The following is a 56,472-nucleotide window of genomic DNA, read 5'->3' on the forward strand; positions in this document are numbered from 1 at the left end:
ATCCCCGTCTGCCGCTGACCGCCGATGCTCTGGCACGCGACGGGGCCTCCTGTGTCGCCGCCGGCGCAGCCGAATTGCACGTCCACGCGCGTGCGGCGGACGGGACTGAAAGCCTGGAGGCGGTGAACCCGACCATGCTTGCCATTCGCTCCGCCTGCCCCGGAACGCTTGTCGGCGTGTCGACCGGAGCCTGGATCGAGAACGACGAGAAGCGGACCCGCGATGCGATTGGAGGATGGAAGGAGCTTCCCGACTACGCCTCCGTGAACCTGTCGGAAGCCGACGCGCCGGCAATCATGGATCTGCTGCGGCGACGCGGGATCGGGGTCGAGGCGGGGTTGGCCTCGGTGGACGATGCCGAGCGCCTGGTCAGGCTTCCCGACCACGCGCAAGTGCTGCGCATCCTGATCGAGGTCGATGAACAGGACCTGGTCCTGGCGCGCGAGGTCGCGGACGGCATCGCCGCGGTGCTGGACCGGGCCGCCCTGCGCCGCCCGATCCTGCTGCACGGCAGCGACGCCACCGTGTGGCCCTTCGTCGAATTGGCGCGCCAGCGACGATGGTCGACACGGGTGGGACTGGAGGACGGCAAGGACCTTGCGGATGGGACGCCAGCGTCCGGCAATGAAGCCCTGGTGGCTGCCGCGGTGGCGGTGTTTCGTGGCGGGCCGTCATGACCTGACGGCCCGGCCAGGCGTGTTCCGATTCCGGCTCAGCCGGCGAGGCGCGCCGCCGAGGACGCAGCCAGCTCGTCGCGCACGCGGGCCAGAGCTTCGGAAAGCTCGCCGATCGCAGAGTCGATTTCCTGGCGCTGCTTCTGAAGACGCGCCAACTGTTTTTCCGACTTGTCGTGTGCGACGCGCAGCTGGCGGATGTTGCTCCCCGTCGGATCGTAGAGGTCGATCATCTGCTTGACGTCGCGCAGCGAGAAGCCGACGCGGCGGCCGAGCAGGATAAGCTTGAGGCGGGCGCGGTCGCGGCGCGAGTAGAGGCGCGTTGCGCCCTCGCGCCGGGGGCTCAGCAGACCCTTGTCCTCGTAGAACCGAAGTGTCCTCAGCGAGACGTCGAATTCCTTGGCGAGGTCGCCGATCCGGCTCAGGGCTTCGGGCGCCTCGGACGCGTCGCCAAAATTGCCGAACGATTCGCCGCCAGCGATAGCATGTATGGTCATAGTTTGGGTTTTCCGCTCGTGCAGGAAGGACCTGCGGCCTGACATACGAACAATCGCCCGCGGGCCACACATCCGTGACGTGCGGCCCGCGCGGGACGATTGATCGATTACGTTTACGTAAATGTACTGCCCAGCGCCTTTGTTCGCAAGTGCGAGAACTGCGACAATTCGGCGTTGTGTGGCCGCTTTAGATGCAGCCGGGTAAGATTGGTTAACGCCTTGTTTACCACAGTCGGCGAAATGTGTGCGCGTCGGTCTCCCGTGTTTATCCTGTTTTGCGTTCTTCACGGCTTCGGACGGGGGGTTTTGAATTGCCTCGGAAGGATGCCTTCCGCCGCCGCGTGCGGCCGTGTCCGGTCCCGACAGGGGATAGCGAAGCTGGGACGGTCTACCAGCGAACAGACGAACGGACATTTCCATGGACGGCAGGCGGCCCTATCTGGATTCTCTCAATGTCGGTCGGCAGCGTCGCGCCCACACCACGCTCGACGAGCTGAACCGTTCCATCGAACAGCTGGGCGAAAGGCTCGAGCGGCGCGACGAATTCACCCGCGGGGCGCGCGCGCCTGAGCCGGAGCGACGGCGCCTGGCCGACCATATCGGCTACAGAAGCCTCGACGACGCCGCGCGCCAGCCATCACAGGAGCGGCGGGAGGCCTCGGCGTCGCGCGACGATGCCTATCTTGCCACGACAGGAAGACTCTCGGCGGAAGTCCGAGGGCTGCGCGAGGAACTGCGCCAACAGATGTCGTCCGGGCTGCAGCGCGAATTCGACACCCTGCGCGCCGACATTGCACGCGCCTATGCGTCGTCCGGCGGCAAGACCAGCGGCAAGCTGACCGAGGAACTGGAGCGGCTGACCGAGACCATCCAGCATCTCTCGAACCGAAGCGACGACCGCGGCATCAACCTTCTCAGGCTCGACATCGAGCAGGTGAAGGCCGAGATCGATTCACTGGCGCGCGACGAAACGCTGCGCGCCATGGACAGGCGCTGGGATCGCCTCGACCAGCGCTGGGACGACCTCGAGCACCGCATCGATGTCCGCACGACGCCCGATCCTGACCTGAGCGCGCTGAACGAGCGGCTGCAGCACATCACGGACGCCGTCAACAACCTGCCCGAGTCGCTATCGCTCAGGTCGCTCGAAGACAAGGTGCGCACGCTCGCCGGATCGGTCGAGCATTTCTCGCAGCAGCGGGACGACCGCTCGCCGCAACTCTTCGCCGCCATCGAACAGCGGCTGGACGAGATTTCTCGGGCCATCGTGGCGTCGGCCGTGGCCGCACAGCCGCTGCCCTTCGATTTCGAACCGATCGAGCGCATCGAGACCCGTATCTCGGCGCTCGCGCGGCAGTTGGACGAATTGTCCAGTCGCAGCCCCTCGGTCGAGATACTGGACCGACTGAACACTCTTTCCCAGCGCATCGAGGAAGTCGCGCAGCAGGCGGATGTGCCGGCGCGGTCCGTCGAGCGCCTGGCCAGCCAGATCGCGATCATCGTCGACAGGATCGACGCGGGCTCCATGCTGCCCGACGCCGACCAGATCATGCGCGGCATCGAGCAGCGCTTCGACCAGTTCGCAACGGCGCTCGTGCAGCGCCAGGACAATGCATTCGACGCCAACCAGGCTATGTTCCGCGACCTGGAGGCGCGCCTTCACGACGTCGTGTCCCGGCTCGACCATCGGCCGGAGCCCGCCGCGGTGGACAACTCGGGCCTCATCGACGCGATCGACGCGCGCCTGGACGATTTTACACGTCGGCTCGAGACGCAACCCTCGACGCCGTCCTTGGACGCCGACGCGATCCGCAACCTGGAGACCCAGATCGCGGGCCTTTCGGCATTCCTTTCCCAGCCCGATCCGGCCGGATCGGCAATCGAAAGCATCTCGCCGCGCCTGGAGGAGATGGAGAAGGCGATCCGTGGAAACCGCGACACCGTCGTCGACGCGGCGCGCCGCGCGGCGGAAGACGTCGTGCGCTCGTTCGGCGGCTCCAAGACCGACGCCGACGCGGTCGCGGGACTGACCCAGGATCTCAAGACGCTCGAGTCGATCACCCGGCGGTCGGACGACCGCAACTCGAAGACGTTCGAGGCGATACACGACACCCTGCTCAAGATCGTCGACCGGCTCAGCTCTATCGAGACGGGGGCAGCGATGCCGCCCGCCAAGGTCACCATTCCTCAGGCGCCTTCCATCGAGCCGATCGATCCGCCCATGGTCGAGGCTGTGGCGACCGCGCCCATGGAAAGCGCCCTTGCCGATGCGAGCTTCGAGGAAGCTTCCGCCGATCCCGTGATCGCATCCGCAGACGGCGGCGCAGCCCTCCCCGCGGCGGCGAAGCGGCGGTCCATGTTCAGCGGACTTGGACGCGCGCTTTCCGGCAGGAAGACCGCGGAAGACCAGGCGCCGACTCCCGACGCACCGAAGACGGAACCGATCGCGCCAAAGCTCGATCTCGATGAACCGCTGGATCCCAAAGCGGCGAACCGCCCCTTGCAGCCAGGCTCGGGCGCGCCCGACCTCTCGCGCATCATGAAGCGGGTTCGCGAAGAGCGCGCCCAACCGGCGAAGGCCGAAGAGACGGACGCCGCGAAGTCGGATTTCATCGCGGCAGCGCGGCGCGCGGCGCAGGCGGCGGCCGCCGAAGCCGAGGTGCTCAAGCGGCATTCCGACATGGCCGGCCCCGGACGCGGCTTCAAGCTCGGCGACCTGCTGAAGGCGCGCCGCAAGCCGATACTCATGGGCGCTGCGGCCGTTATGATCGCACTTGCGGGCCTGCAGCTCGGCAAGGCCTTCATGTCGGATCAGCCCAGCCTGGCCAAGACGAACCCGGCAGAGACGAATCTTGCTGCGGCTCCGGTCGCCGTCGATGAGACGCCCGTCGTCGCGGAACCCGGCCGGACTGCCGAAGCGCCAGAGGCCACGACGGCCGACGCCGAGCCGGAGGCGCTTGCGGAATCCGCGCCGCGCCCCGAGGGCGGAATTGCCGCTACCGAGTTTTCAGACGAAGCTTTGAGCGCTTCCGCCTCCCCCGTGCTCACCGGCGAAGCAGATGTTCCCGTCGCTGCCGAACCCGAGAGCGCCGCATCCTCCCCGTCGGGGCCGGCGACCGCATCGGTTTCGCTGGCAGCCGGAGCGCAGCCGCTACAGGCCGAAGCACAGACCGCTCAGATGCCGGCCGCGCCCGCCGATGTCGGCCCCATCGCATTGCGCGAGGCGGCAGACGCCGGTGATCCGAAAGCCATGTTCGAGGTGGGCGCCCGTCATTCCGAAGGCCGCGGCGTCAAGACGGACAACGAGAAGGCGGCCGAATGGTACGAGCGCGCCGCAGAACTCGGTCTGGCGCCGGCGCAATACCGCATCGGCAACATGTACGAGAAGGGCGTGGGCGTCGAACGCGACCTGGCCAAGGCCAAGACCTGGTATCAGATGGCCGCCGAGCAGGGGAACGCCAGCGCCATGCACAATCTCGCCGTGCTCTACGCCATGGGCGCGGACGGAACGACCGACAACGAATCCGCGGCGCGCTGGTTCGTCAAGGCAGGCGAGCTCGGCGTGAAGGACAGCCAGTTCAACCTGGGGATCCTGAACGCCAAGGGCGTCGGCATGCCGCAGAACCTCGAGGAGAGCTACAAGTGGTTCGCGCTGGTGGCCAAGAGCGGCGACCGCGACGCCACCGCCAAGCGCGACGAGATCGCCAATTCGCTGCGTCCCGAACAGCTGGAAAAGGCGCGCGCGGCAACCGAACTCTGGAAGGCCAAGCAGGTGGATCCCGCTTCGAACGTCGTCGACATCCCCGACGAGTGGACGGAAAGCCAGGAACGCACGGCCAGCATCGACATGAAAAAGGCCGTCAAGACGATCCAGCTCATCCTGAACAAGAACGGCTATGACGCGGGCGGCGCGGACGGCGTGATCGGCCAGAAGACGAAAGACGCGATCATCGCCTTCCAGAAGGACATCGGCCTGCCGGCAGATGGTCAGGTGACCGAGCAGCTGGTCGAGGAGCTCATCGCCCGCAAGTGAATCGGCAAATCGGCCAAGTGCGGCACAAACGTCTCATGTGCCCGTAATTGTTGGGAATTCGGGCGATATTTCCGGCCGATTGTTTGACACCCGCCGCAATGTGGGCGCAAGTACCGGATAGCGCTTCGAGAGGTGGCGGCACGGGCGGAGGGTCCTGCCGGCCTTCGCAATAATCGGGTTATTCGGGTGGGCATCTATCTGCCGATCGCAGAAATGGCGGTCAACGTCTTCGTCTTACTCGCGATGGGTGCGGCGGTCGGCTTCCTGTCTGGCATGTTTGGCGTTGGCGGCGGCTTCCTGATCACCCCGCTCCTGATCTTCTACAATATCCCCCCGGCCATTGCCGTCGCCACAGGCGCCAACCAGGTCATCGCCTCCTCGTTCTCAGGTGCGCTGTCCCACATCAAGCGCAAGACGCTCGACTTCAAGCTCGGCACCGTGCTGCTGCTGGGCGGCTTCGTGGGATCGGCGATCGGCGCCTATGTGTTCGCGCTGTTGCGCAGCGTCGGCCAGTTGGACCTCTTCATCTCGCTTTTCTACGTCGTCTTCCTGAGTGCCGTCGGCGGCCTCATGCTGGTCGAGAGCGTGCGCTCCATGCAGAAGGCGCGCGCCGGCGCCGCGCCGGCCCTCAAGAAATCCGGACAGCACAACTGGATCCATCGCCTCCCCCTCAAGATGCGGTTCCGCACGTCGAAGCTGTTCGTCAGCATCATTCCGGTGCTGGCGCTGGGGGCGGGCATCGGATTCCTGGCAGCCATCATGGGCGTCGGCGGCGGCTTCCTCATGGTTCCCGCGCTGATCTACCTCCTCAAGGTGCCGACCAACGTCGTCGTCGGGACCTCGCTCTTCCAGATCATCTTCGTCACCGCCTTCACCACCATCATTCACGCCACCGCGAACCAGACCGTCGACATCGTGCTGGCCTTCTGCCTGATGGTCGGCGGCGTCGCCGGCGCGCAGTACGGCGCCAAGGCCGGGCAGAAGCTGCGGGGCGAGCAGCTTCGCGCGCTGCTGGCGCTGCTGGTGCTGGCAGTCTCCCTGCGCCTCGCATTCGACCTCTTCGTGAAGCCGAGCAACATCTTCTCGCTCACTTCGCTGGAAGGCGCGTGACATGGTTCGGCGATACATCCCGGCGCTTCTTGCGGCCTGCGCTCTCCTGAGCGGAGCATTCAACGCAGTCGCACAGGCGCCCAATCCCGAGACGATCGAGATCGGGCTGTCGACCGACCACGTGATGATCACCGCCGGCTTCTCGGGCACCGACCTCACCATCTTCGGCGCGATCGACAATGCCGACCCCCTGGTGAGCCGGCAGGGCCGCTACGACGTGATCGTTGTGCTCGAAGGTCCGGCGCGACCGGTCGTCGTGCGCAAGAAGGAACGCGTCGGCGGCGTGTGGATCAACCTCGATTCCTACACATTCCTCAACGTGCCTATGTCCTATTCGGTGGCGACGACACGCCCCTTCCAAGACGTCACCGACCCGAACAGCTACAGGCAGCTGGCGCTGGGAGCGGCCAACATCTACCTGCAGCCTTCCGGCGAAGGTCACCGCAGCGCCGCCACGATCGAGCAGTTCACCGCCGCGCTGCGGCAGTTGAAGCAGACCACCGGGCTCTACAGCGAGCGCGTCGGCGGCGTACAGTTCCTGTCGCAGACCCTCTTCCGCGCAACCCTGCCGCTTTCCCCCAACGTGCCGGTCGGCACGCATCGGGCACGGGCGTTCCTGTTCAAGAGCGGCGTCTTCGTGCGCGAAACTTCGGCGCAGCTGGCGATTCTCAAGTCAGGCTTCGAGCAGCGCGTCTACGACGTCGCCCACCAGCACAGCTTCCTCTACGGCGTGTTCGCCGTCGTGCTTGCGATGCTGACCGGCTGGCTGGGACGCATCGTGTTCCGGAAGGACTGAGGGCTGACGTCCTCGAGCGTCAGATAAGCGACAGCTCGTTGTCGAGAGGCAGACCCTCCCCTGCCCCACTCACTCCGGCCTGAGCATCGGGCGCGAGATGGCGAAGACGCGATCGCGGCCGAGCATGTAGGCGAAGAAGCGCTCCCAGCGGAACAGCGCCGCATAGGCCCGATCCAGCACGTTGAGCGAGCCGGTGTAGCTGCCGAAGGCCGGCATGACGATGCGGTGTCCGTCGCTGGCGAAGCAGCGCCGGCGGACCGACCTGCCGCGCTGCACGATGCGCGCGCACGGATGCAGATGACCGGCGACCTCGCCGTCGATCACGCCGGCCGAGGGCTCGTGCCGGAAGCTGAGCGCGCCCACCTGCAGTTCGCGGACGCTCTCGCCAGGCACGCCGGCCGGCGCATCTGGGTCGTGGTTGCCGGCGATCCAGAACCAGTCGCGGCCCGCAGCCAGCGCATCGACCTGCCGGCGAAAGATCTCCGGCATGCGCGCAGCGCCGCCGGGGTCATGAAAACTGTCGCCGAGGCTGACCACCACGCGCGGGTCGTACTCCTTGACGATCGCTTCCAGCCGCTGCAGCGTCGCCGCCGTATCGTAAGGCGGCAGCAGCGCACCGCGCCGTGCGTAGGAGGAGCCCTTTTCCAGATGGAGGTCGGACACGGCGAGCAGCGAGATGTCGGGGAAGAACAGGATGCCGCGCTCGTCGCAGACGACGCGCTCTCCGGCGAGCAGGAACTCCTGCCGCCGCTTGCCCGCTTCCAATGCCATGCCGAGAAGGCTCAACTTCTGCCCATTGCCTCTTCCACGAGGTCCGCTGCTTCCGTCAGAAGCGACTCGCCCGCATCACCATGCACCCGCTCCTTGCCGATCTCCAGCATGATGGGAACGGCAAGCGGCGAAATCTGATCGAGGTCCTTGTGGATGATTCGGCCGCGGATGCGCGACAGCATCTCGCCAAGTCTCCTGACATCGAGCAACCCTGCGGCCGCATCGGCCCGGGTGGCCTGCAGCAGGATGTGGTCGGGTTCGTGCGTGCGCAGCACGTCGTAGATGAGGTCGGCGGACACCGTCATCTGGCGTCCGGTCTTCTCCTGCCCGGGATAACGCTTCTCTATCAGACCTGAAATCACCGCACAGTTGCGGAAGGTGCGTTTGAGCAGCCAGCTCTCGGCAAGCCAGGCGTCGAGATCGTCGCCCAGCATGTCCTCGTCGAAAAGCTCCGCCAGCGTCGGCCGCCCCTCCCTGAACATCGCCGACATGTCGCGTATCGACCAGACCGCAATCGAATAGTCGGTTGCCACGAAGCCCAGCGGATCGGCCCCGAGGCGGTCAAGGCGACGGGTGAGCAGCATGCCGAGCGTCTGGTGGGCGAGCCGGCCCTCGAAGGGATAGGCGACCATGTAAGACCGGTCGCCGCGCGGAAAAGTCTCCACCAGCAGGGTGTCGCGCGGCGGCAGCAAGGATTTGTCGCGCTGGATGCGAAGCCAGTCGGCGACCTGCTCCGGCAGGGACTGCCAGCGCGCCGGGTCGGCCAGCATGCCGCGGACCTGTTCCGCCAGGTAGGTCGAGAGGGGAAACTTGCCGCCATTGTAGATGGGGATGCGCGGGTCGTTGCCGGCAGCATTGGACACGAAGGCTTCGGTCTCGCGAATCCCCTCCAGGCGCAGGACCTTGCCGGCGAAGAGGAAGGTGTCGCCTGGCGCAATGGTCTCCATGAAACCTTCCTCGATCTTGCCGAGGACAGGTCCCCCGCGAGAGGCCACGCCGCGACCGGCGCGGGCATAGCGCACGGTCAGATAGGGAGCCTCGACGATGGTGCCGACGTTCAGCCGATATTGCTGCGCGACGCGCGGGTGCGCGATGCGCCACTTGCCCTCCTTCGTCTTCCTTATGCGCGCGTAGCGCTCGTAGCTCTTCAGCGCATAGCCCCCGGTGGCGACGAAATCGACGACGCGCGCGAAAGTGTCCCGGTCGAGCGCCGCATAGGGCGCTGCGGTCCTGATCTCCTCGAAGAGCTCATCCTCGTCGAAGGGCTCCGCACACGCTGTGCCAAGCACGTGCTGAGACAGGACATCGAGTGCCCCGTTGACGAGCGGCGGCGTGTCCTGCGCGCCAAGATAGTTCGCCTCCAGCGCCGCCCGGCACTCCAGCACTTCGAAGCGGTTGGCGGGCACGAGGATGGCGCGCGACGGCTCGTCCAGCCGGTGATTGGCCCGGCCGATGCGCTGGGCGAGACGGCTTGCCCCTTTCGGAGCGCCGACGTGGACGACAAGATCGACGTCGCCCCAGTCGATGCCGAGATCAAGTGTCGACGTGGCGACGATGGCCCGAAGGCTGTTGGTTTCCATCGCCTTCTCGACGCGGCGGCGCTGGGCGACGTCCAGCGAGCCATGATGGAGCGCAATCGGCAGCGAGTCGTCGTTCACGCGCCACAGTTCTTGGAACAGCATCTCGGCCTGGCTGCGGGTGTTGACGAACAGCAGCGTGGTGCGGTGGCGCTTTATCGCCTCGTAGATGTCCGGGATTGCATATCGGGCGGAATGCCCCGCCCACGGCACGTGCTCCTCGGAATCGAGGATGGTGATGTCGGGCCTGGCGCCGCCGGACACGGTGATGAGGTCGGCCATGGGGGCGGTGTCCGCCCCAACGGACGAGTTCGCCTCTCCAACCTGCGGCACCAACCAGCGGCGCAGTTCCTCCGGCTCCGCGACGGTCGCCGACAGGCCGATGGTCTGCAGATCCGGCACGACCCTGCGCAGCCGAGCAAGCCCCAGCGCCAGAAGATGGCCCCGTTTCGACGTAACCAGCGAATGCAGTTCGTCCAGCACGACATAGCGTAGGTCCTGGAAGAAGCGCCGCGCATCCGGAGAAGCCACGAGGAGAGCAAGCTGCTCGGGCGTCGTGAGAAGAAGATCGGGCGGCACAAGTTTCTGGCGCTGGCGCTTGTGCGCGGGAGTGTCCCCGGTACGCGTTTCCATCGAGATCGGCAGCGCCATCTCGGCCACGGGCTTGCCGAGATTTCGCTCGATGTCGACGGCGAGCGCCTTTAGCGGAGAGATGTAGAGCGTGTGGACGCCGCGATGCGCCTCGCCGGGCTTGCGTCTCGGCCGCGCGGAGAGCTCGGTCAGCGACGGCAGAAAGCCGGCCAGCGTCTTGCCGGCGCCCGTCGGAGCGATCAGGAGTACGGAATGCCCGGCCTGGGCCTTGGCAAGGAGGTCGAGTTGATGCGCGCGCGGCGACCAGCCACGCCTGGCGAACCATTCCACGAATGGCTCGGGCAGCGACGCGGGCGATCCAGCGGCTTCGATGGCGGTCTGGTGGGTCACCCCTTAAGAACTAAAGCAGAACACCCCGATCGGGAAGAGGCAGCCGCGCCTTAGCGCCGTGCGACCACGATCAAGCCGTCAAGAGGCGCCCCCCGGTCGTGCCGGATCACCTCGATGGCGACCGAGAGGACATGGAAGCCGGCATCGGCAAGAACGCGTCGGACATAGTGCTCGGCGTGGGCGTAGCGGCGCGAGGGACGCAGCTTGAAATCCTCCGTGCCTTCATGCCGCTCGACGGAGAAGGCGTAGAGGCCGGCTTTGCGCAGCATGGCCGCGGCCAGGCGCGTCACACGCTCGAGCGCCCCGAGATATATGAATACGTCGGCGGCAACCACGAGGTCGGCTGCGTCGCTGCCGTAGTCCATCTCCAGCAGGTCCGCCTTGACCAACCGGTCATAGACGTTCCGGGCCCTGGCCTTCTTCAGCATCTCCGCAGAAATGTCGTATCCGTCCAGTCGCTTGGCCACCGGCTGGATTTTCTCTCCCATGAGCCCCGTTCCGCAGCCAAGGTCGACGGCAAGATCGAACTGGGGTGGCGCGTGGCTCCGGATGGCGTCAGCCAGCAGGTCCGGGACGCGGTAGCCGAGTTTGCCCACGAGCGATTCGTCGAAGGTCTTGGCGTACTGATCGAACAGGGTCTCGGCGAAACCGCTCGACGGATTGGCTTGTTGGGGCTCCGCGCCCGCGAGCTGCAGCTTCAACGCAGCACCCGTTCGATCGGCAGGATCGAGTTCCCGCGCCATGCGCCAGGCGTCGACGGCCCCTTCCGTGGCCCCGGCGGCTTCGTGGAACTCTCCCAGCCGGTACCAACCCAGCGACCATTCGGGCGCGAGATCCATCGCACCCCGCATCAGCTCCGCCGCAGCCTCGATATCGCCGGACGCGAACAGCATCTCCGCAAAGTCCGCGCGTCGGTCGGCGAGAAGGTCGCCCGAGAAGGTCTGCAGGGGCTTCGCCAAACGTGTGCGCCAACGAAATGAGGGATATGAGCTTCTATCCGCGAGTCAGCAGCGAATTTCAACAGGCTTTTCGGTCCGCCGGAAACGCCTATGTTGACCGCATGCGACCACGCGACCTGCTCCATCCGCGACCCGAGGGTCTCTACTGTCCGCCCGGCGACTTCTTCATCGACCCGGTGCAGCCGGTCGACCGCGCCCTGATCACGCATGGCCATTCCGACCACGCGCGCGCCGGCCACCGCCACGTGCTGGCAACGCGGCAGACGCTGGACATCATGGCATTGCGCTGCGGCGAGGGTTTTGCGGGCGCAACACAGGCAGCAGCGCTGGGCGAGACGCTCAGTCACGGCGGCGTCGCGGTGACATTCCAGCCGGCCGGCCATGTGCTGGGTTCCGCGCAGATCCTGGTGGAGCACGACGGCACACGCATCGTGGTCTCCGGCGACTACAAGCGCAGCGCCGATCCTACCTGTGCGCCCTTCGTGCCCATCCCTTGCGACGTCTTCATCACGGAGGCGACGTTCGGCTTGCCGGTCTTCCGCCATCCGCCGGCCGCCGAGGAGATCGGACGGCTCGTCAAGTCGGTCCACCAATTCCCCGAACGCTCGCACCTCATCGGCGCGTATGCGCTCGGCAAGGCGCAGCGCGTGATCAGGCTGCTGCGCGAAGCCGGCCACGACCAGACCATCTATGTCCACGGCGCGCTGGACCGGCTCTGCGACTATTTCGAGAGCCAGGGCGTCAGGCTCGGGCCGCTCGCGCCGGCAACCGTAGAGACCGGGTCCAAGGGAGATTTTGCCGGGGCCATCGTCGTCGGCCCGCCCTCGGCGTTTGTCGACCGCTGGGCGCGCCGCTTTCCCGATCCGGTCGCCTGCTTCGCCTCCGGTTGGATGCGCATCCGCCAGCGGGCGAAACAGCGGGGTGTCGAGCTGCCGCTTATCGTCTCGGACCATTCGGACTGGGACGAACTTGTCGAGACCATAGAGGAGACCGGCGCTTCGGAGGTCTGGGTCACGCACGGCCGCGAAGAGGCGCTGGTGCGCTGGTGCGAGCTCAACGGCATCGCGGCCAAGGCGCTCCACCTCGTCGGATACGAGGACGAAGGCGACTGATGGACCGTTTCGCCGAACTTCTGGACCGCCTCGTGCTGACGCCGTCGCGCAACGGCAAGCTAACTCTGCTCACCGACTATTTCCGCGAGACGCCGGATCCCGACCGCGGACTGGCGCTGGCGGCGATCACGGGCGACCTGTCGATCGCCTCAGTGAAGCCGGCAATGTTGCGCGCGCTGGTCATGGAGCGCATGGACCCGGTGCTGTTCGGCTATTCCTACGACTATGTCGGGGATCTGGCCGAGACCGTTTCGCTGGTATGGCCGGAAGCGGATGGCCACCGGAAGCCGAACCGAACACCCACGCTCGCGGAGGTTGTTAACGCACTCCAGGCGGCCAGCCGTTCCGACGGACCGAAGGTGCTGGCGCACCTGCTCGACAGCGCCGGCGTCTCAGCCCGCTTCGCCATCATCAAGCTGGTGACTGGCGGCCTGCGCATCGGCGTCTCGGCGCGGCTGGCCAAGCAGGCCGTCGCCGATCTGGGCAAGGTAGACGTGTCGGAAATCGAGGAGTTGTGGCACGGCCTGTCGCCCCCGTACGCCGCGCTCTTCCAGTGGCTCGAAGGCAGCGGACCGAAGCCGGAAAAGGCGGCCAAGGCGCTGTTCCGGCCGGTGATGCTTTCGCATCCGGTCGAGGACCGGGACCTGGAGAAGCTCGACCCCGCCGACTATGCCGCCGAATGGAAGTGGGACGGCATACGCGTGCAGGCGGTGCGCGAAGGCGGCGTGTGCCGGCTCTACTCGCGCACCGGCGACGACGTCTCCGGCGCCTTCCCGGACGTCATCGACGCCATGGACTTTTGCGGCGCGCTGGACGGCGAACTCCTGGTCGGCGATCCGCGCACGGCCACGGGGACCTTTTCCGACCTCCAGCAGCGGCTCAACCGGAAGACCGTGTCGCCGAAGATTCGGGAAAAGTTTCCGGCATTTGTGCGTTGCTATGACCTCTTGCAGAAGGGCGACGAGGATCTGCGCATCCTCACCTTCCGAGAGCGTCGCGCGCAGCTGGAAGCGTTCGTCGCCACGCTCGACCCGGCCCGCTTCGACCTGTCGCCACTGGTCGCGTTTTCGGGCTGGGAGACGCTGGAGGAACTGCGCGGGAATCCACCGCACCCGATCATCGAGGGGATCATGCTGAAGCGCTGGGACTCGCCCTATCTCGCCGGCAGGCCCAAGGGTCCCTGGTTCAAATGGAAACGCGACCCGCACACGGTGGACGCCGTACTGATGTACGCCCAGCGCGGCCACGGCAAGCGCTCGAGCTTCTATTCCGACTACACCTTCGGGGTCTGGACCGGCGAGGAAGGCTCGGAAGAGCTGGTGCCGGTGGGGAAGGCCTATTTCGGCTTCACCGACGAGGAACTGAAGCAGATCGACAAATTTGTGCGCGACAACACGGTCGAGCGCTTCGGGCCGGTGCGATCGGTACGCGCCGACCGCAGCCAAGGCCTGGTGCTGGAGGTTGCGTTCGAAGGGCTCAACCGTTCGACACGGCACAGGTCCGGCGTCGCCATGCGCTTTCCCCGCATCTCGCGGCTAAGATGGGACAAGCCGACCGCCGAGGCCGACCGCATCGAGACGCTGCAGGCGCTGCTGGACTGAAGGCGGCGGCTACTGCGCCGCGGCCTTGATCTCGTAGACGTCGATCGCCTTGCCCTTGCCCGAAAAGTCGGAGTTGATGGCAATCGTGCCGCTGGAACCCGGCTTCTTGTCCGGAAAGTCGATCTCGAAGAGGAATTCGCCGCGCTCGTAGCCGACTTCGTAGCGCTTGCGGCCGCAATCGCCCAGCTCGCCGAAATTGCATTCGATGGAAATCTCGGTAGCCGCGCCGCCCTCCGCCCGAGCCGAGATGTTGAAGACAGCCCGCTTGCCGGCGAGCTGTTCGAGCACACCCTGCCCCACATCGAAGCTGACGGCCGACCCGCTGGCGCCGGAACTTATGCGCAGGAAGGCCCCGCTGTCGTCCCGCATCGCCTCGGCCTTGGTGTCGCCAGGCGCGTTGGCCGTCGAGGGATCGGCAGGCGAAAAGATGCTGATCCAGTTCTGCTGCGTGGCAGGCTGATCGCTCAGCGCAGGCGGTGTCCCTGCCGCAGGGTCGAAATCCTCGCTCCCGAGTTCCTGGGGCGGATTCGGAACCGACGTGTCGCGCTCCTGCGGCGACTTCAGCAGGCCGGTCTGGAAGGCAAACATCAAGCCGACAGCTGCAATCGACAGCAAAGCGATGCCGAAGAACAGGGCCGCGAACGGCCGCCTCTTCTCCCGCGATCGGGCGACGCGATCGGCGGCAACGACTTCGGGCGGCGATTCGGGCACGGGGGCGGAGATGTCGGGGCCGTCGAGCGGCGGAGGAAGAGCGCCCGAGAAGTCGAGGTCCGCATCGGCGCGGCCGTGCAGATGAGGCACCGCTCCGAAATCCAGCGAAGGCTCCTCATCCGGCGACGTAGCGTCGGGGATTGCGATCTCGGGAGCCGTGCCCCCCGTCTGCCCCCGATGCCGATCGGAAATCGAGGGCTCCGGAGCGGCGGCGGGTGCAGAGGCAGACCCGGACCGGCCATTGGAAGAGAAGAAGGGCTCTCGCCGTCCAGTTTCACCGGTTGACCTGTTCCCTCCTGTGTTGCCGGGGTCATCCGAAAATCTGTCGGGCGCAATGGAGTACGTAACCGGCCGCGAAACGGCGGCTGATGGAGCCGAATCGGCAGGTCCCGGCGAGACGGGAGCTGGGTCCTGGCGCGGGGCAGCGCTCGGCCATTCGGGCATCGCTTCGGTTTCTCGATCCGGCCTGCCGTCAGGGGACTGCCCAAGAATGTCGAGGAGCGCTTCGTCGAGGCGCCCGTCGAGAGCTGCGTCATCTTCGGGAAGCGCAACCTGAAACTCGGATTCGATCTCGCGAATCTTGTCCTGCAGCCCCTTGCGCCGCGAGATCGCCTTCTCCACCGTCAGCTGCGGGTTGGCCTGCATGACCCGGTCAAGCGCCGCCTCGACCGAGCGGTACACGCGCTGCCTGAAATCGGGATCGTCGGCATCGCCCTTTTCCAGGGCGGTCCGGATCGCTTTTTCGATCGGGTCCAATATCGGCCTCGCTGCCAGTTCTCCCGGATGATCGTTAGACTCAGCCGACCCGTCAATCAATGTCTCGTTCTGCATTCTGCCGCGATCTCCGCAGCACACTGAAGCCGACAAGGATGCGCGCATTGCAGAACGATTCCATTCTGCTAGAGCTTACGTTTACGAAAACGTCAACTTCGGATGAACGCGATGGCCCTTCCGCCCCTCCTGAAATCCCTGCGCATCCCGGCAGTGGCGTCCCCGATGTTCATCATCTCTCATCCGCCGCTGGTGCTGGCCCAGTGCAAGGCCGGCATCGTCGGATCGTTCCCAGCCCTCAATGCGCGTCCCGAACCGCAACTCGACGACTGGCTGGCCGGGATCACCGAGACGCTGAGCGTCCACGACGCGCAGAACCCGCACAAGAAGGCGGCGCCGTTCGCCGTCAACCAGATCGTGCATCGCTCCAATGCGCGCCTGGATCGGGATCTCGCGCTTTGCGTCAAACACAAGGTTCCGATTGTGATCTCCTCGCTGGGCGCCGTCGAGGAGGTGAACCAGGCGGTTCACTCCTACGGCGGCATCGTGCTGCACGACGTCATTCATGACCGACATGCGCGCAAGGCGATCGAGAAGGGCGCCGACGGGCTGATCGCCGTGGCGGCGGGCGCCGGTGGTCACGCCGGCACGCTGTCACCCTTCGCGCTGATCCAGGAAATCCGGCAATGGTTCGACGGGCCGCTTCTGCTTTCGGGCGCCATCGCCAATGGCGGCGCGATCCTGGCAGCGCAGGCAATGGGCGCAGACCTCGCTTATATCGGCTCGCCCTTCATCGCCACCACGGAGGCGCGGGCGGCGCCCGAGTACAAGCAGATGATCGTCGATTCGAAGGCCGCCGACATCGTCTACTCGAACCTGTTCACCGGCGTGTACGGCAATTATCTGAAAGGCTCCATCGTCGCCCAGGGCCTGGATCCCGACAATCTCCCCGCCTCCGAACCGTCGAAAATGGATTTCGCCAATTCCGACGCCAAGGCATGGAAGCATATCTGGGGCTGCGGACAGGGTATTGGCGCGGTCGACAGCGTGGCTCCCGCGGCCGAACTGATCGACCGGCTGGCACGGGAATACGAGGCCGCGAGGGCGGCGCTACTGGCGGCATGAAAGGTGGCTCAGCCCAGGCTGACCGCCCTCCCCGTCCGGTCGCTCTCGAAGCACGCGTCGATGAGGCGCTGGATCTCCGCCGCCCGCCGGAAGGAGGGATCGCCGTTCACGCCGGACGCCAGTGCATCGATGAAGCGACAGGCGTTGCGGTGCGTGGGTTCCAGCTCGACGTCCCGCCAGCGCGCACCGTCGACACCCTCACCCAGGCAAGCGGACAGGCCTGACACCTTGCCATTCGTCTCCACCCTCAGCGCGCCCTTCGCGCCATGCAGTGTCAGCGTCAGGTCGTTGGTGTGACCGGTCGCGTAGCGTGTCGCCACCACCGTGGCGAGCGCGCCGCCCGAGAGGCGCGCGGTGATCGCCGCGCTGTCATTGGCGTCCAGCCTGTAGTCTCCGATGCGGTCACCTTCGGCTTTCGGGAACGTCACGAGATCCGCCGTAAGGCTGACGACGCGCTCGGCGGCGCCGTAAGTTGCGAAGTCGAGGATGTGGATGCCGACGTCGCCCAGTACGCCTGTCGAGCCGTGGGCGCTCGACAGCCGCCATAGCCACTTGTCCTCGGTCCGCCAGTCGCCCCAGGCGCGGCTGACCAGCCAGCTCTGGCGGTAGGCCGCCTCGACATGGCGCAATTCACCGAGTTCGCCTGCCTCCACCATGCGCCGCGCCTGCTGGATGGCAGGCGAATTGCGGTAGGTGAGGTTCACCATGTTGACGAGGCCGGCTGCCTCCGCCGCCTCGGTCATGGCAAGCGCATCGGCGTGGTTGGGCGCCAGCGGCTTTTCGCAGAACACGTGCTTGCCGGTCGCGATCAGGGCAAGGGTCGTGGCCTTGTGCACGCCATCCGGCGTGGCGTTGATCGCGGCGTCGAACTTTCCCCAGTCGAGCGCGGCCTCGAGGCTGTCGAAACCGCGTTCGAGGCCGTTCGCCGCGGCGAAGGCGGCGGCGCGGCCGGGCAGCGCGTCGGCGCAGGCGACGATCCGACATTCGGAGACCTGACCGAACTCCTCGATATGCTGGCCGGCTATGCCGCCGGTCCCGAGCAGAAGCAGCCTGTGCATGCGCTCAGCCGAACCCTTCCTCCCCGTCGGCGTGGAGCCGCGGGCCTTTCTGCACCAGCGGTTCGCGGGCCTGGTCGATCGGCACGTTGGGAGCGTTGGTGATCGCGGTCCAGGCCGGCGCGGGATTATGGGCCCAGTTCACCGCGTTGCGCAGAATCTGCTGCACCTCCTTGTGGTGATAGATCGGGTATGTCTCGTGACCGGGCGAAAAGTAGAAGATGCGCCCTGCCCCGCGCTGATAGGTGAGGCCCGAGCGAAACACCTCGCCGCCCTCGTACCAGGACACGAAGACCGTCTCCAGCGGCTCCGGCACGGCGAAAGGCTCGCCATACATCTCGGTGTTGGGGATCTCAACATGCTCGCCGAGGCCGCAGGCGATGGGATGGCTGCGATTGATGACCCAGACGCGCTCGCGCTCGCCTGCCTCGCGCCATTTCAGCGAGCAGGGCGTGCCCATCAACCGCTTGAAGATTTTTGAATAGTGTCCTGAGTGCAGGACGATGAGGCCCATGCCCTCCCAGACCCGGCGCTGCACGCGCTCGACCACCTCGTCGCTCACCTCCCCGTGGGCGCGGTGGCCCCACCAGAGCAGAACGTCGGTTGCGGCGAGCCGCACCTCCGTGAGCCCGTGCTCGTGATCCTGCAGCACGGCAGTCGACGGCCGGATGTTGGCGTCCTCGGCAAGCGCTGCGGCGATCGCGCCATGCATGCCGTCGGGATAGAGCGCCCGGACATTCTCGTCCATCTGCTCGTGGACGTTCTCTCCCCACACGAGAGCATTGATCGGCATGCTATCCTCCAAAGCGCTTTGGATGCTGTCCTTAGCCCATTCCGCCTCCGCCGGGAAGTTCAAACATAGCGACAAGAATGAACGCACGGCGGACTTGATCTTGGCGCACAATGAAGCTATCAGGCGCTCACATCAGAAGTCGGGCGAACGCCCGGCCCGGATGCCGCTTTAGCTCAGTTGGTAGAGCACATCATTCGTAATGATGGGGTCGCGTGTTCGAGTCACGCAAGCGGCACCACTTTTGCTTAGAAGCGGATATTTTCCAGCCGCCCACGTGACGATCGCGAATCTCGATCGTCCCCCGCCTTCCCGTTCTGCCCAGCGATCCATGTTTCCAGAACGGGGCGCTGATCCCTTTGATCCGGCGGCGGCCGTCGCACGTTGCGGCGATCAATTCTCCTTCCATCTGGAACAATCATCCTGCCGGCTCGTTCGAAGAGTGAGCAGAGGCGCGGCAAGCGCAGGGGATCAAACGAGGTTCCCTCCCTCTGCACTTAGAAATGGAGAGCACAGCCGTGAGCGACGGAAACGCAAAACGCAAGAACTCCCCGACCGGCCGACCGAGCGCCTTGGCCGCACGGCCCAGAACCAATCGACCCATCGGCGGCGGATCTCTCGGCATGGACGAGCAAAGCTCTGCCAAACGCCCGTCCAGGGCTTCGAACATGGCGCACCAGGCAACCGACACCATCATGCAGGCCGCCAGCGAAGGAGCAACCACCATCTCCCGACAGATGAGCGGGCTACTCGATCGTCAGGTCGGCAGCGGCGCCGACATGATCCACCAGGTCGCCAGTTCGACCCGGCTCGCGGCGGACGACCTGGACGCGAACCTGATGCCGCAGGTCGCCGGCATGGTGCGCACGGTCGCAGACAGGATCGACACCTATGCGGACGACATCAGGGACAAGTCCGTCGAGCAGATTCTCGGGACCGCGTCGGAACTTACCCGACGCCAGCCGGCAGTCGTCTTCGGCTTCGCGGCCTTGGCCGGCTTCCTGGCCTTCCGTGCGCTCGGAAGCATTCCAAGTCGCGACATTGGCAAGGAGGCCGAACGGTATGGCGCATGAGCCACCCAGGGACTCCGCCCTGCTGAGCACGCTGTCGGACCTGATGGGCGATTTCGCCGATCTGTTCCAGAAGGAGATGCGGCTGGCGCGAGCCGAGATCACGACCAATATCGCCAGGAAGCTGCAGGCCGGCATCTGGATGTCGGCGGCGGGGCTGCTGGGATTGCTTGCGGCCCTGCTGGTGATCCAGGCGCTCGTTTTCGGGCTGATCGCTTGGGGCCTAGCACCCCACTGGGCCTGTCTGGTCGTCGCGGCGATCCTCGCCTGCCTCGGCGCCTTCGCCTACTTCAAGGGACGACAGGACGCAGCCAAGGGCCTCGCCCCAGAGCGGGCGATCAATCAGATCAAGCAAGACATCAAATCCACCAAGGAGCAGTTGGTATGAGCCTGTTTACCCGCGATGGCCGCATGAGCGCCGCCGACCGGTTGGTGGGCGCGGCGAAGCGAAACCCCGAGGGCGTACTTCTGTTGGCGGCTGGCTGCGCGCTGCTCATGCGCGGAGTTGGCGCTGCGGCGGACGCCCTTCGCGAAGACACCGCCCGGCGACGCGCGCAGCGCTCTCCCAACGGCCGGCTTGACGAAGACGAAAGGCCCGGCCTTGCCGAGAGTGCGCGCGAATACGCTTCCGATCTCGGGGAGCGCATGAAGCAAGGAGCCAGCGCCATGGCCGAGTACGCCGACGAGGCGGGTCAGGCTGCACAGGCGGCATATGACCGCTCCGGACGCATGGTGCGGCAGACCGGCACGTCCGTGCGCGACGCGGTCGACCGGACGCTTGTCGAGCAGCCGTTGGCGATCGCGCTGTTCGGGCTGGCCGCGGGAGCCGTGCTGGCTGGAGCGCTGCCTACGAGCCGCATGGAGAGACGTGCGCTGGAACCCGTGGGCGAAAGCCTCGGCGAGGCAGCCCGGGAAACCCGCAGCCGCCTCAAGCGGTCGGCAAGGAAGGCCGGCGAGCGCCTGAGCGATGTCGCTGAGGAACGCGGACTGAGCACGGAAGGCCTCAAGCAGGCTGCTGGCCAAGTGGCGGAAGCGTTCGCCAGCGAGATGACGGGACGCGCCGAAGGCAAGAAGGCTTCCGGCAGTATGAAAAGAAATCCCCAAAATCCTGCCAAGGCACAATCCGGCGGCGCCAATCGCCCGATGAAGAGCGGAGCGAGGACCGAGACAGCCAGCGTCCTCAAGGAGGCTGGCGAGACGATGCCAACCAACATGCCCGGCAGCGGCCAGCGAGGGATGTGATGACAGAGAATGATCTGAGGCAGCTCGAAACCGAGGTCGAGGCCGCGCGCGCCAAGCTGACCGGCGACATATCCACATTGCGGTCGCCGTCAACCTTCTCGGACTTCACGGAAAACCTGAAGCAGGCGGCCATGGAGAAGAAGGACAGTTTCATCGACGATGCGCGATCGCGGACGCGCTCGGCGATCGATGAGATGGTCGAGAACGTCAAGGCGAAGGCGGCCGCCAATCCCGCGGCGGTCCTCGTCATCGGGGCAGGCCTTGCCTGGCATCTGCTCCGGCGGCCGCCCATCGTCACGGCGCTGGTGGGCGGCGGGCTCTACAGCCTGATGCGCACGAAGGCGGCGGCGAACGGCACTGGACAGGTCGACCATATGGCCATCGCGAAGGAGAATCTGAAGGGCCAGGCTCGAGACATGATGACAGCCGCCGGCGACATGGGTCAGCACGCTGCAGACTATGCAGTGGCAAAGGCGACAGATCTGTCCGGTCAGGCCAAGGAAGCGCTGAAGACGCAAGCCGAGGAACTGATGGACGCGGCCGGCGAGATGCGCGACCAGGCGACGGATTTCGCCAGGACCAAGGCGGCCGCCATCTCCGAGAGGACGCGGCAGATCGTCGAACGTGCGCCGCTCATCGGATCGGACCGCGACGATGCTGATGCCTTTCAGGTGAACCCGCTCGAGGGCGAACCCTACGATGATCGATTCGACGGGTATCGGCCCAGTCGCGATGGATCGGCCACGGCACTCGGAACGGACAGGCTCCTGCTCGGCGCCGCCGGCATCGCCATCGCTGCGGCTCTGGCGTTTGCCTACCAGCGCAGGGACGCCAGCGATACGAGGGACGGGGACAGATGACCGGAAAGCGCCACTCCCGCAGTCGTAAATGACACTGCGGGATCGGGGTGCGCGGTCGCCTTCGTGCTCAACAATCAGGCGAGAGCGATCAGCCTATAGCGGCGGGCGTATAGCGGCTGCCCAAAGTATAGCGGCTGCCTGCGTACACGAACCGGTTGACCGTGGCGACGGCGGCGCCGGTCCACGTCCTGCGATGCAGGTGGAGGCAGGGCTCGCTCGGATCGAGTTTCAACAGCTGCACCATTTCCCCGTCCGCCGCGACCGCCGAGATGACGTGCTCCACCTCGGTCAGGGGCGTGCTCCGCTGCAGATAGTCGAAGGTGGTCATCGTCTCGAAATCCTGCCGATGGTAGTCGGGAACCAGACTGGAATTGACGAAACGTTCCTCGAGCACGACAGGCATGCCGTTCTCATGATGCACGATGACGGAATGTCCAACCGGCTGGGGAGCAGCGAATTCGAAAGCGGCGACCAGCTCCGGCGGGGGTATGATCATCTCCAGCACCGCAACGCGAGCGACGTGGAGCGATCCGCGCTGCCGGATCTCGGCGGCGATGTCGTTGATCTCGATCAGCGTGGACCGGGGCTTGGGCGGCGCCACGAACGTGCCGACGCCCTGGACGCGCAGAAGATGACCCTCGGACGTCAGTTCGCGCAGAGCCCGATGCACCGTCATGCGAGAGACGCCAAGCGAAGCGACCAACTCGTTTTCGGAAGGGAGCTTTCCGTCCCTCCCCCATCGTCCGGTGCCGATATTGTCGAGGACGTAATCCTTGACCTTTTCGTAAAGCGGGCTCGCTGACGGGGGCAACGAACCTGCCTGCGGAAAGCCGTTGCGGGTCTCGTCGGTCATGTGCCGGCCTTTCCCATGCCGCTCAGAGATACGCCTTGCGCACGTCGGATACGGCGTGCTCGTGCGAGGAAAACCCCTCGTAGCGCGCCAGGGTGTGCGCGTGTTTGGCGAACGCGGGATAAGCGGATGCGGTCACGTACCCGACCGAAGAGCGCTTGACGAAGTCGGTCACTGAGAGCGGACCATAGGTGCGCGCCCAGCGGCTCGTCGGCAGCACCGCATTCGGGCCCAGCCCGAAATTCGCGATCGAGACGGGAGTATGGGGACCCATCAGGATCTCGGCGGCTTCCGTGATGTGGCTGAGGTGGGCGAAGGGATCCGTCGACAGGATCTCCAGGTGCTCGGGAGCGTAGTCGTTGACGAAGCGATAGCTATCTTCGAGCGACGACGTGAGCACGACGCCGCCGTAGCTGCCGGTCAGCACTGCCTTGGAGAAAGTCACGCGCTGCTCAGTCATGCGCGCCCAATGCTCGGGAAGTGCGGCGATCGCCTCTTCGGAGACGCGGCGGCTGTGCGTTACGAGATAGGCCGAGGAATCGGGGCCGTGCTCGGCCTCGATCAGCAGGTCGAGCGCAGCGAGCCCGCCCTTGACGGTGTCGTCGGCGAAGATGATCGCCTCCGAGGGGCCGGCAGGCAGGCCGGGATCGATAACGCCGGCGAGCAGGCGCTTGGCGGCGACGACCCACGGGCTGCCAGGACCGACGATCTTCAGCGCCGGCCTGACGGTCTCGGTGCCGTAGGCGGCCGCCGCGACGGCCTGCGCTCCACCCGCCTTGTAGATGGTCTCGACCCCGGCGATGCGGGCGGCGACGAGCGTCGCCGCGTCGACGGAGCCGTCGGGCGCCGGGGGCGTCAGGATGGCGAGTTCCGGCACGCCGGCGACGACGGCAGGCACTGCCGTCATCATGGTGACCGAAGGAAACGCGCCCTTGCCGCGCGGTATGTAGAGCGCGACCGACCTGATCGGCGTGAAGCGGTCGCCGGCGAAGGCGCCGGGGCGTATCTCCTTCAGCCACATCGCTTCCGGCTTCTGCTCTTCATGGAAACGGCGGATATTGTCGATGCCGAACTGGATGGCGGCGATCACCTCCTTGTCGACGAGGCCGAAGGCGGCGTCGATCTCGGCTTCGGTGACCTTGAGCTTGCCGATCTCGACATTGGCCTTGTCGAAGTCGCGGCCGAAGCGGACGAGCGCGGCGTCGCCCTCGGTGCGCACCGCCTCGACGATCGGCTTCGCCTTTTCCATGAATCCGGAGAGGTCGGCTTCAGAACGCCGCATCAGGGCGGCACGCCCGTCAGAGTCGAGCTTGGCGAGGTCGTGGAAGGAAACAGCGGACATTTTCGGCATCCCAGTCTCGAGCCGGCCTTGTTATCCGGCCCGTCGTCATTTCGATTTCAGGAAGATTTCCAGCCCGACCAGCCGGTCGAGCAGGAAGACGGCGGCCGCAGCAGCGGCAATGAAGACCACCGAGATCGCGGCCAGGTCCGGCGTGATGATCGAGCGGATGGAATTGTAGATCTGCACCGGCAGGGTGACGATGCGCGCATCGACCAGCAGCAGGCTGACCAAGAACTCGTTGAGCGCCAGGATGAACATCAGCAGCGCGCCGCTGATGACGCCCGGCATGACGGCGGGTAGCGTCACATGGAAGAAGGTGGACAGCGGCGGCGCGCCGCAATTGGCGGCGGCCAGTTCCAGATCGGGGTCGAGACCGGAGGCGCTGGCCATCACCGCCCAGATCATGAAAGGCAGGTTGATGACGCAGCAGGCGATGCCGAGCGGCCAAAGCTGCCCCAGCACGCGCATCTCGCCGAAGACCAGCATCAGACCGATGCCGGAGCCGATCAGCGGGATGGTGAAGGGCAAAAGCAGATAGATCTGGATCGTCTTCTCGAAGCGCACGGCATATTTTGCCAGGGCAATGCCGGCGAGCGTGCCTACCGGAATGGCGATGGCCGTGCAGACCGCCGCCACATAGAGCGACCGAAGGAAGGCGTTCCACAGATCGCTCGCCCCGGCGATCTTAGCGTACCATTTCAGCGACAGGCCCTCCGGCGGAAAGGCGATGATGTTGCCGGCGGTGAAGGAGGCACCGAAGACGACGATGGTCGGGGCGGACAGGATCACCAGAACGCAGGCGACCATGCCCCAGAGCACAATGCGCTGGCTGAGCGGCGCGGTCATCGCCGGGCCCTCCCCATGGCAAGCGTTCCCGCGCCGAACAGCGTGAAGACGATGCCGACGAGCAGCGAACCGACGGCGACCAGGAGCAGCGCCAGCGTCGAGCCCAGCCCCTGGTCGGAGGTGCGGAAGAACTGGTCGTAGATGGCGTTGGCGACGAAGTCCTGCGAGCCGCCGCCTAGAATGGCGGGCATGGCGAAATCGGTGAGCGAAAGGGTGAGAACGACCAGGCCCGCGCCGACAAGGCCCGGCCGCGCCAGCGGCAGCACGACATGGCGGAAGGTGCGCACCCAGTTGGCGCCGAGCGACTGGGCCGCCGCTTCAAGCTCCTGAGGAATCGCCGTCATCGCGGGCGACAGCATCAGCACGGCGAAAGGCAGCATGTACTGGACAAGGCCAAACAGCACGGCCGGATAGTTGTAAAGCAGCCGCATCGGCGGCACGCCGACGAGGCCCAGCGCCTCGTTGACCATGCCCTGGTTGCCCAGGATGATCAGCCAGCCATAGGCGCGCACGACTTGACCTATGAAGAAGGGCAGGAAAAGCGCGATGAGCAGCAGTTTGCGCAACGCGGCGGACGGCGTGCGCACCATCACGTAGGCGTAGGGGAAGGCGAGCACCAGGGTCACGACGGTGACGATCATGGCCCCCATGAGGCTGCGCGTCGCCACGGTCTGAAACAGGGATTCCGTCAGCGCGCGCCGGTAGTTGGCGAGCGTGTAGTCCTCCGACAGCAGGAAGGTGGAGGTGTCGAGCGTGCGCAAGCTCGCGTCGCCGATGTGGACGAGACCGAGCACCAGCAGGCCGACCAGCAGGATGGCCGGAGCCAGAAGCAGATATGGGATGGCGCGTCCGAAGCGGGCGGGCCACAGCGCGGCGGCGACGGCTTCGGCCGCATCCATGACGCGCCATCCGATCGGATAGGCTGTTCTTGCCGCGCGCACTCGTGTTTCCTTCTACCGTCCGGACAAGCCGCCGCAACCTGTGCGGCGGCTTGCTGCGATGACTAGCCCTGCATGATCGCCTTGAACTTCGAGAACCACTCGCTCTCATTCTCCACCTGCACCTTGGACGAGATGCGGATGAGGTGTTTGAAGTCCTCGTCCTTGGTCGGATAGGACGGGTCGCCGACGAGATCGGCCGGCGGGTTGACGCCGGGCACCACGCCGGGCAGGCCGAGACCATCCAGCCACACCTGCTGGGCTTCGACCGTCAGTGCATGGTTGATGTACTGCTTGGCCCAGTAGAGCTCGTTCTCCGGCAGGCCCTTCGGGATCCACAGGCCGTCCGTGTCGAACTTCGCGCCCTCTTCCGGAACAACCCACTCGATGTTGATGCCGTTCTTCTTGGCTTCGCGCGCGTTGGTCGAGATCGTGCAGGCGGCGTCGATCTCGCCCTTCTGGAACCAGGTGGTGAAGTCCGGGTCTTCGCCGAGCAGCGGCTTCTGTTCCTTCATCTTGGCGATGAAGTCCCAGGCCGGTTGCATGTTGCCGGGGATGTCCTCCAGCTTGCCGCCGCCGGCGACCTGGGCCGGGAAGTGGAAGCCGATGCCGTCATTGTAGAAGGCGATGCGTCCCTTGAACTTCGGGTCGAGCAGGTCCTTCCAGGACTTCGGCGCGCCGTTCGGGAAAGCCTCCGGACGGTAGGCCAGCACGTAAACATAGCCGTAGGTGTTGACGATCGGATAGCCGTCGAGCCCGACCGGCTTGGCGAGGTCGGTGGTGTTCTTGAGGTTGGGGAGGTCGGAGAGGTCCTCGGTCACGCCGCGCAGCGCCGACTTGGTGGCGTTGGTGGTGGTGTCCCAGTTGATGTGGATCGGCGGCACGCGGCCCTGCGCGACGGCCGCCCAGACCTTCGGCTGGATCTCGTTGTCCTCGGTCAGGTCGTGACGGACGGCGATGCCGGTCGCCTTGGTGAAGCTGTCGGAAACGCCGGCCTTCAGGGCTTCGACCCAGCTGCCGCCCCAGGCGCGGACGATGATCTCGGCCGGCTTTTCGGGCTCCTGCGCCCAGGCGGACCTGACGCCGAGACTGGAAAGCCCGGCGGCGCCGCCGAGTGCGGCCGCGCCCTGGAGGAAACTGCGGCGACGCATCGTGATGGAAGGAAATTTCGGTCGGCTCATGTTCATTCTCCTCTGGTTGGCCGTGTTCTGGCGATTTCCGGTCTGCTGCTGAAAACCAGCACGTCCCTGGCGTTCCAGCCAAGATGAACGGGCGCGCCGGGCTCGAACTGGTTGTGCCTTGCGGGATCGTGGTCGAAGACCCTCAACATCGGATCGTGCTGCAACGGCACGTCGATCTCGTAGACGATGCGGTCGCCCTCGAAGATCACGTCGGAGACCACACCCGGCAGGGTCGTTTCCAGGCCAGCGAGCGCGCCGGGATCAGCCGCAATCCGTATCTGCTCGGCGCGGATGGCTCCGAAGGCGGCCGCGCCCTCGCGCACCGCATCGCTCTCGTCGGCGAGGACGCCGCGAAAGTGGCGTTCACCCTGGGTGAAGGAGGCATGGCCGCCATCCACCGCGCCGACCGTTCCCGAAATGAAATTGGTGACGCCGATGAAGTTCGCCACGAAGGCGGTCGCGGGGCTGCGGTAGGTCGCAAGCGGAGCAGCCTTCTGCTCGATCTCCCCGCGGTCCATCACGATCACTTCGTCGGACACCACGAGAGCCTCGCGTTGGTCGTGCGTGACGTTGATCGTCGTGACGCCGAGCTCGCGCTGGATGCGGCGGAACTCGAGCTGCATCTCCTCGCGCAACTTGCGGTCGAGCGCGGCAAGCGGTTCGTCGAGGAGCAAGAGGTCAGGTTCGAAGACGAGGGCGCGGGCAATCGCCACGCGCTGCTGCTGCCCGCCCGAGAGCTCATGCATGCGCCGGCCGCCGAAGCCGCCCAGCTTGACCAGATCGAGGTAGCGTTCGACGCGCTCCGGAATGGTTCGCGCGTCTGCTCGCCGCATCTTCAGCGGAAAGGCGACGTTTTCCGCCGCCGTCATGTGCGGGAAGAGTGCAAGCTTCTGGAAGACCATGCCGATCGACCGCTTGTGCGGCGGCACGGCGCTGACCGCCCCACCGTTGATGAAGATCTCGCCATGCGTGGGACGCAGGAAGCCGGCGATCATCCTCAGAAGCGTCGTCTTGCCTGAACCGGACGGGCCAAGGATGGTGAGGAACTTGCCTCTGGGAAGCGCAAACGACGCGGATCTGACGGCATGAAAACCGTCATAGACCATGCTCACATCCTGCACGGACACTGCTGGCGGGTTGATGCCGACGGTCGAGGCCGGCCGCGCGGTATCCGGCACTTTGTCTTGCATGGAGATGGACGACACCAGGACGTGAAAGCTGAACTCGTATATACAAGCATGTACAAGTCAGCCAGACAATCCTGCCTGTCTGGACCGTTCAGATCGAGGCGAGATAGCCGCCGTCGACGGGGATGCAATGTCCGGCCACATAGGCCGACGCGTCGCTCGCCAGGAAGAGTACCGGCCCGGTGAGATCCTCCAACTTTCCAAAACGCCGCTGCGGGATCTTGTCCAGCATCGACTTTTCCCACGCCGCATCGCTGTAGAAGACATCGGTCATGGCAGTGCGGAAATAGCCGGGGGCGATGGCGTTGACGCGGATCCCGAGCGAGGCCCATTCGGCGGCAAGCGCACGCGTCATGCCGAGCAGGCCAGACTTCGAGGAGCCGTAGGGCGCCGCAGTCGGGATGCCGACATAGGAGGTGAGCGAACACAGGTTGATGATGGAACCCCTGGCGCCGCTGGCGGCCATGGCGCGGGCCGCGGCCTGCGCGCAGAAGAAGGCGCCCTTGAGATTGGTGTCGACGATGCGCTCCCAAAGCGCCTCGTCGACGTCCAGCGAGGGACGCACCTCTTCGTAGCCCGCATTGTTCACGAGGATGTCGAGACCGCCGAGATCATGTGCCGCAGCCGCGATCACACCGCCGCATGCGGCGGTATCGCGAACGTCCAGCGCATAGGCTCGCGCCCTGCCTCCATCCGCCTCGATGCGCCCGCAGGTTTCCTCGAGCGCATTCACGTCACGCGCCGTCACCGCCACCTCGGCCCCTGCCGAGGCCAACGCTTCCGCGATGGCCTGCCCGATGCCGCGGCTTGCGCCGGTGACGAGCGCCCTGCGGCCGGTGAGATCGAAGACGCGTGGGCTCATGCTGTTCTTCCTCAATCGTGCCTGACGACCATGGTCCTGAGCGCCGAGAACTCGTAGAGCGCCTCGAAACCCTTCTCGCGGCCGTGACCGGACTTCTTCATGCCGCCGAAAGGCAGCTCGATGCCGCCGCCGGCGCCGTAGCAGTTCACGAAGACCTGGCCGACCTGCATTTTCCGCGCGACGCGCATGGCGCGGCTGCCGTCGCGGCTCCACACGCCGGCGACGAGGCCGTACGGCGTCGCATTGGCGAGCCTGACCGCATCGGCCTCGTCGTCGAAGGGCATCACCGACATGACCGGGCCAAACACCTCCTCCTGTGCGAGGCGGTTCGCCCGCGGCACCGGACCGAACAGCTTCGGCTGGACGAAGAAGCCCTTCTCGGGAACACCGGGCGCGATCTGACCTTCGGCAAGCAACGGAAGTCCGTCGGCTGCTGCCTGCTCGCAAAAACGCCGCACCCGCTCCTGCTGCCGCCGGTTGACGATGGGACCGAGGTCGAGATCCATTTCGGGCGTGCCGCAACGCACCTGCGAAAAGCGCTCCGCGACGCGTCCCACCACCTCGTCATAAGCCTTGCGTTCGACCAGCAGCCGCGAGCCGGCCGAGCAGGTCTGCCCCGCGTGCTGGACCACCGCATTGATCAGCACCGGCAGGGCCGCGTCGAGATCGGCGTCGCCGAAGACGATCTGCGCCGACTTGCCGCCGAGCTCCAGCGTGCAGCCGATATGGTTGCGGGCCGCCGCCGTTTGGATCGCCACGCCGGTCTCCGAACTGCCGATGAAGGAGATGAAGTCGATGCCGGGGTGTTCGGCGAGCGCCGCGCCCGTCTCGCGGCCGTAGCCGGTGACGATGTTCACGGCGCCTTCGGGGAAACCGGCCTCGGCCATCAGCTCGGTCATGCGCAATGGCGTCAGGCAGGCGTCCTCGGCGGGCTTCATCACCACGGCGTTGCCGACCGCCAGCGCCGGCCCGACCGACCGCGGGAACATCTGCGCGGGATAGTTCCACGGGATGATGTGAGCCGTCACGCCATGGGGCACTCGCTCGGTCGCCGCGAAATGGCCGTTCAGGAAGGGCAGCGTCTCGCCGTGCAGCTTGTCGGCGGCTGCGCCGTAATACTCGAAGTAGCGGGCGCAGGCGACCATGTCCGCCCTCGCCTGCCGGATCGGCTTGCCGGTGTCGCGCGCCTCGAGCTGCGCCAGTTCCTCGGCATGGTCGGTCACGACATTCGCCATCTTCGACAGCAGGCGGCCGCGCTCAACTGCGGTCATGCGGCTCCAGGCGCCTTCCTCCAGCGCGCGCCGCGCCGCCACCACAGCCCGGTCGACATCAGCCGCCGTACCCGCCGCGATCTGGGTGAACGCCTCGCCCTCGGCGGGCGCGACCACATCGATCGCGGCAGATGCCTCGCGCCACTGGTTGTCGATGAAGATGCCGCGAACGGTCCGGTCGGCAGAGGTTTGCTGATCCATTGGTATATCTCCCTGGGGACTGTCCTAATGGACGAGCATGCCGGGAGCAAACACATTGGCGATGGAAGCCACGAGCGCCGACCCGATGCCGCTCCGCTTCCCTCGTCCCTCGCCCTCCGCTATCAGAATGCTTGCAATGGAAGAACGACGGCACTGACGTGGAACAAGTGGAATGCATCGTCGTCGGCGCCGGCGTGGTTGGCCTTGCCGTCGCCCGGGTGTTGGCGCGCACGGGGCGCGAGGTGATCGTGATCGAAGCCGAGCGCGGCATCGGCACCGGCGTCAGCTCGCGCTCGAGCGAGGTGATCCACGCCGGCATCTACTATCCGACCGGGCTGACCAAATCGCGGCTGTGTGTCGAAGGCAAGGAAAAGCTCTACGCCTTCTGCTGCGAGCACCACGTTCCGCATAGACGCGTCGGCAAGCTTCTGGTGGCGACGAGTGCGGCCGAACTCCCTCATCTGGAAGCCATCCGCAAGCAGGCGGTCGCCAACGGCGTCAACGACCTCGTACCGCTGACGGCGGCCGAGGCGCGGGACCTGGAGCCGGCGCTGGAATGCGTCGCCGCGACGCTGTCGCCCTCGACCGGCATCATCGACAGCCATGCCTTCATGTTCGCGCTGCAGGCCGACGCGGAAGCGCACGGCGCGATGGTCGCGTTCGAGACGCCGCTGATCACCAGCGAAGTCGCGCCGGGCGGCATCATCGTGGAGACCGGCGGCGCCTCTCCCATGAAGCTCAAAACGTCGATGCTGGTGAACGCGGCAGGTCTCGGCGCGCAAGGCGTCGCGCGGAGCATGGCCGGCATGGCGGTGGAAAAGATCCCGCCGCTGCATCTCGCAAAGGGCAACTACTATGCGCTCGCCCGCCGCTCGCCCTTCAGCCACCTGATCTACCCGATGCCGTCCGAAGGCGGGCTGGGCGTCCACCTGACGCTCGACATGGGCGGGCAGGCGCGCTTCGGCCCCGACATCGAGTGGATCGACGAGATCGACTATCAGGTGAATGCCGAACGCGCGGGGAGGTTTTATGCCGCCATCCGGCGCTACTGGCCGGAACTGAGGGAAGGCGACCTGCTGCCGGCCTATGCCGGGATCCGGCCCAAGATCGAACGGCCGGGCGGGCCGACGACGGATTTCATGATCCACACGGCGGAGCAGCACGGCATCCCGAACGTGGTTCATCTGTTCGGGATCGAGTCGCCGGGGCTTACGTCAGCCCTGGCGATCGCCGAGGAGGTTGCGGCCCGGTTGAGCCGCTAGCAGCGGCGGCGCTAGGCCGCCTGCTTCTTCTTGGCCAGCCTCGCCCTGATGCTCTCGACGTCAGAGCGCGGCGTCGCGGCGAACAGCGTCCTGGTGTATTCGTGTTGCGGATTGGCGAACACCTCTTCGCGGGCGCCGTATTCCACCGCCTCGCCGAAATACATGACCATCACGTCGTCAGCGATGTAGCGCACCACCGAGAGGTCGTGGCTGATGAAGACATAGGTCAACTGGAACTCGTCCTGCAGGTCGGCGAGCAGGTTGAGCACCTGCGCCTGCACCGACAGGTCGAGAGCGGAGACGGGCTCGTCCAGCACCAGCAGGCTGGGGTTGAGCATCAGGGCGCGCGCGATGGCGATGCGCTGCCGCTGGCCGCCGGAGAACATGTGCGGGTAGCGGTTGAAGTGCTTCTCCTCCAGCCCGACCTTCTTCAGCATCATCATGGCGCGATCGCGCCGCTCGTCGGCGGGCGTATCGGTGTTGATGACTAGCGGCTCGGCCAGCACGTCGCCGATCTTCTGCCGCGGATTGAGCGAGCCGTAGGGATTCTGGAACACGATCTGCACCTTGCGGCGCATCTCGGGCGTCAGCGTTTCCCTTGCGATGTCGATCTTCTTGCCGTCGATGAAGAGCTCGCCGGCAGTCGCCGGGTCGATCAGCGTGATGATGCGGGCGAGCGTCGACTTGCCGCAGCCGCTCTCGCCGACGATCGCCAGCGTCTTCCCCTTCTCCACTGAGAAGCTGACGCCCTTGACCGCGTGGATCGTCTTGGCCGGACGGAACATCCCACCAGCCAAGTGGTAGTCGCGAACGATGTTCTTGCCTTCGAGGACCGTGGTCATAGCGGGCCCTCCATGGCCGGAGTCTTCACTGCCGTATCGGCAGCCGTATCGATCATGAAATCGCCGATGGTCGGCAGGCGGTCGCCGACGGCGTTTTCCGGCAAGGCGGACAGGAGCGCGCGGGTGTAGTTGCTCTTTGGCGCCTCGAAGAGCGACAACACGTCGGCCTCTTCCATCTTGCGCCCCTTGTACTGGACGATCACCCGGTCGGCCGTCTCGGCCACCACGCCCATGTTGTGGGTGATCATGATCAGTCCCATGCCGTGTTCGGCCTGAAGCTTCATCAGCAGGTCGAGGATCTGCTTCTGAATGGTGACGTCAAGCGCCGTCGTCGGCTCGTCGGCGATCAGCAGCTTCGGATTGCAGGCAATGGCGATGGCGATCATGACGCGCTGGCACTGGCCGCCGGACATCTGGTGCGGGAAGGACGACAAACGCTCCTCAGGCTGCGGGATTCCGACCAACTCCAGCAACTCGACTGCGCGCCTGCGGCGTTGGGTGCGATCCATGCCCATATGCACCCGCAGCACTTCTTCGATCTGGAAACCGACGGTGAAGCAGGGGTTGAGACTGGCGACAGGCTCCTGGAAGATCATGGCGATGTCCTTGCCGACGATCTTGCGACGATCGGCCGGCGACAGACCAAGCAGGTCGCGGCCATTGAAGGCCATCCTGTCGGCGGTGATCTTTGCAGTCCACGGCAGCAGGCCCATGACCGCCAGCATCGACACCGACTTGCCTGAGCCGGATTCGCCGACGATCGCCAGCACTTCGCGCTCGTGGACCTTCAGCGAGACGCCGTCGACGGCGCGGAAGGGGCCCGTCGCCGTCTGGAATTCGACGACGAGATTCTCGATTTCAAGGAGCGCCATTCTCAGGACCTCTTGAGCTTGGGATCGAGCGCGTCGCGCAGACCGTCGCCCGTCAGATTGATTGCCAGCACGGTGGCGAGGATCGCCAGGCCGGGCAGTGTCACCACCCACCAGGCGCGCAGGATGAACTCGCGCGCCTCAGCCAGCATCGTGCCCCACTCTGGCGTCGGCGGCTGCGCGCCCATGCCGAGGAAGCCGAGCGCCGCGGCGTCGAGGATCGCGCTGGAGAAGGAGAGCGTCGCCTGCACGATCAGCGGCGCCATGCAGTTGGGCAGGATCGTCTTGAACATCAGGCGCAGGTGCCCAGCGCCCGCGACCTTGGCGGCCACGACGTAGTCGCGGCTCTTCTCCGACATCACCGCCGCGCGCGTCAGGCGCACGAAATGCGGCTGGAAGACGAGCGCGATGGCGATCATGGCGTTGGTCAGGCCCGGCCCGAGCACCGCGACCAGCACCAGAGCGAGCAGCAGCGACGGAAAGGCCAGGATGATGTCCATGACGCGCATGATCACCGTGTCGACCCAGCCGCGGAAGTAACCGGCGATCACCCCGATGAAGATGCCGCCGACGAGCGCGATGATGGTGACGATCACGCCGATGAAGAGCGAGTAGCGGGTGCCGTAGATCAGTCGCGAAAGCATGTCGCGGCCCACCGCGTCGGTGCCGAGCAGATAGGCGGCGCGGCCGCCCTCCTGCCAGAACGGCGGCACCAGGACCGCATCGCGGTACTGCGCATTCGGCGCGTGGGGCGCAATCAGCGGCGCAAAAACGGCCAGCACCACAAGGAACAGGAAAAAGAAGAGACCGATCACGGCGCCGCGGTTCTCGGAGAAATAGTACCAGAACTCGGCAAGTCGCGCGCGGCGCGACGGATCGACGGAAACAGGCCCGGGAGTGCCTACTGCAACATCAGCCATAGGATGCTCCTCAATGCCGGATACGTGGGTTGATGAGGCCGTAGAGCAGGTCGACGGCAAGATTCACCAGCATGATGATGCCGGCGATGATCAGCAGTCCGCCCTGGATCACGGGGTAGTCGCGCCTGAACACCGAATCGACCATCCACTTGCCGATCCCCGGCCAGGAGAAGATCGTCTCCGTGAGGATGGCGCCGGCCAGCATGACGCCGACCTGCAGGCCGATGGTGGTGACGACCGGGATCATGGCGTTGCGCAGGGCGTGGACGCCGATGACGCGGAAGGCTGACAGGCCTTTTGCACGCGCGGTCCGCACATAGTCCTCGGAAAGGACTTCAAGCATGGCCGAGCGCGTCTGTCGCGCGATCACGGCCAGCGGAATGGTGCCGAGCACGATGGTCGGCAGGATGAGGTGGCTCACGGCCGACTTGAAAGCGCCGGTCTGGCCGGAGAGCAGCGAGTCGATCAGCATGAAGCCGGTGACCGGCGGGAAGAAGAACATCAGCGAGATGCGACCGGAAACCGGCGTCCACTGAAGCATGCCCGAAAACAGGATGATCAGCAGCAGGCCCCACCAGAAGATCGGCATGGAGAAGCCGATAAGCGCGGTGCCCATGATCGTCTGGTCCAGATAGGAACCACGCTTGATGGCGGCGAACACGCCTGCCGGGATGCCCAGCACGACGGCGAAGATGATCGCGCACATCGACAGTTCGAGCGTCGCCGGGAACAGCGTGAAGAACTGGTCCAGGATCGGCTGCTTGTTGACGATCGAGGTGCCGAAGTCGCCCCGCAGGACGCCCCAGAGATAATCAAGATATTGCACCACCATCGGCCGGTCGAAGCCCATCTGGGCCGACAGTTCGGCATGGCGCTCCGGCGACATGACGCGCTCACCGGAGAGCAGCGCGATCGGATCGCCAGGCAGAAGGCGGATGAATGAGAATGCAATGATGGAGACCCCGATGAAGGTCGGGATCAGGACGGCGAGCCGCCCCAGAAGAAACCGGAGCATGTCAGACCTTTGGTATTTGTTCCAAGCCCATCGGCAGGATAGCACAGAATGTGCGAAGGGGGTGCTTGACCTGCAAGCACCCCCCGATTGTGGGGCTTTCTATTGGCCGTTACTCGACGATGTCAACACCGTCGAAGGCGAAGTCGCCGAGCGGGCTCTGAACGAAGCCCTCGACGCCCTTGCGCATCGGCACGACCGACAGCGAGTGGTCCAGCGTGACCCAGGGAGCCTCGCGCTTGAAGACTTCCTGGGCCTGTCCGTAGAGCTTGGTGCGCTCCGCCTGGTCGGTGGTGGACTTGGCCTTCACGACGAGGTCGTTGAACTCCTGGTTGCACCACTGAGCGCGGTTGTTGCCGCCGACCGCATCGCAACCCAGCAGCGTATGCAGGAAATTGTCCGGATCGCCGTTGTCGCCGGTCCAGCCGAGGATCACCGCGCCGTCGCGGTCCTTGGCCTTGGAGCGCTCGAGGTACTCGGCCCACTCGTAGGACACGACCTCGACCTTGACGCCGATCTTCTCGAAGTCCGACTGGATGAGCTCGGCCGCGCGGCGCGCGTTGAGCATGTAGGGACGTGCGACCGGCATCGCCCAGACCTTCATGGAAAGGTCCTTCACGCCGGCGGCCTCGAGGGCAGCCTTCGCCGCTTCCGGATCGTACTTGTCGTCCTGGATAGCGTCGTTGTAGGACCACATCGTCGGCGGGATCGGGTTCTTGGCCGGGGTGGCTGCGCCCTGGAACACGGCGTCGACGATCGCCTGCTTGTTGATGGCCGAGCTCAGCGCCTTGCGGACCTCGACCTTGTCGAACGGCGCCTGCGTGGTGTTGAAGGCGAGATAGGCGATGTTGAGGCCTTCCTGCTCCATGACCTTCAGGTTCGGATCGGCCTTCATTGCCTCGACGTCGGCCGAGTTCGGATAAGGCATCAGGTGGCATTCACCGGCCTTCAGCTTCTGATAGCGGACCGCGGCGTCGGTGGTGATGGCGAAGACGAGGTCATCGATCTTCTGCTTGCCGTTCCAGTAGTCCGGATTGGCCTTGTAGCGGATCACGGCATCCTGCTGGTAGCCGACGAAGGCGAACGGGCCGGTGCCGAGCGGCATCTGGTTGAGCTGCTCCTTCTTGCCGTCGGCCTCGAGCTTGTCGGCGTATTCCTTCGACATGATCGAAGCGAAGGGCATGGCGACGTTGGCGAGGAATGGAGCTTCCTTCGCCTTCAGCGTGAACTTCACCGTCATGTCGTCCACCTTCTCGATGGAAGCGATCAGGTCAGGGAAGCCCATGCCGTTGAAGTATTCCCACGCCGTGCCGGTCACGTACTGGTGCCAGGGGTGATCCTTCTTGAACTGGCGCTCATAGGAGAAGATCACGTCGTCGGCGTTCAGGTCACGCGTCGGCGTGAAGAACTCGGTCGTCTGGAACTTGACGCCCGGACGCAGCTTGAACGTATACTGCAGGCCGTCGTCGGAGATCTCCCAGCTCTCGGCGAGGCCGGCGACCGCTTCCGTGGTGCCAGGCTTGAATTCCAGCAGGCGGTTGTAGACGGTGTGCGCTGCAGCGTCGAACGTCGTGCCGGCGGTGTACAGGCCCGGATCAAATCCTTCGGGCGACCCTTCCGAGCAGTAGACGAATGTCTTTGCACTCGCCGCCCCGCTCAGGACGGTCGCGGCCAGCAACGCGGCCGCGAAGGTGAATTTTTTCATTATGAGCACTCCCTATCGTATTCGAAGCCCCTCTTAGGCTCGAGAGGCCGCATATAAGCAAAGTTCAAAGCGCATTGGAACTCCCTGCGTACTTTCCCTGCCGTCAGCAAACGAACGTTCTAAAAACGTCTTCCTGGATGCACTTTTATTGCGCGACCGACACTGGCTTTGAACAGATCCGGGGGAGCACTCTCCGCAGTCTTCGGCGGATCCCGTAGCGGTCCGGGGATTGCAGCGCAGACCGCATCGCTTTGCTAAACGCGGCGGCATGGCTTGCGCGTCATACATGTTCACACCATAGATAGGGGTTCAAAGCCGACAAGAGGGCGCGGCACGCGACGTTGCCGAAGCCGACGGGGGCCAGGGAGGCAAGTCATGGCGAAATCAACCGACAAGGCGGCGCGGAGCAAGCCGCAACAGGTCGCCGCGAAGGCGACGGACGGCAAGACCGCAGCCAAGGAAAAGGCGGTCGCGAGAGCCAAGGCGGCAGTGCCGTCGAAGTCGGGCAAAGCAACGCCGACGGCAAGCACTCCGGCCAGGAAGGTTGCGACGACGAAACCGGCTGAGAAGGCCTCGTCCGCGAAACCTGTCGCTGCCGCTCGCCCTGCGACGTCGGTAAAGACTGTCGCCAGGTCCGGTTCCGCAACCCCCGCCAGATCGCCGGCCAAGGCGAAGGCGGCGACCGCGAAGCCGCCAGCCAAGACGGTTAAGGCGAAGGCGGTCAGCCAGCCGCTTTCGAAGGCGGAGAAGACGACGGCTCCTGCCAAGAGCAAATCAAAGGCGACGCCTGCCGCGGGGAAGCCTGTCGAGGCGACGCCCGCCACGAAAAAGACTGCCAAGTCAGCGAGGCCCGCATCAGCCGGGAAAAGCGGCGCGACCTCCGGCAAGCAGAAGACGAAGTCCGCCAGTCCGAAGGCTTCTGTCAATCGCGCGCCCGCACTGGCTAAGCCCGCGGCGGCGGCTGCGATGCCGAAGGCGTCGACGCCCGAAGGGTTCGTCAGGCCACGCGCCAGCGACAAGCCGTGGCTGAACACCTATCCGAAGGGCGTGCCCGCCGAGATCCCGCCGAGCGGCGACGCGTCGCTCGGCGATTTCCTGGTCAGATGCTGCCGCCGTTATGCGGGCCGGCCGGCCTTCACCTCCATGGACAAATCGATCAGCTTCGCCGAGCTGGAGCAAGGATCGGCGGCCTTCGGCGCCTTCCTTCAGGCGAAGGGACTGAAGAAGGGCGCCCGCGTCGCCGTCATGATGCCGAACGTGCTGCAGTATCCGGTGGCGATGATGGGCATCCTGCGCGCCGGCTTCATCGTGGTGAACGTGAACCCGCTCTACACGCCACGCGAGCTCGAACACCAGCTCAAGGATTCCGGCGCCGAAGCGATCGTCATACTGGAGAACTTCGCGGCGACGCTGCAGGCGGTCATCGCCAGGACACCGGTCAAGCACGTCATTGTCGCCACCATGGGCGACATGCTGGGCACGCTGAAGGGCGCAGTCGTCAACCTGGTCGTGCGCCGCGTGAAGAAGATGGTCCCGGCCTGGTCGCTGCCCGGGCACACGCGGTTCCCGGCGGCGCTGAAAGACGGCGCGGGGCGCAGCTTCAAGGCTGCTGATGTCGCGCCCGAGGATGTCGCGTTCCTGCAGTACACCGGTGGCACCACGGGCGTCTCGAAGGGCGCAACGCTGACCCACGCCAATGTGGTCGCCAACGTGGCGCAGCTCGCCCTTTGGGTCGAGGACGCCTATACGGTGAAGCAGCGGCCCGACAATCTCGTCTATGTCTGCGCGCTGCCGCTCTACCATATCTTTGCGCTGACGGTGAACGCGATGATGGGCATGCAGCAGGGGGCGCGGAACCTGCTCATTCCCAACCCGCGCGACATTCCGGGCTTCGTCAAGGAACTCGGAAAGCAGCCCTTCCACATCTTCCCCGGCCTCAACACCCTGTTCAACGCGCTGCTCAACAACGAGGAGTTCCGCAAGCTCGATTTCAAGTCGCTCGTGCTGACGCTGGGCGGCGGCATGGCCGTGCAGAAAGGCGTTGCCGAGCGGTGGCAGGCGACCACCGGCTGCGTGGTCAGCGAGGGCTACGGGCTCTCGGAAACCTCGCCCGTGGCGACCGCCAACAAGGTCAGTTCAACCGAGTTCACCGGCACCATCGGACTGCCGCTGCCGTCCACCGAGATCGCGATCCGCGACGACGACGGGCGCGACCTGCCGCTAGGCGAGATCGGCGAGATCTGCATCAAGGGACCGCAGGTGATGGCCGGCTACTGGAACCGGCCCGACGAGACCGCCAAGGTCATGACCCGCGACGGCTTCTTCAAGTCGGGCGACATGGGTTTCATGGACGAGCGCGGCTACACCAAGATCGTCGACCGAAAGAAGGACATGATCCTCGTTTCCGGGTTCAACGTCTATCCGAATGAGCTGGAGGAGGTGGTGGCCCGCCATCCCGGCGTGCTCGAGGTCGCCGCCATCGGGGTCCCGGACGAGCATTCCGGGGAAGTGCCGAAGCTCTTCATCGTGAAGAAGGATCCGTCGCTGACCGAAGAGCAGATCATAGCCTTCTGCCGGGAGAACCTGACGGGATACAAGCGCCCGCGCCGTATCGAGTTCAGGACCGAACTGCCGAAGACCAATGTCGGCAAGATCCTGCGCCGGGAACTGAGGGGGTAAGCGTTCACGCCTTCGAGGCGCACCGTCCATGAGATGCGCGTCTCGATGAAGGCGCGCTACCTCACCAGTATCGCGCGCAGGTCATTGACGTTGGTGCCGGTCGGTCCGGGGATGAAAAGATCGCCCACGGCGTTGAAGGCGGTCCAGGCATCGTTGCCGGCGAGCATCGCCTTGGCATCGACGCCTGCCGCCCGCATGCGGGCAACCGAGCCGGCATCGGCGAACGCGCCGGCGTTATCCTCGGAGCCGTCGATGCCGTCCGTATCGGCAGCGAGAGCGTGGATGCCGGCAATCCCGTCGATGCCTATGCCGAACGAGAGCAGGAACTCGCTGTTGCGCCCGCCCTTCCCTTTCGCGCGCAGCGTGACGGTCGTTTCGCCTCCGGAAAGGATCAGGACCGGCTTGGAGAAAGGCCGGTTGCGGGTCGCCACTTCCCGCGCGATTGCGGCATGAACCGAGCCGACCTCGCGCGCCTCGCCCTCGATCGCGTCGGACAGGATCACCGCTTCGATGTCCATCTTTCGCGCCGCCACCACCGCTGCCTCGAGCGACACCGCAGCCGATGCGATGATGTGCACTTCGTTGCTGGCGAAGCGAGGATCTGCCGGCGATGGCGCGTCGGCCGCAGGCGAATCCAGATGCGCCATCACCGCCGGAGGCAGCTTCATGCCATAGGTCGCGACGATCTTCTTGGCATCCTCACGCGTAGCACCGTCGGGCGCGGTCGGTCCGGACGCCACCAGCGCCGGATTGTCTCCCGGGATGTCGGAGACGACCAGCGACACCACGCGGGCCGGCGCAGCAGCCGCCGCCAGCCTCCCGCCCTTGATGGTGGAAACATGCTTGCGCACGGCGTTCATGGCGGAAATCGGAGCTCCCGACGCAAGCAGCGCCTCGTTCACCGCAATCTCGTCGGCAAGCGTCAATCCCTCGGGCGGCGACGGCAGCAGCGCCGAACCTCCCCCGCAGACAAGCGCCACGACGAGGTCGTCCTTGGTCAGTCCACTCACCTGGTCCAGCAGCGCACGCGCGGCAGCGAGCCCCGCTTCGTCCGGCACGGGATGCGCGGCCTCGAGGACGCGGATGCGCTCGCAAGGAACGGCGTAGCCGTAGCGGGTGACGACGACACCTTCGATCGGACCGTCCCACGCGCGTTCGAAAGCCCTCGCCAGCTGCGCCGCGCCCTTGCCGGCGCCGACGACCACCGTGCGCCCCTTCGGCTTCTCGGGGAGGAAATTGCGGACAACCTTTTCCGGATCGGCAGCCGCGACGGCGGCGTCGAAGATCGACGTCAGGAACGTTCTTGGATCGAGATCAGCCATGTCCGCCTCAGTCGCTCGCCTGCGGCAAAGCATATTGTGATGGGTCCAGACCCAGATGGTCGCAGAGCGCCGCGACGACGACTTCATGGTCCTGCCGCTCCGGCAGTCCGGAGACCGCGATGACGCCGATCACGCCAACCCCCGTCACGGTGATCGGAAAGCCTCCGCCGGCCAGCACATAGTCGGCCGAATCGAGCCCCTCGCTCGGCGGGAAAGTGCGATCAGGACGAGCCTTCTCAAGCGCGACCCGGTAGCTGCTCTTGCCGAGAAGCCTCACGACGTTGCGCTTGCGGCGCGTCCAGTTGGCGTTGGTGGAGGTCGAACCGGGCAAGGCGGCATAGAAAAGCGGCCGATCCCAAAACTGGATGTCGATGACGATCGGAAGCCCGTCGGCCAGTGCCCGCTCGCGAATCGCACTGCCGATGGCGAAGCCGGTTGCCTCATCGAATGCCGGAAAGACCAGCGCCTTCTCCTGGGCAATGATCCTGGCGATGTCTTCTGGCGCGCTCATGCAGCCTCCCAATCAAGCGATGCGCGGCAAACTACCGATTCCGCCGAAGAACGCGAGCGGAGAAGAAAAAGACTCACAAGGAGAGATCGCTCTTTGCCGGCCGGCCAGCGACGTAGACCTCCGCCACGGCGCGGTCGTCGCCCAGCGTCTGCAGCAGGAACAGTTCTTCCGCCAGCGTTTCCACCGTCTCCATGCGCAGCCGCATAACCGGGGTGGCGCGCGCATCGAGCACGGTGATGTCGGCGTCGGTGCCGATCTCAAGCGTGCCGATGTGGTCAGCGAGCGACAGCGCCTCCGCGTTGCCGCGGGTGATCTGCCAGAACGATTGGAAGGGGTTCAGCTTCTCGCCGTTGAGCGCGATGACCTTGTAGCCCTCGTCCATCGTGCGCAGCATCGAATAGTTGGTCCCCCCGCCAACATCCGTCGCGGAGGCAATACGCACCGGGTTTTCGCGGCCACGGTAGCGCTGGTAGTCGAACAGGCCAGAGCCCAGGAACAGGTTGGAGGTCGGGCAGAACACCGCCACCGACCCCGACTGCGACAGTGAGTCCGCCTCACGCTCCGACAGGTGGATGCAGTGTCCGAACAGCGCCCGCGGCCCGACCAGGCCGTAACGTTCGTAGACGTCGGTGTAGTCCTTCGACCAAGGATAGAGCTCCTGCGTGAACGCGATCTCGGCGTCGTTCTCCGACAGGTGCGTCTGCATGTGAAGATCGGGGTGCTCGCGGCAGAGCGCCCCCGCCATCTCCATCTGCTCGGGCGTCGAGGTGATCGCGAAGCGCGGCGTGATGGCATAGTGCTGCCGGCCCTTGCCGTGCCATTCGGCGATCAAGGCCTTGGTGTCGTCATAGGACGACTGCGGGGTATCGAGCACGCCCTCCGGCGCGTTGCGGTCCATCATCACCTTGCCGGCGACGGTCAGCATGTTGCGGTCGTGCGCCTCGGCAAAAAACGCCTCCGCGGATTGCCGATGGACCGAGCAATAGGCAGCGACCGACGTCGTGCCATGACGCACGAGTTCATCCAGGAAGAGACGCGCGATGCGGCGCGCGTGCTGCGCATCGACGAATTTTGATTCCGCCGGGAAGGTGTACCTGTTCAGCCATTCGAGCAGTTCCGCGCCGTACGAGGCGATCACCTGCATCTGCGGGTAGTGCGCATGGCAGTCGACGAATCCCGGCACGATGAGGTTTGGCCGGTGGTCGACCACTCGTGCTCCATCCCCGGTCATTGCCCTGACATCCGCAAAACTGCCGCAGGCGACGATGGCGCCATCGCGGATCAAGACGCCGCCGTCCTCCTCGTAGGCATAGGCGGAGGCGTCGTCGATCGTTTCCGGCCAGCGCCGGAAGGAGAGCGTGCGCCCGCGTAGGAGAAGGGTGGTCATGTGTTCAGCCTCGCCATCGTGGCCACAACGCGCTCCGCCATCACCGCGCGCCCTCGAACCAGGCGACCAGCAGCTTGCGCTCCTCCGGCGTGATCTGCGTCACGTTGCCGGGCGGCATGGCGTGGCTCCGGCCGGCCTGCAGGTAGATCTCGCGCGCATGCTCGCCGATTTGGGCGTCGCTCTCCAGCACCACGCCTTTCGGCGCAATGTGGATTCCCTCATAGGCCGGCTCCGCTGCATGGCACATGGCGCAGCGGCCGAGCACGGTGTCCCGCACGGCGGGAAAGTGCTCCGACGCGGCGAACTTCTGCGCCTGCGAGGAAGCCGCTGCCTGCGGCTCGCCGGTCAGCACCTTCGGCACCGTCGACAGCCACATGATGATGACGAACAGGATCGCCGCGACCAGCCAGGTCCAGGTCGGATTCCCCTTCCGTGCGTGGTTGGTGTTGAAATAGTGGCGGATCAGCACGCCGATCAGGAACACCAGCGCGGCGATGACCCAGTTGAACTCGGTGCCGAAGGCCAGCGGATAGTGGTTCGACAGCATCAGGAACAGCACTGGCAGCGTCAGGTAGTTGTTGTGCGTCGAGCGCGTCTTGGCGATCTTGCCGTATTTCGGGTCGGGCTTGCAGCCGGCGATGAGGTCGGCGACGACGATCTTCTGATTGGGGATGATGACCAGGAAGACATTGGCCGACATGATGGTCGCGGTGACCGCGCCAAGATGCAGGAAGGCCGCGCGACCGCTGAAGATCTGGGTAAAGCCCCAGGCGAGAAATACCAGGATCGCGTAGAGCACCAGCATGAGCAGCGTGTCGCTCTTGCCGAGCGGCGACTTGCAGAGAGCGTCGTAGAGGAGCCAGCCGAGCACCAGCGAAGCGATGGAGAGGCCGATCGCCGCCATCGGCGAGATATCGAGGACGTTGCGGTCGATCAGGAAAAGGTCGGCGCCGGCGTAATAGACGATGGCGAGCATAGCGAAGCCCGACATCCAGGTGGCGTAGCTCTCCCATTTGAACCAGGTCAGGTGCTCGGGCATCTCGGCCGGCGCCACGAGATACTTCTGGATGTGGTAGAAGCCGCCGCCGTGGACCTGCCACTCCTCGCCATGCGCTCCGGCGGGCAGTCCGGGCCGCTGCCGCAGGCCGAGGTCGAGCGCGACGAAATAGAAGGACGAGCCGATCCAGGCGATGCCGGTTATGACGTGCAGCCAGCGAGCGGCAAAGCTCAGCCACTCCCAAATGATCGCAAAATCGTTCATCGCCCGCTCCGTTGATCGGACGACATTACGGCGCTCGCGGCAAACCGAAAGGGGTGTAGTGACCGATCACTTTCAAAAAATTATGGAAAATACTAGCCTGCTCCGCTCAGGGCACGGAATGAAGCGTCGAGATGGCCTATCTGGATAACATCGCAGTGTTCGTGCGCGTCGTCGAACTCGGCAATCTCTCTGCCGCGGGGCGCGACATGCGCCTCTCGCCGGCGGTGGCGTCCAACCGGATCAAGGAGCTGGAAAAGCACCTGAACGTGCGGCTGTTCAACCGGACGACCCGCCAGTTGATGCCGACCGAGCACGGCAGCGTCTTTTACGAAGGCGCGAAGAAAGTGCTGGACGCGATCGTCGAGGCCGAGGCGGCCGTGATTGCGCTGTCAGGCAGCCCGCGCGGCACCATCCGCGTCACCGCGCCGCTCGGGCTCGGCCGCCGCTTCATCGCCTCGGGCATTCCGGATTTCCACGACACCTACCCTGACATCGAGGTGCGTCTCAGGCTGTCGGATCACAACATCGACATCCTCAAGGAAGGTCTCGACCTTGCCTTCAAGCTCGGCGTCATCGAGGATTCGAGCCTGAGGATGCGCGGCATCATGGACTGCGAGAGGGTGCTGGTGGCCGCGCCCGGATATCTGGAGCAGCGCGGCGAACCGACCGATCCGCGTCAACTGGTCGATCGCAAGCACGATTGCCTGATGCTGCGCTATCCCGGCCTGCGCGAGCATTTCTGGGTGCTGCAGACGCCGGAGGGGCCGCAGAAGTTCGAGGTGCACGGACCCTACGATTCCGACGACGGCGACGTGCTCACGGGCTGGGCGCTGTCGGGGCGCGGCATCATCAACAAGCCCCGCTTCGAGATCGAACCCTTCATTCGGGAGGGGCGTCTGAAGGTGATCATGACGCAAACGCCGCCCGTTCCCGTACAGCTCGCCGCCGTTTACCCGCACAAGAAGCTGCAGGACCCCAAGGTGCGCCTGCTGCTGGATTTCATGGCCGACCGCTGCCAGCGGATGATCAAGGACATTCTCGCGGCAAAATGACCGCCTTGGAACGGTCGCCGGCAAGCTGCATTGTGGTCTCCGGGAGGGAGCGTAGGGATCATTTCAGGAGCTGAACATGAAGACGCACATTACGCGCAACGATCTCCAGTCCAACACCAGGAAAACCTCCATCGAACTCCTCAACGCCCGGCTCGCCGAGGCGATCGACCTGGCGCTGATCACCAAGCAGGCGCACTGGAACGTCAAGGGTCCGCAGTTCATCGCCATCCATGAGATGCTGGACGGCTTCCGCAAGGAACTCGATATTCACGTCGACACCATCGCCGAACGCGCGGTCCAGCTCGGCGGCACGGCGCTGGGCACGACGCAGGTGGTGGCAGAGACGAGCAGGCTACCCGCCTATCCGACGGACATCTTCACCACCAGGGACCACCTCGCGGCTCTCATCGACCGCTATGCCGAAACGGCAAAGGCCGCGCGGGCGGCCATCGACGAGGCGGACGAGGCCGGCGACGCCGACACCGCAGACATCCTCACCGGCTACTCCCGCGCGCTCGACAAGTCGCTCTGGTTCCTGGAGGCGCATACTCAGGAGAGGGAGTGAGGCGGCAGGTCACCGCTTCTGTTCCCTGCCTCACCTCGCGAACCGCCCATCCAATGGTCGCCGCATCCGCCCGTTGCTCTATCCTGATCGGCGGTTGGCTCAGATCACGCTGATGATCGTTCTCACAGGAGCGGCACGGGCAGCGCCGTGTTGACGGCGGTTTTCACGATCGCGATCACGCTGTTGAAGAACCTCTGGGCCTGAAACAGCGTGATCTGGCAGGTGTGGGCAATGCCCATGGCCAACAGTAGCTGTGCGTCCTTCAAGTACATCCTCGCGTCAGATTTCGTGATTTCGCCCTTGTGGACGCCCGTGGCGATATCGGCCAGCGCGGAGGCATAGCCGTTCACGTATAGCGGCGCGGCCTTTTTCACCTTCTCCCAGATCGTTCCACCTGTCTTGGCCCCTTCGGCCAAGATTGCAGCGGCGATTGCGTTCACGTCGATTTTCATTGCCCCGCCTCCTTATGCCTCAGGTTTGTTTTCTAGGAGCGTTTGAATTGTTCCCATGATTGCGGTTTGCAGCGTTCCGCCTCGATACTTGATCTCGGAGCCATTCAACACGCCGTCATTCTTCTGCGCGTAGTTGAGGGCATCGACATAGAAGCGCGTCGAGTAAAGTTGCGATTCCCGGCAGTCGAGACGTTCGTAGTCTTCGGGCAATACCGTCGTAATGTAGGGCAACTCGGTGAAGGTCTTGAGACCTGCGCTTGACGCGCATGGTTTGCTGCCTCTCAGCGGCTTCGCTCGCAGGATCAAACGATCCAGTACGTTGTAGGTGGCCGCATAGTAGGCCACCGTCTCTTGCGACCCGTACCGCCTCTCCGGTCCCCCGGCGCTTGCTGCCGCGAGGAACGTCGCCGTGTCCTCGGAGAGCTTGTTCAGGGACTGATCGAAGGTCGGGTCGTAGGGAGCCACGAAGCTCACGCAGCCCGACGCCAGTAGAAGCGCAGCAAGAAACAGACTGCGGCAGAACATGAACGCCCCCAAACACGACGACTGATGCGCTCAATGGGTGCACATGATCGCACACTACCCTTATGGTTGCAATCTCACGCATTGCAACTTAGACGTGCGCGCTAGGGCATCCAGCGTCGTCGCGATCCTTAGGATCCTGAGGAGCTCTATGGGGCGATTCGGTGACGGAGCTGACGACGCGGCTGTTCAAGTCGACTGTGCGGCCGACCGAGCCAGCGCCGTCACGACTTCCGCCGCCGCCAGCGCCGCGATGACGGCCGGGCGCTTGTCGTTTACGGCGTCGCCACCGATCGGGGAGACCAGCCGGGCAAAGGCCGCCTCCGCGCCGCCTGCGGTCTTAAAATACCAGCTCCTGAAGGTGGCCTTCTTGGTCTTCGAGCCGATCATGCCGACGTAGGCGACATCGGTTCGCTTCAGGGCTTCCGCGACGATCAGGAAGTCCAGGGCATGGTCGTGGGTGAGCACGATGAAGGCGGAGCCGGGAGGCGCTTCGCGAACGGCCTCTTCGGGCATCGGAAGCAGACGCGTCGCGACATCCGCCGGCATCCCGTCCAGCGCATCCGCGCGCGTCTCGACGATGACTGCACGCACCGGAAGCAGGGAAAGCGCCGAGGCCAGCGCATGGCCGACATGCCCGCCGCCGAAGACGTACACGTGCGGGCGGGCGCTGTCCGTGGTTTCGGCGGTGGCGATGAGTTCGGCGCGAGTCGCGCTGTCGACCGGCAGGATGGACAGTTCGACACGGCCGCCGCAGCATTGCCCGATCTCGGGACCGAGGGGGATGGAGAGCGCCAGCGTCCCCCTCCCCCTTGAGGGGAGGGTGGCGGTCAAGCCGCCGGGTGGGGTGCTTGCGGCAGCGCTCGGCGTCCGATCCGCGGCGTCTTCTGAGGCTACCCCCTCTGCCCGCTTCACGGGCATCTCCCCCTCAAGGGGGGAGAGAACCCCGGCAAGCATCTGCCGCGCCGTGTCGATCGCCATGAACTCGAGCTGGCCGCCGCCGATCGTGCCGAAGATCGCGTCTTGGGACACCAGCATCCAGGCGCCCTTTTCGCGCGGGGTCGAGCCCTTTGCCGCCGCGACCTCGACCAGCGCTGCCGACGGCGAAGCGTCGAGGAAGGCGCGAAGGCCGGGCGCGGTCTCACTCACGGCAGCGCCTTCGCCTCCCGCTTGAGCCGCTCGACCGCCATCAGCACGCGTTCGGGCGTCGCCGGGGCATCGAGGCGCGGGCAGATGCGATGGTCGGCGACGCTCGCCACCGCGTCCGAAAGCGCGTGCAGCACCGACATGCCGAGCATGAAGGGCGGTTCGCCGACCGCCTTGGAGCGGTGCACGCTCGCCTCCCGGTTCACCGACCAGTCGGCGAGGCGCACATTGAAGATTTTCGGCCGGTCGGACGCCAGCGGGATCTTGTAGGTGGATGGCGCATGGGTGCGCAGCCGGCCCTTGTCGTCCCACCACAACTCTTCCGTGGTCAGCCATCCCGCGCCCTGGACGAAGGCGCCTTCAACCTGCCCCAGATCGATGGCCGGATTCAGCGAGCGCCCGGTCTCGTGCAGGATGTCGGCGCGCTCGATCATGTACTCGCCGGTCAGCGTGTCGATCGACACTTCCGCGCAGGCTGCGCCATAGGCGAAATAATAGAACGGGTGCCCCTCGCCCTTGTCACGGTTCCAGTGGATTTTAGGGGTCTTGTAGAACCCCGCCGCCGACAGCTGCACGCGCGCGAAATAGGCCTGCTTGATGAGGTCCGCGAAGGCGATCTCCTGGTTCCCGATCCGCACGCGGTTCGGCAGGAACACGACCTGGTCGTGCGGCACGCTGTACTTGTCGGCTGCAAAATCGATCAGCCGCTGCTTGATCTGGTGTGCTCCGTTCTGCGCTGCCATGCCATTGAGATCGGAGCCCGACGAAGCAGCAGTGGCCGACGTGTTGGGGACCTTGCCCGTCGTGGTGGCCGTGATCTTCACGCGGTCGAGATCGATCTGGAACTCTTCCGCGACCACCTGCGCAACCTTGGTGTTGAGGCCCTGCCCCATCTCCGTGCCGCCATGGTTCAGGTGCACCGAGCCGTCGGTATAGACATGCACCAGCGCACCGGCCTGATTGTAGTGGGTCGCCGTGAAGGAGATGCCGAATTTAACGGGCGTCAGCGCCATGCCGCGCTTGACGATGCGGCTGTTGGCGTTGAAGGCAGCGATCTCGCGTCGGCGGCGCGCATAGTCCGAGCTTTCCTCGAGTTCCGCGACGATGCGGTCGATGACATTGTCCTCGACCCTCTGGTGGTAGGGCGTGACATTGCGGCCACCATCCCTATCCGCCGGCGCGTAGAAATTCCGCTTGCGGATCTCCAGCGCGTCCTTGCCGACGGCAAAGGCAACCTCGTCGATGACGCGCTCGGCGCCCACCATGCCCTGCGGCCCGCCAAAACCACGGAAGGCGGTGTTGGAGACGGTGTTGGTGTAGAACGGCGCCGACTGCGCATGCACCGCCGGATAGTAATAGGTGTTGTCGCAGTGAAAGAGCGCGCGATCGGTCACCGGGCCTGACAGGTCCGAGGAAAAGCCGCAGCGCGCGGCATAGACATAGTCGACGCCCAGAATGTTGCCGTCGTCGTCGAAGCCGACCTCGTAGTCGATGACGAAATCGTGGCGCTTGCCGGTGGCAGTCATGTCGTCGTCGCGGTCCGGCCGGATTTTTACCGCGCGCTTCAGCTTCTTCGCGGCGATCGCGGCAAGAGCGGCAAACTGGTTGCCCTGCGTTTCCTTTCCGCCGAAGCCGCCGCCCATGCGGCGGATCTCGACCGTCACCGCATGGCTAGGCACGCCCAGCGCATGACCGACCATGTGCTGCACCTCGCTCGGGTGCTGCGTCGAGCAGTAGACCGTGACGTCCTGGTCCTCGCCGGGAATGGCCATCGCGATGTGGCCTTCGAGATAAAAATGCTCCTGGCCGCCGACGCGCATCTTGCCCTTCAGCCGGCGCGGCGCATCGGCAATCGCCTTTGCCGCGTCGCCCCTCTTCAAGGTGAGCGGCGGTGTGACGAGCTTGTCCTTCTTGGGATCGAGTTCGCCGACGTCGATGACGAATGGCAATTCCTCGTACTCGATCCTGGCCAGACGCGTAGCGCGACGCGCTTCTTCGCGAGTTTCGGCGATCACGCAGAAGATCGGCTGGCCGAAGAACTGAACGGTGTCGCCTGCAAGCACCGGCTCGTCGTGGCGACCGGTCGGCGAGATGTCGTTCTCCCCTGGGATGTCGCCAGCGGTCAGCACGTCGACCACACCCGGAGCGCTCCGCACGACGGATAGGTCCATGCCCTTGATCCTCGCGTGCGGCGTCGTCGACAGCCCCAGGCAGCCATGCAGCGTACCGGCGGGCTCTGGCATGTCGTCTATGTAGATTGCCGTGCCGGCGACGTGCTTGTGCGCGGAATCGTGACGCTGGTCGGTGGCGACGCCGCCGATGATCCTGTCCGCCCTGAGGTTGGGGTTGTGCGTTGTCATGCCGCCACCTCGTGCCGACCGACCTGGATCGGCGCCTTCGTGCCGGTCGTCTCGAGATAGAAGCGCGTCAGGAGGTTGCGCGCGGCGAGTGCCCGGTACTGCGCGCTGGCGCGCATGTCGGTCAGCGGCGTGAAGTCCTGCTCATAGGCGTCGAGCGCCGCCTCCACCGTCTCCTCGCTCCACGGCTTTCCGAGCAAGGCCGCTTCGACCGCCTTGGCCCGCCTTGGCGTCGCCGCCATGCCGCCATAGGCGATCCGGATGTCTTCGACCATACCGGCCCCGGAAAGGGTCAGATGGAACGCGCCCAGCGTCGAGGTGATGTCCTCGTCGCGGCGCTTAGAGATCTTGTAGACGGCGAAATGCACATCATCGGCCGGGACCGTCACCTCAACGCTCTCCACGAATTCGCCCGGATTGCGGTCCTGCTTGCCGTAGGCGATGAAGAAGTCTTCGAGCGGCAGGCTTCGGCGCTCCGAGCCCTTGCGCAGGACCACCGTCGCACCGAGCGCGATCAGCGGCGGAGGCGTGTCGCCGATGGGAGAACCGTTGGCAATGTTGCCGCCTATCGTCCCCATGTTGCGCACCTGCTCGCCGCCGATGCGATCGATCAGCGGGCCGAGCGCCGGAATGCGCTCAGCCAGCAGGGCGAAGGCCTCCGTGTAAGTCACCCCTGCCCCAATAGTGATGACGCCGTCCTCTTCGGACATCGCGCACAACCCGTCCAGATTGCCGATGAACAGGGCGGGCGCGATCTCGCGCATGAATTTTGTCACCCAGAGCCCGACGTCGGTGGAACCGGCGACGACAGTGGCCTTGGGCTCTTCGTCGAGCACGGCTGCGAAATCGTCGACGTTTGCCGGAACGATGAGCCGCTTGCCGCCCTCCCCGATCTCGACCCTCGTGCCGTCCTTCATGGCCGCCAGCCGCGTTGCGACCAAATTGCGCTCCTGCGCCAGCGGGTCCTTGACGACATCCCCGTAGCTCGAGATGGCCCGCGCCGCACGCATGATCGCCTCGTACCCCGTGCAGCGGCAGAGGTTGCCCTGCAGCGCCTTCTCGATCGCTGCGTCCGAAGGCTCCGGTTCGCGCATCCAGAGCGCGTAGAGCGACATCACGAAGCCGGGCGTGCAGAAACCGCACTGGGAGCCGTGGAGATCGACCATCGCCTGCTGCACCGGATGCAGCTGTCCCTCGACCGGCGCGAGATGCTCGATGGTGACGACATGCGTACCGTCGAGCGAGCCCAGGAAGCGGATGCAGGCGTTCACGCCTTCATAGACGAGCTTGCCCGCCGACAGGCGGCCGACCAGCACGGTGCAGGCGCCGCAGTCACCCTCCGCGCAGCCCTCCTTGGTGCCGCGGAGCGAACGGCGCAGCCGCAGATAATCGAGAAGCGTCTCGTCCGGCGCGACGTCGGCGAGGCGCACCTCCTCGCCGTTGAGGAGGAAGCGGATGTGATCGCGTGGCTTGACGATTTCCATCTTCAGCTGCCCCGGTAGGTCGAATAGCCGTAGGGCGATATCAACAAGGGGACATGATAGTGCGAATGCTCCGCCATGCCAAAGCGGATGGGGACAACGTCGAGGAAGGCAGGCTTCGGCAGGATGTGGCCGGATCGCGCGAGGTAGTCGCCTGCGCGAAACACAAGTTCGTACTCGCCGGTCCTGAATTCGTCGCCCTGCAGCAGCGGGGCGTCGCAGCGGCCGTCGCTGTTGGTCTTGACGCTCTTGAGGTGCGAGCGCACTTCGCCTTCGACGCGATAGAGATCGATGCTGAGGCCGGCGGCCGGCTTGCCGGACGCAGTGTCGAGGACGTGGGTCGTCAGGCGACCGGAACCGTTGTTCGACATCTCTCTCCCCCTGGCGATGCGCTCGGTTTATGCGACGTTGCGGAAAACTAAGGCAAATTCCTAGATAGGGTGAAGCCGAGGCTGCGATAAAGCACTTTCAAGTTTTTTGGTGGAATGAGCGTTCCGCCCTTGGTCTATCCTCAACAATATCAGCTGCGAGGGAGCATATGCGTTACGTCAGGGACATGCGGGGCTACGGCGCGAACCCGCCGGATCCGAAATGGCCAGGCGACGCAAAGGTCTGCGTGCAGTTCGTCCTCAACTACGAGGAAGGCGGCGAAAACTGCGTCCTCCACGGCGACGCGGCCTCCGAGGCGTTCCTGTCCGAGATCGTGGGCGCCGCCCCGTGGTCCGGCATGCGCCACTGGAACATGGAATCCATCTACGAATACGGCGCGCGCGCCGGCTTCTGGCGTCTCCATCGCCTGTTCACCGAGGCGGAGGTGCCAGTCACCGTCTACGGCGTTGCGACGGCGTTGGCCCGCTCGCCCGACCAGGTTGCGGCCATGCAGGCGGCAGACTGGGAGATCGCCTCGCACGGCCTGAAATGGATCGACTACCGCGACTACAAGATCGAAGACGAGCGCCGCGACCTCGCCGAGGCCATTCGCCTGCACACGGAGGTCACCGGCGAGCGCCCGACCGGATGGTACACCGGCCGCACCTCCGCCAACACCGTGCGCCTCGTCGCGGAGGAAGGCGGCTTCGCCTATTGCTCCGACACCTATGACGACGACCTGCCCTACTGGCTCGACCATGACGGCCACGGAAATCCGATCGACGCGCAGCTCATCATCCCCTACACGCTGGACGCGAACGACATGCGCTTCGCCACGCCGCAGGGCTTTAGCTCCGGCGACCAGTTCTTCGCCTATCTCAAGGACGCGTTCGACACGCTCTACGCCGAGGGCGCAGCCGGCCGGCCGCGCATGATGAGCATCGGGCTCCACTGCCGACTGATCGGCCGCCCCGGCCGCGCAGCCTCGCTGCAGCGCTTCATCGACTACGTGAAAAGCCACGAAAAGGTCTGGCTCGCGCGCCGCATCGACATCGCCACGCATTGGCGGGAAACGCATCCCTACAAAGCCCCCGCCCTGCGTCCCTCGCGGATGTCGAAGGAAGACTTCGTTGCAAAATTCGGCGGCATCTTCGAGCACTCGCCCTGGATCGCAGAACGCGCGTACGCGCTCGAGCTTGGGCCGGCGCATGACAGCGCCGGCGGCCTGCACAATGCGCTCTGCAGGATCTACCGGTCCGCCAGCGAGTCCGAGCGCTTCGGCGTGCTGACGGCGCACCCGGATCTTGCCGGCAAGCTGGCTCAGGCGAGGCGGCTGACGGCGGAATCGACGGCGGAACAGGCGAGCGCCGGGCTCGACGCACTGACCGACGCCGAGCGCGAGACGTTCACGCGCCTCAATACGACCTATGTCGAGAAGTTCGGGTTCCCCTTCATCATCGCCGTGCGCGACAACACGAAAGCGTCCATCCTGAGCGCCTTCGAGACACGCATCGCCAACGACCGCGCAACCGAATTCGCCACCGCCTGCAAGCAGGTGGAGCGCATCGCCTGGCATCGACTGAGAGACATGCTGCCTGCCTGAGGACACCATGACAGCCCGCACCTATTACGCACCGCATGGCGGCCTGCCGCCGCAGACCGACCTGATCACCGACCGCGCGGTCTTCACCGAGGCCTACGCCGTCATTCCACGCCGCGAGTTCTCCGACATCGTGGCGAGCTATCTCCCGCATTGGGACAAGACGCGGTTGTGGGTGATCGCGCGGCCGCTCTCCGGCTTTGCCGAGACCTTCTCGCAATACATCATGGAAGTGCAGCCCGGCGGCGGCAGCGATCGTCCCGAGCCGGACCAGGGCGCGGAGGGCGTGCTGTTCGTCGTCGAGGGCGAGATCACCGTGACGCTCGACGGGGCAGCCCATGTGCTGACGCCCGGCGGCTACGCCTTCCTCCCGCCGGCCGCCAAGTGGACCTTGCGCAACGCCGGGAACGAAGTCGCGCGTTTCCACTGGATCCGCAAGGCCTACGAATTCGTCGACGGCGTCGGCGTACCGGAGGCCATCTTCGCCAATGAGCAGCAACTCGATCCGGTCCCCATGCCCGATACGGGCGGGCGCTGGGCGACCACACGCTTCGTCGATCCGACGGACGTGCGTCACGACATGCACGTGACCATCGTCACCTTCGAGCCGGGCGGGGTCATCCCGTTCCCGGAGACGCACGTCATGGAGCACGGGCTCTACGTGCTGGAAGGCAAGGCCGTCTATCGGCTGAACAATGACTGGGTCGAGGTCGAGGCCGGCGACTACATGTGGCTGCGCGCCTTCTGCCCGCAGGCCTGCTACGCTGGCGGCCCCGGCAGGTTCCGCTACCTGCTCTACAAGGACGTCAATCGCCACGCCAATTTGCGCGGCTTCGGCCATGGCGCGCGGGTGCTGCACCGATGAGCAGGATCATCGAGGCGCGCCTTCTCACACGCGAGAATTTTGCGCCCTTCGGCGACGTCATCGATACGGAATGCGACAACCACTATCCGATCAACAACGGCAAGTGCGAGCGCTTCCATGACCTTGCCAAAGTCGAGGCCGCAGGCCCGAACGCACGCGTGCTGATCTCACTGTTCAAGGGCACGCCCTACGACTTCCCGCTGCAGCTGACCATGGTCGAGCGGCATCCGTTCGGCAGCCAGGCGTTTGTCCCGCTCTCGCCGCGTCCTTTCCTCGTCGTCGTTTGTCCTGACGGTGACGACGGCCCGGGCGAACCGCACGCCTTCGTCACCGCCCCGGGACAGGGCGTGAACTACCCGCGAAATCTATGGCATGGCGTGCTCACGCCCATCGGCCAGAACCAGGACTTCGTGGTCGTCGATCGCGGCGGCGACGGCTCGAACCTCGAAGAGTTCCATTTCTCGCATCCCTACGAGATCCATCTTCCAAAGGGTTTCCAGGCATGACCGACAGCGCCTTCATCAACCGCCTCTTCGACGTCATTGAACAGGATGTATTGCCCTTGACCGCAAAGGGAGTCGGCGAGGGCAACAAGCTCTTCGGCGCAGCCATCCTCAAGAAAAGCGACCTGTCGCTGGTGCTCGCCGAAACCAACAACGAGATGGAAAACCCGCTGTGGCACGGCGAGGTGCATTGCCTAAAACGATTCTACGAGATGCCGAAGGCGGACAGGCCCGACACCAAGGACTGCATCTTCATCGCCACCCATGAGCCCTGCTCGCTCTGCCTGTCGGCGATCACCTGGACCGGTTTCGACAATTTCTACTATCTGTTCAGCCACGAGGATTCGCGGGACAGTTTTGCCATCCCGCACGATCTGAAGATACTCAAGGAGGTCTTCACGCTCGATCCGGGCGGCTACAACGCGGAAAACGCGTACTGGAAGAGCTATTCGATCCGGCGGCTCATCGCCTCGCTTCCGCCGGTCGAGCGCGGTGAGCTGGAACAGCGCAGAACCGCCATCGCCGCGCTGTACGATCGCCTCTCTGACGCCTACCAGACGGGCAAGGACGCTAACGACATCCCGCTGAACTAGGGCTCGCGCCACGACTGCCGCGTCGCTAAGTGCCCTCGATTGCGGCGCGTTTTTGCCGCCAGCGCCGGGTTGTTTGCGGCTTGAAGAAGACTGCCGCAAGGCTCGGCACCCGGGCCTTCAGCGCTTCCTCGAGACGTTCCACGCATGCCTCGAGTTCGGGCACGCGAAGATCGTCCTCGAATTCGATGCTCAGACTGGCGACGATCTGTTGCGGCCCGAGGTGCACCGTCAGCACGCCGTTGGCCTTGCGAACCGCGCGATCTGCCTGAGCGACCTCCAGGATCGCCGCCTGGACCTCTAGTGACGCAGTCTCGCCCATCAGCAGGCCCTTGCATTCGCGTGCCAGAAGGGCGGCGGTGGTGGCCAGGACCATCGCAATTCCGATCGAGCCGACACCATCGAGCTCCGGCATTTCGAAGAATTCCGCGGCGGATATCGCCCCCAGCGCGATCAGGAGCCCGAGCAGCGCGGCCGTATCCTCGAAAAGGACCGTGAAGACACTCGGATCCTTGCTTTGCCGAACCGCCTGATAGTAGCCCGCGCGCCCTTTGGAGCGGCGGAACTCCCGCAGCGCCACCAGCCACGAACCGCCCTCGAAGATGATCGACAGGCCGAGCACGACATAGTTGACGACGACGTTCCGCACCGGCTCGGGATTCTGGATGTGGACAATCCCCTCATAGAAGGAAATGCCGGCGCCCAGCGCGAAGACCAGGAGCGCGACGACGAAGCTCCAGAAATAGAGCTCCCGGCCATGACCGAATGGATGGGTAACGTCCGCTGG

General features: G+C 65.3%; 50 protein-coding genes and 1 tRNA gene (2 of these 51 only partly in view). 20 read left to right on the forward strand and 31 right to left on the reverse strand.

Annotated features, from left to right (window positions below; translation table 11 throughout):
- Positions 1-677: the 3' portion of a 3-keto-5-aminohexanoate cleavage protein gene (locus PD284_RS21435; protein ID WP_274630148.1), read on the forward strand. 46 nt of this gene lie to the left of the window's left edge; only the last 677 of its 723 coding nucleotides appear in the window; its start codon lies off the left edge, out of view; it ends in the stop codon at positions 675-677.
- Positions 678-712: 35 nt separating this feature from the next.
- Here PD284_RS21435 and PD284_RS21440 read toward each other — a convergent pair whose 3' ends face one another.
- Positions 713-1,171, reverse strand: a complete 459-nt coding sequence (locus PD284_RS21440) for a MerR family transcriptional regulator (protein WP_274630149.1) — start codon at positions 1,169-1,171, stop codon at positions 713-715.
- Positions 1,172-1,589: 418 nt separating this feature from the next.
- On the opposite strand from PD284_RS21440, the gene PD284_RS21445 reads away from it, so the two are divergent.
- The 3 genes from PD284_RS21445 to PD284_RS21455 all read left to right on the forward strand — a co-directional run bounded on the left by PD284_RS21445 (position 1,590) and on the right by PD284_RS21455 (position 7,110).
- Positions 1,590-5,204: a peptidoglycan-binding protein gene (locus tag PD284_RS21445; protein WP_274630150.1), complete on the forward strand. Its 3,615-nt coding sequence runs from the start codon at positions 1,590-1,592 to the stop codon at positions 5,202-5,204.
- A 186-nt stretch (positions 5,205-5,390) separates the two neighbouring features.
- The gene (locus tag PD284_RS21450) at positions 5,391-6,314 is read left to right on the forward strand and encodes a sulfite exporter TauE/SafE family protein (protein ID WP_274630151.1); all 924 of its coding nucleotides are present in this window, start codon (positions 5,391-5,393) and stop codon (positions 6,312-6,314) included.
- Between the two features lies 1 nt (position 6,315).
- A complete protein-coding gene (locus PD284_RS21455; RefSeq protein WP_274630152.1) occupies positions 6,316-7,110 on the forward strand; it encodes a TIGR02186 family protein in 795 nt (264 codons plus the stop codon).
- Positions 7,111-7,179: 69 nt separating this feature from the next.
- On the opposite strand, the gene pdeM is transcribed toward PD284_RS21455, so the two are convergent.
- From pdeM to PD284_RS21470, 3 genes are read right to left on the reverse strand one after another with little or no spacing between them, the layout of a single operon-like run.
- Positions 7,180-7,881, reverse strand: coding sequence for a ligase-associated DNA damage response endonuclease PdeM (pdeM, locus tag PD284_RS21460; RefSeq protein WP_274630153.1), 702 nt, complete (start codon positions 7,879-7,881; stop codon positions 7,180-7,182).
- A gap of 11 nt (positions 7,882-7,892) precedes the next feature.
- Positions 7,893-10,439 (reverse strand): ligase-associated DNA damage response DEXH box helicase, encoded by a 2,547-nt coding sequence (locus tag PD284_RS21465; protein ID WP_274630154.1) that lies wholly within the window; start codon positions 10,437-10,439, stop codon positions 7,893-7,895.
- Between the two features lie 50 nt (positions 10,440-10,489).
- Positions 10,490-11,398 carry a methyltransferase domain-containing protein gene (locus PD284_RS21470; protein ID WP_338036676.1) on the reverse strand — a complete coding sequence of 303 codons (909 nt, stop codon included), beginning with the start codon at positions 11,396-11,398 and terminating at the stop codon, positions 10,490-10,492.
- 101 nt (positions 11,399-11,499) lie between these two features.
- On the opposite strand from PD284_RS21470, the gene PD284_RS21475 reads away from it, so the two are divergent.
- Together PD284_RS21475 and PD284_RS21480 are read left to right on the forward strand one after the other, a co-directional pair.
- Positions 11,500-12,510 carry a ligase-associated DNA damage response exonuclease gene (locus tag PD284_RS21475; protein WP_274630155.1) on the forward strand — a complete coding sequence of 337 codons (1,011 nt, stop codon included), beginning with the start codon at positions 11,500-11,502 and terminating at the stop codon, positions 12,508-12,510.
- The gene (locus PD284_RS21480; protein WP_274630156.1) at positions 12,510-14,111 is read left to right on the forward strand and encodes a cisplatin damage response ATP-dependent DNA ligase; all 1,602 of its coding nucleotides are present in this window, start codon (positions 12,510-12,512) and stop codon (positions 14,109-14,111) included. The genes PD284_RS21475 and PD284_RS21480 overlap by 1 nt, the downstream gene beginning before the upstream one ends.
- A gap of 9 nt (positions 14,112-14,120) precedes the next feature.
- Here the strand turns inward: PD284_RS21480 and PD284_RS21485 are convergent, their stop codons facing one another.
- Positions 14,121-15,578 (reverse strand): hypothetical protein, encoded by a 1,458-nt coding sequence (locus tag PD284_RS21485; protein WP_274630157.1) that lies wholly within the window; start codon positions 15,576-15,578, stop codon positions 14,121-14,123.
- A 186-nt stretch (positions 15,579-15,764) separates the two neighbouring features.
- Between PD284_RS21485 and PD284_RS21490 the strand changes: the two genes are divergently transcribed.
- Positions 15,765-16,718 carry an NAD(P)H-dependent flavin oxidoreductase gene (locus PD284_RS21490; protein WP_274630158.1) on the forward strand — a complete coding sequence of 318 codons (954 nt, stop codon included), beginning with the start codon at positions 15,765-15,767 and terminating at the stop codon, positions 16,716-16,718.
- Between the two features lie 8 nt (positions 16,719-16,726).
- On the opposite strand, the gene PD284_RS21495 is transcribed toward PD284_RS21490, so the two are convergent.
- Together PD284_RS21495 and PD284_RS21500 are read right to left on the reverse strand one after the other, a co-directional pair.
- Positions 16,727-17,776, reverse strand: coding sequence for a Gfo/Idh/MocA family protein (locus PD284_RS21495; protein ID WP_274630159.1), 1,050 nt, complete (start codon positions 17,774-17,776; stop codon positions 16,727-16,729).
- Between the two features lie 4 nt (positions 17,777-17,780).
- Positions 17,781-18,566 (reverse strand): ThuA domain-containing protein, encoded by a 786-nt coding sequence (locus tag PD284_RS21500; protein ID WP_274630160.1) that lies wholly within the window; start codon positions 18,564-18,566, stop codon positions 17,781-17,783.
- A gap of 162 nt (positions 18,567-18,728) precedes the next feature.
- On the opposite strand from PD284_RS21500, the gene PD284_RS21505 reads away from it, so the two are divergent.
- The 5 genes from PD284_RS21505 to PD284_RS21525 all read left to right on the forward strand — a co-directional run bounded on the left by PD284_RS21505 (position 18,729) and on the right by PD284_RS21525 (position 21,735).
- Positions 18,729-18,804, forward strand: a tRNA-Thr gene (locus PD284_RS21505).
- Positions 18,805-19,231: 427 nt separating this feature from the next.
- Positions 19,232-19,636 carry a hypothetical protein gene (locus tag PD284_RS21510; RefSeq protein WP_274630161.1) on the forward strand — a complete coding sequence of 135 codons (405 nt, stop codon included), beginning with the start codon at positions 19,232-19,234 and terminating at the stop codon, positions 19,634-19,636.
- A complete protein-coding gene (locus PD284_RS21515) occupies positions 19,626-20,021 on the forward strand; it encodes a phage holin family protein (protein WP_274630162.1) in 396 nt (131 codons plus the stop codon). Before PD284_RS21510 ends, PD284_RS21515 begins: the two co-directional genes overlap by 11 nt.
- Positions 20,018-20,875, forward strand: a complete 858-nt coding sequence (locus PD284_RS21520) for a hypothetical protein (protein ID WP_274630163.1) — start codon at positions 20,018-20,020, stop codon at positions 20,873-20,875. Before PD284_RS21515 ends, PD284_RS21520 begins: the two co-directional genes overlap by 4 nt.
- Positions 20,875-21,735 carry a hypothetical protein gene (locus PD284_RS21525; protein ID WP_274630164.1) on the forward strand — a complete coding sequence of 287 codons (861 nt, stop codon included), beginning with the start codon at positions 20,875-20,877 and terminating at the stop codon, positions 21,733-21,735. The genes PD284_RS21520 and PD284_RS21525 overlap by 1 nt, the downstream gene beginning before the upstream one ends.
- Positions 21,736-21,823: 88 nt before the next feature.
- Here the strand turns inward: PD284_RS21525 and hutC are convergent, their stop codons facing one another.
- The 8 genes from hutC to PD284_RS21565 all read right to left on the reverse strand — a co-directional run bounded on the left by hutC (position 21,824) and on the right by PD284_RS21565 (position 30,413).
- A complete protein-coding gene (gene hutC / locus PD284_RS21530; RefSeq protein ID WP_274630165.1) occupies positions 21,824-22,588 on the reverse strand; it encodes a histidine utilization repressor in 765 nt (254 codons plus the stop codon).
- 22 nt (positions 22,589-22,610) lie between these two features.
- A complete protein-coding gene (gene hisD / locus PD284_RS21535; protein WP_274630166.1) occupies positions 22,611-23,927 on the reverse strand; it encodes a histidinol dehydrogenase in 1,317 nt (438 codons plus the stop codon).
- Between the two features lie 45 nt (positions 23,928-23,972).
- Positions 23,973-24,773, reverse strand: coding sequence for an ABC transporter permease (locus PD284_RS21540; protein ID WP_274630167.1), 801 nt, complete (start codon positions 24,771-24,773; stop codon positions 23,973-23,975).
- Positions 24,770-25,714, reverse strand: coding sequence for an ABC transporter permease (locus PD284_RS21545; RefSeq protein WP_274630168.1), 945 nt, complete (start codon positions 25,712-25,714; stop codon positions 24,770-24,772). The genes PD284_RS21540 and PD284_RS21545 overlap by 4 nt, the downstream gene beginning before the upstream one ends.
- Positions 25,715-25,776: 62 nt before the next feature.
- Positions 25,777-26,892 (reverse strand): ABC transporter substrate-binding protein, encoded by a 1,116-nt coding sequence (locus PD284_RS21550; protein ID WP_274630169.1) that lies wholly within the window; start codon positions 26,890-26,892, stop codon positions 25,777-25,779.
- Positions 26,893-26,894: 2 nt separating this feature from the next.
- The gene (locus PD284_RS21555) at positions 26,895-28,082 is read right to left on the reverse strand and encodes an ABC transporter ATP-binding protein (protein ID WP_274630170.1); all 1,188 of its coding nucleotides are present in this window, start codon (positions 28,080-28,082) and stop codon (positions 26,895-26,897) included.
- 88 nt (positions 28,083-28,170) lie between these two features.
- Complete coding sequence (locus PD284_RS21560; protein ID WP_274630171.1) at positions 28,171-28,941, reverse strand: SDR family NAD(P)-dependent oxidoreductase; 771 nt, start codon at positions 28,939-28,941, stop codon at positions 28,171-28,173.
- 11 nt (positions 28,942-28,952) lie between these two features.
- Complete coding sequence (locus PD284_RS21565; protein WP_274630172.1) at positions 28,953-30,413, reverse strand: aldehyde dehydrogenase family protein; 1,461 nt, start codon at positions 30,411-30,413, stop codon at positions 28,953-28,955.
- 158 nt (positions 30,414-30,571) lie between these two features.
- On the opposite strand from PD284_RS21565, the gene PD284_RS21570 reads away from it, so the two are divergent.
- A complete protein-coding gene (locus PD284_RS21570) occupies positions 30,572-31,675 on the forward strand; it encodes an NAD(P)/FAD-dependent oxidoreductase (RefSeq protein WP_274630173.1) in 1,104 nt (367 codons plus the stop codon).
- An 11-nt stretch (positions 31,676-31,686) separates the two neighbouring features.
- Here PD284_RS21570 and PD284_RS21575 read toward each other — a convergent pair whose 3' ends face one another.
- From PD284_RS21575 to PD284_RS21595, 5 genes are all read right to left on the reverse strand, one after another.
- Positions 31,687-32,517 (reverse strand): dipeptide ABC transporter ATP-binding protein, encoded by an 831-nt coding sequence (locus PD284_RS21575; RefSeq protein ID WP_274630174.1) that lies wholly within the window; start codon positions 32,515-32,517, stop codon positions 31,687-31,689.
- Entirely contained in the window at positions 32,514-33,389 is an 876-nt protein-coding gene (locus tag PD284_RS21580; protein WP_274630175.1) for an ABC transporter ATP-binding protein, read from the reverse strand. The genes PD284_RS21575 and PD284_RS21580 overlap by 4 nt, the downstream gene beginning before the upstream one ends.
- Positions 33,390-33,391: 2 nt before the next feature.
- A complete protein-coding gene (locus tag PD284_RS21585) occupies positions 33,392-34,306 on the reverse strand; it encodes an ABC transporter permease subunit (protein WP_274630176.1) in 915 nt (304 codons plus the stop codon).
- A 10-nt stretch (positions 34,307-34,316) separates the two neighbouring features.
- On the reverse strand, positions 34,317-35,321 hold the full coding sequence (locus PD284_RS21590; protein WP_274630177.1) for an ABC transporter permease subunit: 1,005 nt from the start codon (positions 35,319-35,321) through the stop codon (positions 34,317-34,319).
- Between the two features lie 109 nt (positions 35,322-35,430).
- Positions 35,431-37,023 (reverse strand): ABC transporter substrate-binding protein, encoded by a 1,593-nt coding sequence (locus PD284_RS21595; RefSeq protein WP_274630178.1) that lies wholly within the window; start codon positions 37,021-37,023, stop codon positions 35,431-35,433.
- 375 nt (positions 37,024-37,398) lie between these two features.
- Between PD284_RS21595 and PD284_RS21600 the strand changes: the two genes are divergently transcribed.
- The gene (locus PD284_RS21600; RefSeq protein WP_274630179.1) at positions 37,399-39,702 is read left to right on the forward strand and encodes a long-chain-fatty-acid--CoA ligase; all 2,304 of its coding nucleotides are present in this window, start codon (positions 37,399-37,401) and stop codon (positions 39,700-39,702) included.
- Positions 39,703-39,758: 56 nt separating this feature from the next.
- Here PD284_RS21600 and PD284_RS21605 read toward each other — a convergent pair whose 3' ends face one another.
- From PD284_RS21605 to PD284_RS21620, 4 genes are all read right to left on the reverse strand, one after another.
- Positions 39,759-41,024, reverse strand: a complete 1,266-nt coding sequence (locus tag PD284_RS21605; RefSeq protein WP_274630180.1) for a glycerate kinase type-2 family protein — start codon at positions 41,022-41,024, stop codon at positions 39,759-39,761.
- Between the two features lie 7 nt (positions 41,025-41,031).
- A complete protein-coding gene (locus PD284_RS21610) occupies positions 41,032-41,535 on the reverse strand; it encodes a heme-degrading domain-containing protein (protein ID WP_274630181.1) in 504 nt (167 codons plus the stop codon).
- Between the two features lie 73 nt (positions 41,536-41,608).
- Positions 41,609-42,922, reverse strand: a complete 1,314-nt coding sequence (gene guaD, locus PD284_RS21615; RefSeq protein ID WP_274630182.1) for a guanine deaminase — start codon at positions 42,920-42,922, stop codon at positions 41,609-41,611.
- A gap of 40 nt (positions 42,923-42,962) precedes the next feature.
- The gene (locus PD284_RS21620) at positions 42,963-44,183 is read right to left on the reverse strand and encodes a urate hydroxylase PuuD (protein ID WP_274630183.1); all 1,221 of its coding nucleotides are present in this window, start codon (positions 44,181-44,183) and stop codon (positions 42,963-42,965) included.
- A 131-nt stretch (positions 44,184-44,314) separates the two neighbouring features.
- Between PD284_RS21620 and PD284_RS21625 the strand changes: the two genes are divergently transcribed.
- Positions 44,315-45,235: a LysR family transcriptional regulator gene (locus tag PD284_RS21625; protein ID WP_274630184.1), complete on the forward strand. Its 921-nt coding sequence runs from the start codon at positions 44,315-44,317 to the stop codon at positions 45,233-45,235.
- Between the two features lie 76 nt (positions 45,236-45,311).
- The gene (gene dps / locus PD284_RS21630; RefSeq protein WP_274630185.1) at positions 45,312-45,800 is read left to right on the forward strand and encodes a DNA starvation/stationary phase protection protein Dps; all 489 of its coding nucleotides are present in this window, start codon (positions 45,312-45,314) and stop codon (positions 45,798-45,800) included.
- Positions 45,801-45,922: 122 nt separating this feature from the next.
- Here dps and PD284_RS21635 read toward each other — a convergent pair whose 3' ends face one another.
- From PD284_RS21635 to uraH, 6 genes are all read right to left on the reverse strand, one after another.
- Positions 45,923-46,252: a hypothetical protein gene (locus PD284_RS21635; protein WP_274630186.1), complete on the reverse strand. Its 330-nt coding sequence runs from the start codon at positions 46,250-46,252 to the stop codon at positions 45,923-45,925.
- A 12-nt stretch (positions 46,253-46,264) separates the two neighbouring features.
- A complete protein-coding gene (locus tag PD284_RS21640; protein ID WP_274630187.1) occupies positions 46,265-46,777 on the reverse strand; it encodes a hypothetical protein in 513 nt (170 codons plus the stop codon).
- Between the two features lie 186 nt (positions 46,778-46,963).
- Positions 46,964-47,923, reverse strand: coding sequence for a xanthine dehydrogenase accessory protein XdhC (gene xdhC / locus PD284_RS21645; RefSeq protein ID WP_274630188.1), 960 nt, complete (start codon positions 47,921-47,923; stop codon positions 46,964-46,966).
- Positions 47,920-50,280, reverse strand: coding sequence for a xanthine dehydrogenase molybdopterin binding subunit (gene xdhB / locus PD284_RS21650; protein WP_274630189.1), 2,361 nt, complete (start codon positions 50,278-50,280; stop codon positions 47,920-47,922). The genes xdhC and xdhB overlap by 4 nt, the downstream gene beginning before the upstream one ends.
- On the reverse strand, positions 50,277-51,761 hold the full coding sequence (gene xdhA, locus PD284_RS21655; RefSeq protein ID WP_274630190.1) for a xanthine dehydrogenase small subunit: 1,485 nt from the start codon (positions 51,759-51,761) through the stop codon (positions 50,277-50,279). The genes xdhB and xdhA overlap by 4 nt, the downstream gene beginning before the upstream one ends.
- Before the next feature lie 2 nt (positions 51,762-51,763).
- Positions 51,764-52,129, reverse strand: a complete 366-nt coding sequence (gene uraH, locus PD284_RS21660) for a hydroxyisourate hydrolase (protein ID WP_274630191.1) — start codon at positions 52,127-52,129, stop codon at positions 51,764-51,766.
- Between the two features lie 167 nt (positions 52,130-52,296).
- Between uraH and puuE the strand changes: the two genes are divergently transcribed.
- Genes puuE through PD284_RS21680 form a run of 4 tightly spaced genes read left to right on the forward strand, consistent with a single transcriptional unit; the run spans position 52,297 to position 55,688 of the window.
- Complete coding sequence (gene puuE, locus PD284_RS21665; RefSeq protein WP_274630192.1) at positions 52,297-53,730, forward strand: allantoinase PuuE; 1,434 nt, start codon at positions 52,297-52,299, stop codon at positions 53,728-53,730.
- Positions 53,731-53,737: 7 nt separating this feature from the next.
- The gene (locus PD284_RS21670) at positions 53,738-54,592 is read left to right on the forward strand and encodes a bifunctional allantoicase/(S)-ureidoglycine aminohydrolase (protein WP_274630193.1); all 855 of its coding nucleotides are present in this window, start codon (positions 53,738-53,740) and stop codon (positions 54,590-54,592) included.
- Complete coding sequence (locus PD284_RS21675; protein WP_274630194.1) at positions 54,589-55,098, forward strand: ureidoglycolate lyase; 510 nt, start codon at positions 54,589-54,591, stop codon at positions 55,096-55,098. The genes PD284_RS21670 and PD284_RS21675 overlap by 4 nt, the downstream gene beginning before the upstream one ends.
- On the forward strand, positions 55,095-55,688 hold the full coding sequence (locus PD284_RS21680) for a nucleoside deaminase (RefSeq protein WP_274630195.1): 594 nt from the start codon (positions 55,095-55,097) through the stop codon (positions 55,686-55,688). Before PD284_RS21675 ends, PD284_RS21680 begins: the two co-directional genes overlap by 4 nt.
- Before the next feature lie 25 nt (positions 55,689-55,713).
- Here the strand turns inward: PD284_RS21680 and PD284_RS21685 are convergent, their stop codons facing one another.
- A protein-coding gene (locus tag PD284_RS21685) for a cation diffusion facilitator family transporter (protein ID WP_274630196.1) crosses the window boundary here: on the reverse strand, positions 55,714-56,472 show its 3' portion. The gene runs 189 nt beyond the window's last position; only the last 759 of its 948 coding nucleotides appear in the window; its start codon lies beyond the right edge, outside the window — the gene reads right to left on this strand; the stop codon is at positions 55,714-55,716.

Origin of the sequence: Mesorhizobium shangrilense, assembly GCF_028826155.1 — a bacterium.
In the GTDB taxonomy this organism is placed as follows: domain Bacteria; phylum Pseudomonadota; class Alphaproteobacteria; order Rhizobiales; family Rhizobiaceae; genus Arvimicrobium; species Arvimicrobium flavum.

Bases quoted from the DNA above. Each gene is read 5' to 3' on its own strand.
- PD284_RS21510 (WP_274630161.1), top strand. From the start codon at position 19,232: ATGGCGCACCAGGCAACCGACACCATCATGCAGGCCGCCAGCGAAGGA.
- uraH (WP_274630191.1), bottom strand. From the start codon at position 52,129: ATGTCGAACAACGGTTCCGGTCGCCTGACGACCCACGTCCTCGACACT.
- PD284_RS21480 (WP_274630156.1), top strand. From the start codon at position 12,510: ATGGACCGTTTCGCCGAACTTCTGGACCGCCTCGTGCTGACGCCGTCG.
- PD284_RS21475 (WP_274630155.1), top strand. From the start codon at position 11,500: ATGCGACCACGCGACCTGCTCCATCCGCGACCCGAGGGTCTCTACTGT.
- guaD (WP_274630182.1), bottom strand. From the start codon at position 42,922: ATGACCACCCTTCTCCTACGCGGGCGCACGCTCTCCTTCCGGCGCTGG.
- PD284_RS21560 (WP_274630171.1), bottom strand. From the start codon at position 28,941: ATGAGCCCACGCGTCTTCGATCTCACCGGCCGCAGGGCGCTCGTCACC.
- PD284_RS21550 (WP_274630169.1), bottom strand. From the start codon at position 26,892: ATGAGCCGACCGAAATTTCCTTCCATCACGATGCGTCGCCGCAGTTTC.
- xdhA (WP_274630190.1), bottom strand. From the start codon at position 51,761: ATGGAAATCGTCAAGCCACGCGATCACATCCGCTTCCTCCTCAACGGC.
- PD284_RS21610 (WP_274630181.1), bottom strand. From the start codon at position 41,535: ATGAGCGCGCCAGAAGACATCGCCAGGATCATTGCCCAGGAGAAGGCG.
- PD284_RS21670 (WP_274630193.1), top strand. From the start codon at position 53,738: ATGACAGCCCGCACCTATTACGCACCGCATGGCGGCCTGCCGCCGCAG.
- PD284_RS21555 (WP_274630170.1), bottom strand. From the start codon at position 28,082: ATGCAAGACAAAGTGCCGGATACCGCGCGGCCGGCCTCGACCGTCGGC.
- puuE (WP_274630192.1), top strand. From the start codon at position 52,297: ATGCGTTACGTCAGGGACATGCGGGGCTACGGCGCGAACCCGCCGGAT.
- pdeM (WP_274630153.1), bottom strand. From the start codon at position 7,881: ATGGCATTGGAAGCGGGCAAGCGGCGGCAGGAGTTCCTGCTCGCCGGA.
- PD284_RS21605 (WP_274630180.1), bottom strand. From the start codon at position 41,024: ATGGCTGATCTCGATCCAAGAACGTTCCTGACGTCGATCTTCGACGCC.
- PD284_RS21520 (WP_274630163.1), top strand. From the start codon at position 20,018: ATGAGCCTGTTTACCCGCGATGGCCGCATGAGCGCCGCCGACCGGTTG.
- PD284_RS21525 (WP_274630164.1), top strand. From the start codon at position 20,875: ATGACAGAGAATGATCTGAGGCAGCTCGAAACCGAGGTCGAGGCCGCG.
- PD284_RS21625 (WP_274630184.1), top strand. From the start codon at position 44,315: ATGGCCTATCTGGATAACATCGCAGTGTTCGTGCGCGTCGTCGAACTC.
- PD284_RS21515 (WP_274630162.1), top strand. From the start codon at position 19,626: ATGGCGCATGAGCCACCCAGGGACTCCGCCCTGCTGAGCACGCTGTCG.
- PD284_RS21445 (WP_274630150.1), top strand. From the start codon at position 1,590: ATGGACGGCAGGCGGCCCTATCTGGATTCTCTCAATGTCGGTCGGCAG.
- PD284_RS21580 (WP_274630175.1), bottom strand. From the start codon at position 33,389: ATGGCGCTCCTTGAAATCGAGAATCTCGTCGTCGAATTCCAGACGGCG.
- PD284_RS21500 (WP_274630160.1), bottom strand. From the start codon at position 18,566: ATGCCGATCAATGCTCTCGTGTGGGGAGAGAACGTCCACGAGCAGATG.
- PD284_RS21595 (WP_274630178.1), bottom strand. From the start codon at position 37,023: ATGAAAAAATTCACCTTCGCGGCCGCGTTGCTGGCCGCGACCGTCCTG.
- PD284_RS21540 (WP_274630167.1), bottom strand. From the start codon at position 24,773: ATGACCGCGCCGCTCAGCCAGCGCATTGTGCTCTGGGGCATGGTCGCC.
- PD284_RS21600 (WP_274630179.1), top strand. From the start codon at position 37,399: ATGGCGAAATCAACCGACAAGGCGGCGCGGAGCAAGCCGCAACAGGTC.
- PD284_RS21585 (WP_274630176.1), bottom strand. From the start codon at position 34,306: ATGGCTGATGTTGCAGTAGGCACTCCCGGGCCTGTTTCCGTCGATCCG.
- PD284_RS21680 (WP_274630195.1), top strand. From the start codon at position 55,095: ATGACCGACAGCGCCTTCATCAACCGCCTCTTCGACGTCATTGAACAG.
- PD284_RS21495 (WP_274630159.1), bottom strand. From the start codon at position 17,776: ATGCACAGGCTGCTTCTGCTCGGGACCGGCGGCATAGCCGGCCAGCAT.
- PD284_RS21440 (WP_274630149.1), bottom strand. From the start codon at position 1,171: ATGACCATACATGCTATCGCTGGCGGCGAATCGTTCGGCAATTTTGGC.
- dps (WP_274630185.1), top strand. From the start codon at position 45,312: ATGAAGACGCACATTACGCGCAACGATCTCCAGTCCAACACCAGGAAA.
- PD284_RS21565 (WP_274630172.1), bottom strand. From the start codon at position 30,413: ATGGATCAGCAAACCTCTGCCGACCGGACCGTTCGCGGCATCTTCATC.
- PD284_RS21455 (WP_274630152.1), top strand. From the start codon at position 6,316: ATGGTTCGGCGATACATCCCGGCGCTTCTTGCGGCCTGCGCTCTCCTG.
- hisD (WP_274630166.1), bottom strand. From the start codon at position 23,927: ATGTCCGCTGTTTCCTTCCACGACCTCGCCAAGCTCGACTCTGACGGG.
- hutC (WP_274630165.1), bottom strand. From the start codon at position 22,588: ATGACCGACGAGACCCGCAACGGCTTTCCGCAGGCAGGTTCGTTGCCC.
- PD284_RS21490 (WP_274630158.1), top strand. From the start codon at position 15,765: ATGGCCCTTCCGCCCCTCCTGAAATCCCTGCGCATCCCGGCAGTGGCG.
- PD284_RS21575 (WP_274630174.1), bottom strand. From the start codon at position 32,517: ATGACCACGGTCCTCGAAGGCAAGAACATCGTTCGCGACTACCACTTG.
- PD284_RS21590 (WP_274630177.1), bottom strand. From the start codon at position 35,321: ATGCTCCGGTTTCTTCTGGGGCGGCTCGCCGTCCTGATCCCGACCTTC.
- PD284_RS21635 (WP_274630186.1), bottom strand. From the start codon at position 46,252: ATGAAAATCGACGTGAACGCAATCGCCGCTGCAATCTTGGCCGAAGGG.
- xdhB (WP_274630189.1), bottom strand. From the start codon at position 50,280: ATGACAACGCACAACCCCAACCTCAGGGCGGACAGGATCATCGGCGGC.
- PD284_RS21620 (WP_274630183.1), bottom strand. From the start codon at position 44,183: ATGAACGATTTTGCGATCATTTGGGAGTGGCTGAGCTTTGCCGCTCGC.
- PD284_RS21640 (WP_274630187.1), bottom strand. From the start codon at position 46,777: ATGTTCTGCCGCAGTCTGTTTCTTGCTGCGCTTCTACTGGCGTCGGGC.
- PD284_RS21675 (WP_274630194.1), top strand. From the start codon at position 54,589: ATGAGCAGGATCATCGAGGCGCGCCTTCTCACACGCGAGAATTTTGCG.